The organism is Flavobacterium limicola (assembly GCF_003634755.1).
GTDB lineage: Bacteria > Bacteroidota > Bacteroidia > Flavobacteriales > Flavobacteriaceae > Flavobacterium > Flavobacterium limicola.
On sequence record NZ_RBXA01000003.1, the window covers coordinates 461,372 to 519,042 of the forward strand.

Sequence of the window (57,671 nt, forward strand, 5' to 3'; positions counted from 1 at the left end):
CCTTCCATTTCGCCACCAAGGGTAAATGTAATTGCAGATTATCCTGGGTCAAATGGAGAACTGATGATCAAGTCCGTAATCATTCCATTAGAAAAAGCACTCAATGGAGTTCCAGGAATGAAATACATGACTTCAGATGCTGGTAATGATGGAGAGGCCAGTATTCAAGTAATTTTTAATTTGGGTACTGACCCGAATCAGGCTGCGATAAATGTTCAAAACCGAGTAGCCTCTGTGGTTAATAAATTACCGCCATTAGTAGTAAGAGAAGGAGTGAAAATTACGCGTGAAGAATCGAGTATGCTGATGTATGTGAATCTTTACAGTACGGATAAAAATACGGATCAGAAGTTTTTGTACAACTTTGCCGAGATTAATATTCTCTCTGAATTAAAAAGGGTAAATGGAGTAGGATTTGCAGATGTTTTGGGTAATCGGGAATATGCTATGAGAATTTGGCTGAAGCCAGACAGAATGTTAGCTTATAAAATTTCTGCTGAGGAAATTATGGAAGCCTTGGCAGATCAAAGTTTAGAGGCGTCACCGGGTAAAACTGGGGAAAGTTCTGGTAAAAGATCACAAGCATTTGAATATGTACTGAAATATTCGGGCCGATTTACAAGTAAAGAACAATATGGAAATGTTGTACTTAGATCTAATCCTGACGGCGAAATTTTACGATTAAAAGATGTCGCTACTATTGAGTTTGGAAGTTCTATGTATGATATTTATTCAAACTTAAACGGAAAACCTTCTGCCGCAATTGTTTTGAAACAATCCTACGGAAGTAATGCCAGTCAGGTTATTAAAGATGTAAAATTAAAATTAGCTGAAATCAAGAAAAATTCTTTCCCAAAAGGAATGGATTACGAAATCAGTTATGATGTATCTAAATTTCTGGATGCTTCTATCGAAAAAGTAATTCATACTTTGGTCGAAGCCTTTATTTTAGTGGGATTGGTAGTATTTCTTTTCTTGGGCGATTGGAGGTCAACTATTATACCGGCCATTGCCGTGCCTGTTTCCCTTATTGGAACCTTTATGTTCATGCAATTATTCGGTATTACTCTAAATCTTATAACCTTATTTGCATTAGTGTTGGCCATTGGAGTCGTCGTCGATGATGCCATTGTGGTTATCGAGGCAGTCCATGCCAAGATGGAGGAAGAACATCTCTCGCCGCTGAAAGCTACGAAAAAAGCGATGCACGAAATAGCAGGAGCAATTATAGCGATTACATTCCTGATGGCAGCAGTATTTATTCCTGTGGCATTCATGTCTGGGCCTGTAGGGATTTTTTATCGTCAATTCTCGATAACAATGGCAACGGCTATTATTCTTTCGGGTATTGTGGCATTAACGCTTACGCCGGCACTTTGTGCGATGATGTTGAAAAGCAATCACGGTAAACCTAGAAAGAGAACGCCAATAAACCGCTTCTTAGATGGATTTAATACTAAATTTAATAATACTTCCGAGAAATATCAAAGCATTTTAAGCCGCATTGTAAACAGAAGAACTATCACTTTTATTGCGCTTATAGGTTTCTGTGCAGGGACTTGGTTCGTCAGCAGTACTGTTCCTTCAGGATTTATTCCTAATGAAGATCAGGGAATGTTTTATGCAATCATCCAAACGCCTCCCGGTTCCTCATTAGAAAGAACGGATAATATCGCTGAAAAATTGCAGAAAATTGCCGAAAACATTGACGGTGTGCAATCGGTATCTGCTTTGGCAGGATATGAAATTCTGACGGAAGGTACGGGTGCCAATGCCGGAACTTGTTTGATTAATCTGAAAGAATGGAGCGAACGAAAGCATTCTGTGCAAGAAATCATGACCGAATTAGAAGAGAAAACCAAAGATATTCCGGGTGCTAATATTGAGTTTTTTCAACCACCAGCTGTGCCTGGATATGGAGCTGCAGGAGGTTTTGAACTTCGTCTATTGGACAAAGCAGGGTCAGGAGATTACAAGAAAATGGAAACGGTTAATAATGATTTTGTTAAGGAACTAAATAAACGTCCGGAATTAGCATCGGTATTTAGTTTTTACAGTGCCAGTTTTCCTCAGTATATGATGAAAGTCGATAATGATTTGGCACAACAGAAAGGGGTTTCCATTGAAAATGCCATGAATACGTTATCAACATTGGTGGGTAGTAATTACGAAATCAGTTTTATCAAATACGGATTTAATTACAAAGTTATTGTACAGGCCGCTCCTGAATATCGTGCTTTACCTGAAGATATTTTGAAATTATATGTCAAGAACAATCGGGATGAAATGGTGCCTTTCTCGGCTTTTATGAAGTTGGAAAAAGTATATGGACTATCGGAAATCACCCGCCATAACATGTATAATTCTTCTGAAATAAGTGGTTCAGCAGCGCCAGGTTATAGTAGTGGAGCCGCAATTAAAGCGGTTCAGGAAGTAGCAGACGCAAAATTACCTCGAGGTTTTGGTATTGATTGGGCTGGTATTTCTGCTGATGAGGTGGCGCAAGGAAATCAGGCTGTTTGGATTTTTCTAATCTGTTTAGGTTTTGTCTATCTTGTTTTAGCAGCACAGTATGAAAGTTTTATTCTTCCATTGTCAGTAATCCTTTCTTTACCGGCAGGTATTTTCGGAGCCTTTCTTTTATTGAAGTTGACAGGCTTAGAGAACAATATTTACGCTCAGGTAGCCATGGTGATGCTGATAGGTTTATTGGGTAAAAATGCAGTTTTGATTGTAGAATTTGCAATTCAAAGGCATGCCGCCGGAAGAACGGTGCTTCAAGCCGCAATGGAAGGTGCAAAAGCCAGATTTCGTCCTATATTGATGACCTCTTTTGCATTTATAGCAGGTTTGATTCCACTTGTATTTGCTACTGGACCTGGTAAAATTGGTAATCGAACTATTGGTACAGCGGCAGCAGGAGGAATGCTGATAGGAACTATTTGCGGGGTATTTGTCATCCCAGGACTATATTATGTTTTTGGCAGAATTGCTGAAAAATATAAACTCGTAAAAAATGAAAAAGAGAATCCATTAACCGAAGAATTTGATGATAATCATGTCTAAAATAAAGAATTATAAATATATTGTCCCGCTGGCTATTTGTCTGGCGGTGGCAAGTTGTACTCCGGCTTTAGCTCCTTTGGTTGAAACCAAAGCAGTTCCAGAATCTTTCGACAAGAGTATTGATACTACCAATATTGCTGCTTCGCCTTGGCAAACTTATTTTAAAGATGCTAATCTGATAAACCTGATTGAAATTGCTTTAAAAAACAATCAGGAATTACAGATTACTTTGCAGGAAATTGAAATTGCTAAAAACGATATCCGTGTGCGAAAAGGGGCTCTTTTGCCAAAAGTGGGTATTGGAGCAGGAGCAGGAATTGAAAAAGTAGGGAGATATACCAGCCAAGGCGCCGGTGATGCTTCAACTGAAATAAGATCAGGCCTAGAAATGCCAGAACCATTGGGCGATTTGAAAATAGCAGCTTATGCCAATTGGGAAGTTGATATTTGGAAAAAATTGCGCAATTCTAAAAAAGCTGCTGTAAGTCGATATTTATCAACTGTCGAAGGAAAGAATTTTGTAATCACAAATCTTATTGCTGAGGTTGCTGATTCGTATTACGAATTGCTGGCTTTGGATAGTCAATTAGATATTGTTAAACAGAATATTGCCTTGCAAAGTACCGCTTTGGAAATTGTAAAAATTCAGAAAGAAGCCGCTAGATCAACTGAATTGGCTGTTCAGAAATTTCAGGCTGAGGTAATGGCATCCAAAAGTATGGAGTTTGAGATTCTTCAAAATATAAAAGAAACGGAGAATAAAATAAATTTCTTGTTAGGGCAATACCCGCAGGAAATAAAGAGAGATAAATCTAATTTTATTAGTTTATTGCCTCCGGCAATACAGTCCGGAATTCCTGCTCAATTGTTATCAAATAGACCCGATATAAAACAAGCCGAAATGGAATTAGAAGCAGCAAAACTAGATTTAAAAGTAGCCCGTGCTGAGTTTTATCCTTCATTAGATATTACGGCAATGGTAGGCGTAAATGCTTTTAAATCATCGTACTTGTTTACATTGCCAGAATCATTATTGTATTCATTTGTGGGAGATTTTGCAGCACCATTAATCAACCGAAATGCAATAAAAGCGGAATATAAATCTGCCAATGCCAGACAAATTCAGGCTTTGTATAACTATGAGCGTACGATTCTTAAAGCATATCTGGAGGTTTCCAGTCAGCTTTCTAAAATTAATAATTTGGAAAAAAGTTATCAATTGAAAGCTCAGCAAGTAGTTGCTTTGAGCCGTTCGATTGATGTTGCTGGTGATTTATTTAAGTCTGCCAGAGTAGATTATTTTGAAGTTTTGATGACCCAACGTGATGCTTTGGAATCAAAACTCGAACTTATAGAGACTAAAAAAGAGCAACTCAACGCTGTAGTTCATGTTTACAGAGATTTAGGGGGCGGTTGGAAATAAATAAGTGTATCGCTCAAAAAAATATATAGTAATAATTATTTTAAACAGTAGTAAGCGCAAGTTTACTACTGTTTTTTTTATTTATAAAAATGTATTTCAATTTGGTTTGATCTCGCTATCCACCTAAATGTGGATGTACAAACAAAAAGTAGAAAAACGGTCAGGCAGTATTTTTGTTTGCATCTGCAGATTTTTTTTCTTAATTATGCCTGCTCGCTAAATTAGCATATCCATTTTATGGGTCTAAACGATTTAAAATCAAAAAGTAAAGAGTATTTAGAATAGTACAATAACGAAAGAATCCTCTAAGTGTAACAATATTGAGCCCGATAATATATAGAGCTCATTATTATTATTATTATTATTATTATTATTATTATTATTATTATTGAAATCGTTTAAACTTTTGCAGCGCAGTCCAGACGTACTGAATGGAGTTTATTTTTCAATGTTGTTTATTAGAGTTAAATTATTAATTTTTCTGCTCAGCGATTGTAGATTGATTAATTTTAATAACTCTTATTTTTTTATTTGTATTATCTGCTAAAAAAATACGGTCGTTAAGTTGTGCTGTACTGACAATGCTTCCAAAACGATTTTGCCCCATAATGTCAGAAGCATTAACTCGTGAATTGTAATTTTTAGAACTAAACTCTTCTTTAGGATAAAGACGCAAGTAATATAAACTTCCAGTGTTTTCCATTGTAATAGCCCAATCAGTACTAAAACTGATAGAAATAGGCTTACTATCTGAAAATAGATGTGTTACAGGTTTTATAGGGGTTGTGAGTGAATTTGTGGCATTAGCGCGAATATCATCAATTTTATAATATAAAAAGCTTTTTGCGTCTCTTCCCGCTACCACTAAATTTCCAAAATCGATATCCATGGAATAGATTTCAGTACCGCCATTTAAGGTATTTAATTTGGCAATAGGAGTTATATTCCAATTGCTTGTGTCGGTGATTTGGGATGTTTCGAAAACTTTAATTGTAGTGTTTTTTTCTTTGACAAATACCAAACCATCTTTTACAACAACTCCAAAAACGTGTACAAATGTATTCCACCATTGTCCATTTCCAACGGTACTAATTCCCGCGCTGGTGTTTTCATCAATTACAAAAAGTCTTGAATCAACACTTCCAAGGTAGATGCGTCCTTTATCAATGCAAACTGACGAAAGATTAGTTAGCGGGATTATCGTATTTCCTTTTGTGTAGTTCGTAATTGTTTTTATGTATTCCAAAGTTATGGCATTGAAAACTTCAAGGACATCACCATTACATACATATAATTTTTCGTTAGAAATCGCGATGCCTTTAGGTTCTAATGTTCCGTTTCCTATTCCAATTTGGCTTGCTGTGATTGTTGCTTCTTCAGTTGGGTAGTGATAAATATAATTTGTTGGTTCTGTATCGTAAGAGTCCTTGCTACAATTTGTAAAGATGTAAAGTAGTACTATGAAAAAAGGGAGTTTATTCATTTTGATTTTATTTGTTAATTCCATTTTCCTGTTCCTTTATATTTTAATAAAAAAGGGTTTTTTGGGTTAATAGTAAAAATAGGTTTGCTATAAGTCCCTGTCAGGTATTTTGTTTTAGTCCAGCCTTTAAGTACATCTGGATTAGTAAAAGGAAGATCGTCTAAGTATATTAAGTATTTATAAAATTGAGTTAGCATTTCTTGCTGACCACCACCTTGACCACTATTTGCTAAATTGCTGCTATGACCGTAGCCACTGTGATGTGAATATTCGTGTGACCAAACCGACATATCTCCTCTCCAATGTCCAGCTACATATCCAGATTCCCATTGAGAAGCCAAAGGTCCGCCTCCTAAAGCAGCCGCTCCTCCTACCATTGCCAAATAAACAGTTCTATTGTCGATGTAATTTATATATGTTTTTTCAATTACTGCCTTGGAAAAATAATCATAAACCCCATCAACATCTTCAGCATTACCATGCCAATTTAATGCACCATCTACAGCAGTACCGGCCAGAGTAGCTTGCTCTTGTTTGTATTTGTCAAAATTTGTGAAAGTATCATAATATATAGGATGACTCAATGCATAAGAATAGTTTATAATCATTGTTATGGCTTCTTTGGCTAAAACGGGATTCATTGGTAAAAATTTGCCGAGTTCATTCACATGATACGCATCATTAAACTGAACCAATCGAGAAGATTTTATTTTTTTTAATTTAGCAAATAAGGGATCTGTTGATTCTACTGAAAATTCAATAGCACCAGTAGAAAAACCTTCAATTTTATCAATAGTAACGGTATTACCTGTTTCAAGTAAGTAATCATTTTTCCCGGTTACTAATGGAATTTGGTGCGATGAACGATGAAAAGCGGGTATTTTTGTAAAATTGTAAATTAGAAATCGCTTTTCATAGTTGGGTAATTTAGCGTAGATTTTTACATCACTCAGTCCAACAGGGGAATATAGCGATATTTGTACCGAATCTTTTCCTTTTTGGATTATTTGAAGTGGTTGATTTACTCGAAACCAACGATCTGTTTTATCATACATTTTTGAAGGATTCTCGTCATCTTCAAACATTGTTATAGGTCGATTTCCTGCGGGTAAATTGGTAGCGTCAAGACTAGGTAAATAATTAGGTTGGTACGCAGAGCCTTGGTTTTCGTCATGACTACATCCAACAGTGATACTGGCTAAAAGTGTTAATACGAAAAAATAATGTTTTTTTCTCATGTAGGTTTGAAAGTAAAATTGGGGGTTATTTATGAAATGCAAAACTATCAATATCATTATTAATATCATAAGATACTGATAGTTTTAAATTTAGTTGTAGGGTTAGTAATCAAAGCGTTTAAAAGCTTCAATCGCTTCATATTCTGCTAATCCTAGATCGTCGTATAGTTTTGCTGTGTTTTTGTTGCGATCTTCAGCTCGTACCCAAAATTCTCTGGAGTCATTTCCTTGAAACATAACTCTGTCTTTTTGAGATTGATGGTACAAAATAGCATGTCTTTTTAGTAAAACTTCATCCGGACTTAGTGGAACAGCCATATCTATTTCGTGAATATCCCATTCGTGCCAAGCGCCTCTGTACAACCACAACCAACAATCATTCATGTATGGTTCCGGTTTGAGTTGTTTCATAGCGGCAAATATGGCATTCAGGCAAACTTCGTGCGTACCATGCGGATCAGCTAAATCTCCTGCAGCAAAAACCTGATGTGGTTTTATTTTTGCAATTATTGCTGCAACTATAGCTACATCCTCAGGGCCCAATGGGTTTTTCTTTACTCGGCCAGTTTCATAAAAAGGAAGGTCTAAAAAGTGTGTGTTTTCATCTTTTAAGCCAATGTATCTTGTTGCGGCATACGATTCGCGACGTCTAATTAATCCTTTTAATTTTCGAACTTCAAGAGAATCAATTTGATTTTCTTTTTTATTGTTAATGAAATTGATTACTGCAGGAAAATCTACATCACATCCTGTTTCGCCAATAAAATCATTACACACTTCAGCAAATTTCAAGGCTTCATCGTCTGTAACGGCAATGTTTCCAGAAGTTTGATACACTACATGAACATCATGTCCTTGTTTGATTAATTTCGAAAAAGTTCCTCCCATAGAAATTACGTCATCATCTGGATGCGGACTAAAAAGGATAATTCTTTTCTTGGCAGGATTTGCTCTTTCAGGTCTGTGGGAATCATCGGTATTGGGTTTTCCTCCCGGCCATCCCGTTATGGTATGTTGCAATACATTGAACATAGTTATATTCAGATCATAGGCAGAACCTTCTTGTGCCAAAAGATCTGACATTCCGTTATTGTTATAATCCCTGTCGGTCAGCTTTAATATCGATTGTTTTGTTTCTTGGCAAAGCCAAACAATAGCTTTATTTTTTAATTCCTTAGTCCAAATGCATTCTCCTACTAACCACGGTGTTTCAAAACGAGTTAATTCGGAAGCGGCAGACTGGTCTAAAACGAAAGTAGCGTTGGTATGATTTTGTAAAAAAGTAGCTGGAACTTCAGAGCTTATTTCTCCTTGAATAGTTCTCTTGATAATGGAAGCTTTATTTTGGCCCCAAGCCATTAATACAATTCTTTTAGACCTTAGAATGGTAGAAACTCCCATGGTAATGGCTCTTTTTGGAACATTATCAATTCCGTTAAAATCCGAAGATGCATCTACTCTGGTAATATGATCCAAAGTGATAATTCGGGTTCCTGAATTGATGTGGGAGCCTGGTTCATTGAAACCTACGTGTCCGGTACGACCAATTCCCAATAATTGGAAATCAAGTCCGCCGGCATTTTTTATTTTCAGTTCATAATCAACGCAATATTGATTTAGCTCATTAATTGCTACTGTTCCGTCTGGAACATTTATATTTTCCGGTTTAATATCGATATGATTAAAAAGATGCTGATGCATGAAATAGTGATAGCTTTGGTTGTTTTCTTTTGTCATTGGATAGTATTCATCCAAATTGAAAGTGACTACATTACTAAAGCTCAATCCTTCTTCTTTATGCATTCGAACTAATTCTTCATAGACCTTTATAGGTGAAGAACCAGTGGCTAAACCAAGAACACAAGATTTGTTTTTGGCTTGTTTGGATCTAATTAATGTGGCTATTTCTTGAGCAACAATTTTTGAACCTTCAACCGAATTTTTGAAAATTTCACTGTGAATTTTTTCGAATCTCGTTTCTTCAAATTTGCCGGCACTTTTATAACTGATGTCAGGTTTAATTTCTAAAACACTTTTCATTTTAATTTTTATTAGAGTTATTTGTGTAGTTGTTCTTTAATATTGATTCTTTAGATCGGATTATAATTTAGAGTTTCTATTCTTGATAGATCATCATTGAAAGTGACAAAACTTGCCGGAAATCCGGGTTTTATTTTGCCCAATTGATTTTCCATTTTTATAGCTGCTGCTACTCGGCAAGTAGCCATTTTAATGGCTTCATCAGCCGAAACATTCAAATGAGTGAACGCATTTTGAACCGCTTCTTTCATCGAAATGCTGGCGCCGGCTAGATTGCCTTCGTCATTTCTGTAAAAACCATTCTCCAGATGAGCATCAAAATTTTCCCACCTAAAACTGGAAACTTTTCGTCCTAAAAAGGCAGCATCACTAATTAAAAAGAATTTATCCTGCTTTAATTTATATGCCAATTTTGCTGCGGCATAATCACAATGCGCACCATCTAAAATAACAGGAGCATAAACGCTTTCATTTTCAAATGTTGCTCCGACTAAACCCGGTTCCCGATGCCCAAATTGCGTCATCGCATTAAACAAATGGGTGACGAGTTTAATCCCTTTAGAAAAATAATATTGGGCTTCTTTGTAGGTCATCGTCGAATGTCCCGCAGAAATAACAATACCACTTTCTAAGAGCATATCCAACTGTTCATCGGTAAAACATTCCGGGGCAATTGTGATTACCTTTATCACGTCTTTGCCATAACGGATAATTTCTCCCAGCTCGGAATTAGTAGGTTTACGAACCTGATTAATGCTATGTGCACCGCGTTTTAAAGAATTTAAAAATGGCCCTTCCAGATGCATTCCCAATACTCCATTATTGTATTTTGCTTTATAATTGCGAATGGCTTCAATTCCTTGAAGAATGGTTTCCTTAGAAGATGATATCAGACAGGGAAGTGTATGTGTTGTACCATATTTTAAACTGGTTTCATATATGTCCTGAATGGTTTCTTCTGTTGGATTTTGGCTAAAATAAAGTCGCTCTCCACCGTTTATTTGTATGTCAATAAAACCTGCTGAAATATGACTTCCCTTTAAATCAATCAACGGGATATCAGTAGGAATTTCTTTTTGGACAGAAATAATTATTCCATTTTCTATAATAACGACACAATTATATAATATTTCATCTCCTGTATGGATGATCCCGTTTGCAATAGCTTGTTTCATTTCTTATAGTTTAAGTGTATTTAATCTAGTGCGCTACCGACAACGTTCTTGTTCTCTTTTAGATACTCATTAAGTAATTGCAAACAATACCATTCCTGTCTTGGCAAATGAAACGGTCCTTTGAACATATTTCCTTTTGCGGTTTGAGCTATGGTTCCGTCTTTATGTAAATAACCAAACCATTCTCCGTTTGCTGCATCATGAAATTTACTGTACCCATAATCATGTACCATTTTGTGCCATGTTGCATATTTTTGATTGCCAGTCATAGTATAGGCGAGCAGTGTTGCAATAATTACTTCGTTTTGTGGCCACCAAAATTTCATATCCTGCCAGTATTCCTGTACAGGTTTGTCATATACATCTCGGAAATAGAGGATACCGCCATGTTCCTTATCCCATCCGCGTTCCCACATATAATCGAGCATTTTGCAGCCCAATGCAATTAAATGAGGATCATTGTTGCGGTATTTTGCTTCATGCAAAATAAACCAAGCACCTTCAATAGCGTGACCAGGATTCAAGGTGCGACCGTCAATATGATCAATAATAGAACCATCTGGAGCTACTTGCTCCATCACGCATTTAATATCGTCTTTTACAAAATAGGTTTCAATTTCTGCAATCCATTTGCTAATCCATTCATCACAACGCGGATCTCCAATATTGTCACGTAACTGTTGCGCTGTATTTATTAGAATCATAGGTGTGCCAATTCCTTTTGACGGTCGGGTTGCGGTGAATTTAGGTTCTAATAAATCAGGATTAGTAGAATATTCTATACATTTTCCGAACAAAAACCGCGCTTTTTCAGCTACTGTTTCATCTCCGCTAGCTTTGGCGTAAGCTGACATGGCAATAACCGCAAAGGTTTCCGAAAAGAAATAACGACGTTTGCGTATGGGTTTCCCATCGCGTGTAACGTGAAAAAACATCTGCCCATCAGTATCAAAGCAATGGTTGTTTAAAAAATCGATACCAGTTTTAGAACCTTCCAGCCACTCTTGTTTTGGCTCGACTGTATTGTAAAGTGTAGCCAATAACCAGGCGGCACGCCCTTGTATCCAAACAGCTTTGTCATCATCAATCAAACTTCCGTCTTGATCACGCATTAATAAATAACCTCCAAAATCGGTATCAATGGAGCGTGGAAACCAAAAGGGAACCGTGTCATTTAACAATTGATTCTGATAAAAGTTTCTGAGGTTTTGAAGATCTATTTTTGAATAACTCATTTTCTTTACTATATGTTATGTAACTACTATATTTTATTTTGTACTAAGGTTAAGCTGTATATCATACAGTTAAACACATTTGACTGTATCCATGGAATCTCTTTTAGTTTTTGGTAATTGCATGGATTTCAAGTTTAAAAGTGGAACAGGGTAAACCAGCTTCATTTACTAAATTGGCTGTAGTAAAAGGTTTCCATGCATATAAAACAGTCTTTATTTTTTCTCCTTTTGGGATAGTAATAATGACTTGATTTTTTACAATTTCGGCTTTACTTTGAAAGCGATTTCCTTTGTCATTTACCAATTCAAAACCAATTAACTCTTTTTTGTCTGCCGTAGTTAATTGTTTTGCCAATGCAAACGAAACTAGAATGTTGTCGTCTTTTTGAATGGCTTTCACAGCGGAAGGACCATTTGCAATAACATCTTTTCCGTAGGTGTAGCACAAGGCTAAAAGTGCCAAACGATCAGCCACTTCTTTTTTATTAATGGGATGCACATTTAGAGCATCTCCATAATCCATGCTAATTGCCATACCGCTGTTAGGAATCTTATTTTGCAATCTGTTTTGCATAGCTCTGAAGGCCGGCCAAGTTGGTCGCTCAATACTTGATAATTGCACATAATAGAAGGGTAGGTTAGCGTCCCAAGCTTTGCGCCAACTTTCGACTAATTTTGGCATGAGATGCTCATATAATTCAACGTTGTGTGCATTGCTTTCGCCTTGGTACCAAATCACACCTTTTATTGGAAATTTTGTAAAAGCTTCCACTCCAGCTTCAAAATTATAGGAAGGATCATACGGATGACGTTGTTTAGCATTTGTCGCATTTTTCAGATTCACATTGGCACGTTCTCTAACCCAAGGCATGATGAAATCTGATTTACGCCAGTTGGTCAATACATCAACCACTTTGTCGTCATGTTCCAAGGTATTTCGGTCTATCCAAGATTCTATTGGTGATCCGCCAACGGCAACTTGAATTAATCCCACAGGTACATTTTCTTCGTGGGCGATGTTTTTACCAAAGTAATAGGCAATGGCCGAGAAATCTTTGGCACTTATCGAATCGCATACGGACCAACTTCCGGGAAAGAATTGCAGCTGATTAGTTTTAACTAATGTTATAGAATCCCAAGCCGTTTCATCAGTATCACGAATCGCTTTTGCATTGAATAATCGAATAGTGGAATTTGCGATTGCCTTTTTTACTTCTGCTGCACCATTTTCTGAGTTTTCAAGAGAGAATGCCATATTCGACTGTCCGGAACAGAACCAAACATCTCCAACCAGAATATTTTTTAAAACAATTTTCGTTCCTTTAGATTGAATAGTCATTTCATATGGTCCGCCTTGTTTTATAGCGGGAAAAGTAATTTTCCATTTTCCATATTTGTCGACAATGACGCTCTTTTTTTGTTGTTTAAAAGTCACTTCTATGATATCGCCTCCATTGGCCGTTCCATAAACTGAAATGGGTTGATTGCGCTGTAAAACCATATTGTCAGTGAAAACTGTAGCTAATTGTAATCCGCCAAAGTCTTGAGTGATGTTTTCATAAACGGTTTTGGCAAGAATAGTTGCTCCTTCTTTTGTTGGATGCAAAGCATCGGGAAAAAGATCGGGACGATGGTATAATTTTTCATGTAAGTCAATTAGACCCACTTGATTTGCTTTTGCAATGTTGGGTATATGAGATTGAATTTGCCAAAACCAATCTCTGGTTCCCGATTTAAAACGGGGATGTTCATTAAATATGGGAGTTAATCGACAGATGTAAATTTTGACTGCCGGATTTTGTTTTTTTAAAGTGTCTATCAACCAAGCGTAATCAGCATCAAATTCTGCATTGTAATTGGGCCAATTTCTAGGATCGGTATCATTTAAACCCAAATGAATAATGGCTATATCAGGGCTGTATGCAATGGCATCGACAAATTCTTTAGTTTTAAAGTAGGGTGTACTTCCTTTTTTCAAAAGTGTTGCTCCGCTATGCCCGAAATTTTTTACCTCATATTGTCCGCCCATCAAGATTTGAAGTTGCGAAGGATAGGATTCATTTGTAGCATCAGACAGAAGATAACCCGCTGTAACGGAATCTCCAATGCAAGCTACTTTGAGTTTTGTTTTCTGTGCAAATGACTCAAAATGAATGATTATTGAAATCAAAAAGACCACTAAGAATAGATTCCTTTTCATTGTATTCATGTTTTTATTTTTTCAGAAATTATTAAAAATGAGCATAAATTATCCGCAAGGCGGAACACAAGGCTCCGCCTTAACAGATAAAAACCAAAAACCAACTTAAAACAATTTTTTGAACTTAGTAAACGATACTAATGTATTTTAGGCATCGACAAAATCATTCACTTTTGGACGCAGAAAACTGACTTGAACTACTAAAGCAATTACAACAACTCCCGCCATCAAAGCAAAACCGTAGCCTAAAGTCCCGCTATCGGATGATTTGCCTAATAATGAAGTTACTAATGCACCACAACCAACTCCAGTCATATTTAGGACACCATAGGCCGTTCCCCGGTATTTTGAAGAAACAAATTGACATATAATAGGCATATTATTGGCATCAAACATTCCGTAACCGATACCAAAACAAAGTACAGCAGCGACGACATTGAATAAGGAATCTCCAAAACCAATTAACAATAATGCAGGAATTGTTAAACTCAAACCAATCGCACTGGTATAAACCCTGCCTTTTATATTTTTTTGTACCCATTTGTCGGATAAAATACCTCCGAAAATCACTCCTAATAAGGATGAAAAGGATATTGCTATAGTTGCTAAAGGACCCGCCTGTTCCATTGGGATTGCTAAGTTTTCTGAAAATAGGGTAGGCAACCAGTTTTTTGTAGCCCAGCCTGGTAAACTTATTATGGCAAAATAGAATAAGATAACCCAGAAAGAAATGTTCGTGAAGAGCAGTGCTAAACCTTTAAACAGTGAACTTTTTTCATTTGTTGTTATCAACTCTAAAGCAATAGGTTTTACTTCAGTAGCTTTTTTCTCTTTTAATAAGAAAACCAAAACTACAGCGTACACAACACCAACGATTCCAAAATAATGAAAAGTGGTATGCCAAGAATAGGTAGCAGCAATGGTAGCTCCAAAACCTCCTAATGCAGAACCCACATAAAGTCCAGTCATGTGAATACCAATAGCAAAAGACCTTGTTTTTTGCTGATGATAATCGGCTATTAGCGATAAACCAGCTGGAATATAAAGGGCTTCGCTCACTCCCATAAGTGCTCTTAACCAATACACCTGATTGTAAGTTGTTGCATATCCCATAGCATACGTAACTGCTGACCACACAAATAAACTGCCTACAATAAGCCATTTTCTGTTTAATTTGTCAGCAATAATTCCGGATATTGGACTCATCAAAGCATATATCCAAAGAAATATAGCCATCAAGCGTCCAAAATTCTCACCGGATACTAATTCAGGGATGTCGGCTTCCATTGACGGACGCATCGTGGCCAACATTTGTCTGTCCATATAGTTTAACAATGCTACTAGCCAGAGTAAACCAACTACAATCCAAGGATAATGCTTTGTATTTTTCATATTTTATTTTTTTTAGTTTTAATCTTCTTTTTTAACATCAAAAAAAATTAAAACCAATTGTTTGTGTCGTTATTTTATTGTTCCTAACATAACATCAGGAGTACGAATGCCTGGTTTTACTTCCCCATTTGATAAAACAATCTCGTCATTCCAGAGTGTGGCTGTTGTAGTTACATGAGCAAGAAAGGGCAGTTCACCAATGGTAGACCATGAATCTGTACGGGTGTTGTAGACCAAAATTCCCTTATAAAAACCATCATGATTTGTATTCAACTTATTCTTCTCTACGGATAGTTTTGCTTTTTCTTCGGGAGAATCATTTTTTGCAATTTGGGACAAATAGGTTTCGATTTTATGAAAAGTTTCACCAGTATCACCACCAACAATTACGATAGAATGATTGCCTACAGCAACACCTGCACCTGCAGAAAAGTTGGTTGTATTTTTTCCATCAGATATGTTTGCACGACTTTCCCATATTTGTTTTTTAATGTTAAAAACAAAAGTGGTATTGTGTAAATCACTGATGCCCTTAGGTGTTTTGGTTCTGCCGCCAATCACATAAATATTGATTCCGTTTTTGTCTTTTTGAACTACCGGAACTGAATTTGCCAGAGCGATAGGTAATTTTGGTAGTGTTTTCCATTCCGGATTGTTGCTGTTTAGATCAAGGCTTAAAAAATCATTAGAAGATTTAGTCGCCTCATCACCACCAATGGCGTACACAACATTGCCAATATGTGTTAAGCCAATATTTGTAATAGCTATCGGAAAATTAGGTAGCGATTTTATTTCAACCTCATTTTTAGATGCATTCCACTTTAAGATAAACGTTTTATTGGAAAGTCCATTTTCATTTTCACCACCTACATATACCACTCCTAAATCGGTTGAAGTAGAACCACAATAGGCGATAGGTTCAGGTAATGTACTTTTTACCTCTTTGTTCCAACTATATATATTGTTGCATTTCTGCAATACATGAATTTCTTTTGAATAGTGTTTTTTCCCCCCTTCCCAAGGCATTTTATCTTGGAAATTAGCACCTCCTGAAACAATCAAAACATCGTTAGTAATACCATTAATTGCACCTGCAAAGCCCAATGATATACTTCCATCAGTATTTTGTAGTTGTGCTGCTTTTTTCCATTCAATATGGTTTACAGCTTTTTTTTGAGAAAGGGCATCTGTTGTCGACATAATAAGTAAGCAAAGGATTAGAGAAGAAAAATAGTTATTCATAGTATTTATTTTAAAATAAAACGAACGAAGTTATTTTGATTTAAAATCTTCAAAATTGAGGCTTTCGACATCTTTTTTGAATAATTCAAATTGGTCAGCGCTCATGTTTTTAACAGGCAATCTAAATGCACCTAAATCCAATCCTACCACTTTCATATAGGCTTTACCTACTGAAATTCCGCCATATTTACCCAATAAGCGAATCATGTTGATTGATTTTTGCTGCAAAGCACGCGCTGTAACCAAATCATTTGCATTAAAAGCCGCAATTAAATCATAGTATAACGGAGCTGCATAATTGAAAGTACTTCCTACAGCACCTTTCGCTCCTAGTACTAATGCAGATAACATGTTCTCATCGCGTCCCCAAAGCATATCAAATTTCCCATTTTCATAACTCATACAACTTTGGAAATCCATGAAATCTTCGTGCGTATATTTTATACCGGCAAAATTTGGGAGTTTCCCGTCCAAGGCCTGCACTAAATCAAACATTGGTAAGTTTACGCCTGTCAATACTGGAATGTGGTAATAGTAAAAAGGCATATTAGGAACACTTTTACCCACTTCGATGCAGGCTTGCGCCAACATATCTACATTAGCAGGTTTGAAATAAAATGGAGCCGTTAGTGAAACAGCATACAAACCTATTTCATACGCATGTTTAGCCAAGTCAATGCAATCGGTTAGGCAAGTTCCACCTAAGAATACCATTACTTTAAAATCAGCATCATGATTGGAACAATCTGCCCAAGCTTGAGCAACTGCTTTTTTCTCTTCTAATGTTATTGAAACACCTTCTCCGGTAGATCCGTTAATAAAAGCACCAGTTATTCCGTTTCGTTTTAGAAAAGTATAGTAAGCTGGAATTAGACTAACATCTAATTTTCCGTTGGAGTCAAAGGGTGTAAAAGGAGCTGAGATAAGCCCTTGTAAATGTTCAATTTTCATGGGGTATTTTTTTAAATTGTCTTTTGTTTATGTTGTTTAAATAGGCCGGGAACTTAAATATTCCCGGCTTATTATTTAAACTATATTTCTTGAATCCAGTTTTTTATTATGGATTCTGAGTGATTTTAGGATTAAAGTTAATGGTATTTTGAGATATTGGAAACAATATCTTTTTACCTGCCATCGATGGAACAATATCTGTTTTATTGAAACGAACTAAATCCCACCACGCTTTACCTTCAAAAGCTAATTCTTTTAAACGCTCATTTAAAATAGCATCATTATTAGCCGCCTGAGAACCATTTGTAAATGAAGAAGAAGCATCGGCTCTTTGCATCACCTGATTCATTTCATTAGTTGGATCCTGACCTAAAGCATTTTTAATTTCTGCTTTCATTAATAATATATCTGCCCAACGGTAAATAATAATATCGCTAACAAATCTTCTGGTAGCACCGTCTACTGTTCCGTTATATTTCACCAACCCTGTTACAACTGGAGTAGTTCCATTGTATAAAGTTAAATAAGTAGCTGTTTTTCTTGTATCAGTATTGCTAAAGTTGAAACGGGTAATATCTGGTTGTACTCTTGAAATACCTGCGTTACCAGTACCAACTCCCAGAGTTCCAAAAGTTGCTGTAGCTGTTGCCGCTGTTAATGGTGCAAAGTCACTTGGTCCCACAAACATGAAAGAATTCCAATTGTCTGATAACGATGAAGGAACATCTGCTAATGAATAACGAACTGCAAAAAGGACTTCAGCATTACCTTTATTCGCGTAACCAAAAACGTCTTTGAAATTGGCTAATAGTACTGGTGCAGTAGGAATGGCATCAATTGCTGCCAAAGCTGTATTTAAATCGGTATTCCCCCCACCTAATTGTTTCGCAGTCCATAAATTCACATCTGCTTTTAAAGCATAAGTTGATGCTAAAGATAATTGTGCTTTATTATTTGTTGCATCAGGATAGTTAGCAATTGCCAATTCAATATCAGACTTAATGAATGCAAAAGTTTCTTCAATCGTATTACGCGGAACAATATATTCGCTTTGATTGGTGTTTTCCGTTGGTGCAGTTACAATTGGTACCCCACCCCAAGAACGGGCCATAATGAAATAAGCTAAAGCACGCATTGAATACGCTTGCGCGATATATCTCTTCTGCTCATTCACAGTTGTTGGACTAAATGGGATAGTAGGTACATATTTCAAAACTAAATTCGCTTGATGAATTACGGTGTACAAACCAGCCCAATCCACATCAATGTTTTGTGCTGTTAAGTTGTTATTGTAATAATTTGCCAAATTCAGAGGTGATTGAACACCGCTTGTTATTTCAGCACTTCTAGCACCACCCAATAAATAATAATTTTGTTGGGTCTGGGTTCTAAAATTGAAGTACATACCGTTTACACCTGCTTTCGCATCATCTTCTGTTTTCCAAAAACTGGCAGAAGTAATTACGCTTTCAGATTGTAAGTTTAAATCATCTTCACAAGAGCTGAATAGTGAAAGTCCTGTAAAAAGTATAGTGAATAAAAGAATTTTCTTTTTCATGATATTTATTATTAAAAATTATAAACCAATGTTTAAACCAAGGATAAAGTTTTTTGGAACAGGATAGGTACCTTTTGCTCCTGCATCATTTAATCCAAGACTTGAACCTCCATCAATACCTTGTACTTCTGGGCTTAAGCCACTGTATTTAGTAAAATAATGTAAATTGCTTCCTGTCAAATAAACGCGTACAGAAGATAATTTTATTCTGCTAACTATTGATTCAGGAATTGTATAACTGATCGTAACTTCTCTCAGACATAAATAATCTCCACTTTCATAATATCGGCTATTTCCTTGAAACATATTGGTATTATAAGCCGCACCACTAGCTTCAGAACGGAATAAGTTATTTTGGTTGGTCTGGTCTGCCCAGCGGTATCTTGGTACATCAGTTATGTCACCTTCTTTTTGCCAAGATTGTAAGCTTTCTGCCAATAGTCCGTAATTTCCTTGGAATTGACCAAGAAAACGTGCTCTTGATTCATTGTAAATGGTAGCTCCTAAAGAGTAATCTGTTCGTACAGTTAAAGAAAATCCTTTATAATTAGCATCAAAATTAAATCCGCCTACAAATTTAGGAAACATATTACCCATGAAAGTTCTGTCCCTGCTGTCAATAATTCCATTGTTATCAGCATCTAAGAAAACGGCATCTCCAGCAAATTTCTTACCAGTTGGATTACCACCTGTTGCACCTGTTTTACTTACATAGTTATCTTGTGTGGTTAGATTGTAAGCATCTGCTTCAGCTTGTGTAGAAAGGATATACAATTGTTTGTGAGCATAAAAATCTCCAATCTTTTGGCCCTCTTGCAAGCCTCCTACAAATTTATAAGTACCACTGCTGGCATCCCAGATTTCAGTTCCTCCAATTCGATTATTTAAATTCCCATTTGAAGGTAATTTTTCAATCACATTAGTATTGTGCGACACATTGGCACCTACATTAATTTTTAAATCATTATTATTGTACACATTTGCATTTAATTCTAACTCAAAACCTTTACTTCTTAATCCGCCTAAGTTTGTTAGGACTGTAGAGAAACCACTATTAGAAGGAAGCGTTAAGTTCGTTAATAAATCAGAGGTTAATTTATTGTAGAAATCTCCAATTATCCTAATTCTATCATTATTAAAGCCTAAATCAAAACCTCCATTTATAGTTTGTGATTGTTCCCATTTCAAACCTGGATTTGCAATTTGAGAATTTACAATTGCGGATTGCCCATTGTAGCTATTGGCAAATCCATTTGTTGTTCCAGAATATAATCCTCCGGCTTGAAAATCGCCCAAGGTTCCTAAATTACCGTTTACACCATAACTTCCACGAAGTTTAAAAGAGGAAACAACTTCGGGTAATGCAGACCAGAAATTTTCTTCATGTGCATTCCAACCTACTGACAATCCTGGAAAAAAACCATATTTATTATCCGGGCCTAAACTAGATGAACCATCATAACGGAAAGAGGCTGTTGCAAAATACCTACTCTTATAATCGTAATTTACACGACCAAAAACACTGTTTAGTACTAACTTGGTATTGTTGCTATAGACAGAAATCGGTATTGGAGAGGAATCTAAAGTTTGTCCAAGATCAGAAGGACTTCCTTTTCCGGAAGCATTAAATGTTTTTATGGTTCTGTCAAATTTAGAAGCTCCTAATTTTGCTTGAAAATCGCCTAAATTTTCTAAAGATTTGTCAAAAGAAAATACTCCTTCATATTGTATTTGCGTTGTTTGATTGCTTAATCGGGTAGCGGTACGGGTATTATCAACCAAACCATTGCTACCACTCAAAAAAGCCTGTTGAAAAGTATTTGCATTTTCATTTTCATTATAAAGAGATAATGAAGGTGTAAAAGTTAAATCTTTAGTGATTTTCAAATCACCATCTACACCCATTTGCAATTTATTATTTTCATTAATCCCTTTTACTTTACCCATTTGATATAATGGATTTCCATTAATATTATTTTGCCCTGGAGCCAAAGTACCATCTTCTAAATATAATTTTGTTGTAGGAGCGTTTCCTAAATATCTATTGAAGACCACACTATTGGCAACTACTTGGTTATTACTAGCTTTGGAAAACAATATTCTACCGTTTACTGTAAAGTTATCAGCTACTTTCAAAGAAGCATTCAGTTTGCTGGTAAAACGTTGATAACCAGTAAATATAGTGATTCCGTCCCCTTTTAGATAGCCTAAACTTAAATCAAAAACTCCGGTATCTCCACCGCCGCTAATACCTAAAGTGTGGTTTTGGGTAATTGCATTTTGAAATAAAACATCATTCCAATCAGTGCTTTTGTACATAATAGTATTGTTAGCATTAAGGGGATCTGCCATTTCCTGCCAGCCTTTAGCTTGTAATTCTCCAATAGTTATTGCAGATAAATTCGATTTTAATAAAGTAGCGAATGGCGTGTTATTCAATAAGTTGTTTCCAGTACCGGCTGGAGTAGCGCCTGTTAATTGCCCAAGTCTTGCAATACCTGTTGTAGTTGTAAGTCCAGCGATTTCGGCAGCATTATACAACCCTAAACGCTGTAGTCTGATGTAGTCACCACCGTCTAGAAAATCATATTTTTTTCCAATTTGACTGTTTTGAGTCGAAACATTGTACGTGATTTTGGTTTTACCCGCTTTACCGGTTGAAGTTGTAATAATAATTACACCATTAGATGCGCGGGCTCCATAGATTGAAGTTGCAGCAGCGTCTTTCAATACTTGTAAAGAGGCTATATCTAAAGAGTTGATATCATCAATTTGGGTTCTTAGAACTCCGTCAACAATATATAATGGAGTTGCACCCGCTGGATTGTCAATAGAAGTACCACCACGCACCAAAATGTTCGATGCTTTTCCTGGTTGTCCCGATGCCGTGCGTACTACCAAACCAGTTACATTTCCCTGTAAGGATTGCGTTACATTTGAGTAAGGAACGTTTTCTAAAACTTTTTTATCTAATTTAGAAACTGACGTACTTAAGGTTCTCCTGTTTTGTGAACCATAACCAACAACGATAACCTCATTCATTTGTTGTCCTACTTCTTTCAGAACAATATTAAGAGGAGTGTTTCCAATAGTTACTTCTTGTTCTTGCAGACCTATATAAGAAACTATTAATGTAGTAACATTGTCAGGAACTTCAATAGTGAATCTCCCGTCTATGTCAGTTTGTGTACTAATATTAGTGCCTTTTGCAATAATATTAACACCAGGTAAAGATTCTCCTTTTTCGTCAGTTACCTTTCCGGTAATTTGCTTTTGGATTAGGGTTAAGTTGTTTGTAGCTTTTGTAATGGTAACCTTTTTTTCTAAAAAAGCCTCTGTTCCTGAGAACGCTGAGGCTGATGCTTGTGCGGTAAAAGCGACTAGAAATAAGGATGTTAATTTCATAGCTTTCCCGAAGTCTGGGGTAAGCCAATAATTTTTTGGCTTGCTTTTTGGTAATAAATACATACTTTTGTAATGGTTAGGTTAATAATAATTCTTCCTTCTTGGTTTATTTATTTGTTATCCAACCACAGTTCTTTTTATTAAGAACCAGCCAGCAATGTTTACAGCATGTGCTGGCTTTTTTTATGGATAACAAATTAATATTTTATAAAAAAGGGTATTCCCTAATTTTGTTGTTTTTATAGTAACAATAGTGAAAACCTTGTTTGCAATTTATAAGTATAAGTTCTTGTTTCAATTTCCCTGAACCATTTTTTAACAAGTTAAAAATCATAGTAATACAAGATAATACAGTTGAAATACATATAAGATTAGTACTCTTAAAAGACCAATCTCTTTTTTGTAATAGTAATTTGGTACGGTTTTTTTCTTTTGAAATAAACTGGTTTACTTACCCTTTTGGAGAAATGCAAGAAGTGTAAAATAAAATTTTAAATAGAATGTTTTCCGCGTTGATTTATTATCACGTTGTAAATATATAAATTAATTTAATAAATACAACATAGTTATTAAATAATTTTAATAACTAGAGCTTAGAAGTAATTTTAGTTATTAATTAATGGGGATAACATTTTTTCTTTTATGACACAACAGGCGCCAATGACACCAGCGCGACGGCCTAAAGTTGATTTTTTAAGTTTCATATCGCGGTTAACTAAACCCAATGAATATTTTTTTAATGCTGACTGGATAGGTAGAAGTGTGTAATCACCCAATTGAGCAAAATCGCCTCCAATTACCAATAAATCAGGATTAAAGATATTGAGTAGAATAGACAAGTAGCGTCCCATTTTTTCACTCTGCTTAGTGACTAAATCAATACATAAAGTGTCTTCTAAATTAAAAGCTCCGGAAATAATAGTATGGTGTTGTAAAGCAGAAGAATTTTCATCAAGTACTACTTTTGATTGTTTTCCCTCTTTTAGAGCCGCTTTGAACTGGTTTACTAAGGACCATCCTGAAATTTCAGTCTCCAGACATCCAAGTTTACCGCATTGGCACATAATTCCGTTGTCAAAGATTGTACTGTGACCAAATTCTCCGGAGTAACCGGATTTTCCATAATAAAGTTTACCATCAGTTATCATTCCTATAGCGACACCCCAACTGTAATTTACAAATATTATATTCTGTTCATCATCAACCACACCTTCAGAATATTCACCAAAAGTCATCGCTCTAGTATCATTTTCTAAATGAACCGGCAAATCCAATTGCTCTGAAATGATTTCTGTTAAAGGTCTGTTTTCGCTAAAAAAATAATTATAGCTAAATCCTTCCATCGAATTAATGCGTCCTGAAAAGTTGATGCAAGCACCTACAATCATCTTTTTTTCGACCACACTATCTTCTATAAATGAATTTATCAAAGTACAAAATTCCAATAGAGACTCTTGAGTATTTTGTAAAGCAAAGGAAGTTCCTAATTCAATACTGACAAATTCATTTTTAATATTTTGTAAACCAATAGACATACTGGCAATACTAACTTCGACCCCTAAAAAGTAGGCGCAAGTTGGATTGATACTATATAAAGAAGGTCGTCTTCCTCCACTATTGGTAATTTTTCCAAGATCTATTACATATGCTTCTGACAATAATTCGTTAACAGCCTTAGTGACCGTTGGAACACTAGATTGTAATTCAGAACTTAATTCTGCTATTGTAGCATTACCAGCTGACAATAATCGTTTTACGATTGCTTGTCTTAGCATATGCCACTTTTGGCCAGATAAGCTTTTATCTTTACTACTGTCTAATAAATCTTTTAAACTCATTATTGTTATTTTTTATAAAAAATTCGATGGAATTCATTTACAAACTTACTATAATTTTTTTACTCAATGATTTAAATCATTTTTGACCATAACAAACAGTTTGATAATGAAAAAGTCGATAAATGAAAACCGAATTCATATTCGCATTTATTATAAATGATTCCCTTTGGTAGACGAAAATTAATAGCGTAAGCTATTGTAAAAAACTAGAACTAATAATGCAATGGACTAACGCCAATAGAAGTTGTAAATGCTATCAGAATTATATGGATTGGAGCATTAAGCACGTCAACTTATTCTTTGTTTCACAGAAGCTAAAAAAAATAATCAAGAAACAATTTCCATATCTTATTGTAAGGTTTGAGTGATTAGATATTCCACAAGCGAATTTTTTGAATTGAAAGAATCAAAAAAAGGGAATGGATTATGATAGAAGTGAATATTATAATGACGGTTCAGCTAGGGATCAACAAAATTTCGAATTTTGGGATAGCTGATAATAAAACTATCACTATCTATGGTTTGTGTCAAAGGTTTTTTCTTCGGAAAAATTTCCCTGATTCTAAATATCGCCTCTTTTTGTAATTTTCAATAATAACTTGCGCTACTCCTTGCTTTCGAATACGAAAAATCTTAAGTAAGGTAGTGGGAGAGACACGCTCCGTTAGTTTTATAGCGGAGCCGCGCACTCGATTGTATGTTTTTTGTATTTTAATTTCCTCTATAAGTTGAATATCCAAATGCAGAAAGTGTAATTGGGACGTGATAGTGATTGTGGTCTTTAATTTGAAATACAACTTCTATAAAAGGGTAAAAACTCTCAATATTATCTCTTTTAAAATAATCACTTGTGAAATAAGTTAATTTATAAATACCTAAATTTGACTTATCTGAATTTAAAAAATCAGTTATTCTTCCGTTCAAATCAGTTTTTTTCTCATCTACAAATGTCCAAATTTTGGTTAGTTCATTATACCTTTCTAATTTAATAGATATACCAGTTGCTGGTGTACCTTTAGAAACGTCTAAAATATGACTTGAAAGTTGGAAATTGTTTTTTTGAGCGAACATAAGAGTGGTCAATAGCCCTAAAATCAGTGTAAGGATTAATTTTTTCATTTCATTTTTTTTTTTTTTTATTTTAATTATTTGTTGTAGTAATTCCAATTTCATTAATTATCGCTGATTTAGCTATTAAATCATCGGTATCTGGACAGCCACCGCCAGCAACTCCAATGCTTCCAACCACGTTTCCTTTATACCAAATTGGTGAACCGCCGCTTAAAAGTAGTAGTTCTGGTATTGTATTCAAATTTCTAGTGTCAGGATTTATTTCTGCATTTCGTAATAATTCAAGTGTTGGAGTTCTAGTTGATAATGCTGTATAAGCTTTTCGCCTGGCTGCTTCAGTGTTATGAATTCCAACACCATCTGCTCGAACTAGTAAAATGATATTTCCAGAAGCATCAAGAATTGCTATTGTAACTTTTTTACCTAGTGCAGTAGCTTTTTCAGTAGCTCGCTTAGTCAAAATATACGCAGCGTCTAATGTTAAATTATCAATAGTTTTGATGTAGCTATTTTTTTCAAGTAAGACTTGTTTTATCTCGGTGTTTTTTTGTGCATTACTTAATATAGGAATAAGAGTAAGAAATATAAATAAAATTTTCATTCGTTTTTTTACAAAAATAATTTATTCATATTTCAAAAAAGTTGTTCTATGTCAACGTTTTTTATAATCTAGATTTTATTCTGCTCAATGTTGAAGGCGATATACCCAAATAGGAGGCAACCATTTTATTGGAAACATTTAATAATAATTCTGGTTGGTGTTTAATAATCCATTTAACTTTTTCCATAGCATCAAATCCTTGAAATCCGTAAATTCGTTTTTGTGCCATTATGAACCCCTTCTCTAAAATTTCAGTATATATTTTTGCGAATTGCGGCACAGTACTAACCAAATAATAAAAATCGGTTCTTGAAATATAAAGTAATTCTGATTTTTGAATTGTTTGCAGGTATTCTTCGGCAGGCTTTTGGTCAATAAAACTTGGTAAAGCGGTGGCGAAATTTTCTTTAAATGCAAAATATCTTGAATTTTCATTACCCTCTTTATCAGTTGTAAAAAGCCGAATAGATCCTTTGTTTATAAAATAATAATTTTTACATATTTCGTCGCTGTTGAGAAGAATTTGGTTGCGTTTTGTATGTATAATTTTAAAGTATGAAATTATTTTTTTAAGTGTAAAATCATCAACATCAGTTTTTCTTTTTAAAATTTTTTCAAGAATATCAAACATTTTATTTATGATTTTTTGGAGTAAATAGCATACAATCGTTTATATAGGCTAAATAAAACAGAGTAAATTAACCGCCCCTCTTCCTCTTTTGGAACAGAGTAACGAAGTTTTCTTTTCTTAGATTCTGGACCTAAGATAAATTACTGTAATAACACTTTTACAATTAAATCAAAATAATTTCCTTAATTTTTGTGGTAAAAGATGGGGATCGTTTTTCTTGTTTCATTTTAATTGTCTACCAAGTGATTGTGAAAAAAACTTAATTTTGTTGGTGCCGTAACTTTTATTCATTTTGTCAATCACAGTCATTAATGGTTGGTACTTTGGATTTGACGTTTTGAATACGGATAATTGGGTTTCGTAATTTGGCGATAAGACATTACATTGTCCTAGCAGTTTCCATTTTCTGACGTGCTTCTGGTAACTGAATTATGACTTCCTATTTCATGAACAAATTCAGCGCAGGCGCATTGTATTCCGTGGTCAGAGTGGATAATGAGGCGAAGATCATTAGTGATGGCTCTTTAAAATATTTTTAATTCGATGGATGCAATGGTTTGCCCACCATAAATTATAAACCTTCACATTCATGTGATTTTGGAGGTTTTGACTCTAAAAAATTAGATGTTTTTTGCGTAAAATTAAATGTAGCGTTATTTATAAGGAGTATAGAGTTCAAATTACATAAGCTCTATCTTAGATATAAACCAAATACAGATATTTTTAAAGACTTTATTACATTAGATAAAACTGGCTATATAATTACTACTCCAGGAACAGGTTGTGTGGCTGCTCTTGATGCGGAGTATTATTTAGCAGGTCGCCTTCGAGATTAATTTTGTCTGAATTGGGTGTGAAAAGTTCCCTTTTTTCCACTTCGTAATCCAGTCCCGCGTACTGTATTGGCTCAGCGCTGGTGGGATAGTCCTGTATAACCTGCCCTAAATTGTGCTATGCTTTTTCTTTCACAGTGAAAAAACTGTGTTCTGCAGTCTGCTCGTTGAAATTGAGATTGGGTGCCATGATGTTGTGATTTAGATGATTACTGTTTTATTTGAATTGCTTCCTCAGAACCCGTCCCACTCCAAAAAAATGTTCTCAAAGGAAAAAACGGGAAAAAAGAAAGCAAGAAATAAGGGGCTTATGGAAGTGGAGAGCTATAAGTCCCGAAGGGTGGCTAGTGCAACACAGTCATTATGCGCTCGCAGCATCCAGGAGACACTATCTTAGGTGCCTTTTAGTCCGTTTGGAATGACAACAGCAAGCAATAGCATGTTTTTTAAATTAAAATTATAATAGTAAATGCAATAAGAATAGAGGGTGTTTTAATAAAAGTTGACAATAGTTAAATCTAGAGATGTAGATATTTGCCGGCTATAGTAGGGTACTTTATTTTATATTAGGTATGATCTATTATTGGCATAATTGTTTCTTGATAAATGGGGGGTTAATTTTTCTTTGTTATTGGATCGAAACATTTATACAAGTCCAATTGAAATAGCGAGCCAGTAGTATCAAGAGTTTCAACTAAAATAATACAAGCATACAGTCTCCGTTTATTAGGAGTATCAAAAATTTCAGCTACCATTTTTTGCGTAGTGTTGTATTAATTTAAAATATTGATTTTTTAGTAATTACGTTAAAAAGCAAATAGTGACAAACATGATACTGTTGGAGTGCAATGGAAAGTAGCTTGCGGAGTATAAAGAAATGAAGCGGTATTTATGGATGTAATAGCCCGGCTGAGTGTAGAAAGTGAATGTGTGAAGATGAGGAACACACTGGTGCAAAAAAACAGTTGCTTATTTTCAAGCTGCTGTTTTTTTTGTCGTGAAGTGTCTCCGGAATAGAGGGAAATTAACTAATGAATTGAAACAATAAACTGCTTATTTACCTAAAATGTTCTTATGAAAATGCAAGGCTGACCGACTGAAGTTGCCGAACGGAACAAAGAGAACGACCGAAGAGAGACCGATTTTTTGCGCGTGTTGTTGGAAACGTGAATGTTGTTTTTTATTTTGTCTATTTTAATTTTATTATTTGCATGACCTTACTTCGATTTGGACCGGTCTTCATTACTTTACTGAGTGATTGTCATGTTGGATTGGTCTGATTGATACCTTACAATATTAATGGAAGCATCATTGTAAAATGAAATAGTTTTGTAAAGTGAAATCTAGAAGTTTGGTTATTTTTACGTTGTAACACTTCAGTAGTTTTTGGTAGAAAAACTACTTAAACTGACCTGCTATCTATGGAGTATCTGAAGCGTTACAATTACTTATTATTGCATATAATTATGATTATTAATTTTTAAAAAATTTGCCGACCATAAAGCAAAAAAGAAACATCGAGATACTATTTAGCTATATTTGAATAAAAGTTAGTTAGCGAAAGCAAATGTTTTAATAGATAATTGATTATAGTTTTTTAATATTATGCAATAGGATGTCTTAGATGTGTTTACTAGAATAAGTAACGGCTAAAATTTAATTCCGTATTTTTATAAAGCTGTAAATTTCTTTGCCACAATGTGGTGCAGATTAATGAGTAATCAAGTTTTAAAAAGCTGTTTAATCCTTCAAATTTATGGCAATTTTTTTTTTAAATAATTGCGAGACTACATTTTACTTGCTACTTAGTGTAGTGAAAAAATATTTTTTTGATCATAAAAATTTATTCATAGGATGGTATTAGTACAATTTACAGGATTATCTGGTTCGGGTAAAACAACATTAGCCGAAAATGTTCATCAGTTGTTAGTAGCAGAAGGCTATAAAGTTGAAGTCATTGACGGTGATGTTTATCGAACAACTATTTGTAAAGATTTAGGATTTTCAAAAGAAGATCGATGTGAAAACATCAGACGTCTTTTTAAGGTAGGGCGAGATTTTGTTAAAGCAGATACTATCGTTTTGATGTCGGTAATTAATCCATACGAAAATCTAAGAAATGAATTGAGAGCACATAAATTTGTCAGGACTGTATTTTTGGACTGTTCGATAGAAAATTTGATCAAAAGAGACCCTAAAGGATTATATAAAAAGGCATTACTGCCGGATAATGATAGTAATAAAATAAATAATTTTACAGGAATTAGTGCTGTTTTTGAGATCCCTTTACGGGCAGACTTGGTATTAAAAACGGATTTAGAAACCGTGTCTTTATCTATTAATAAACTGTATAATTTTATCATTGAAAATTTATACAATTGCTCTTAATTGTTAAAAAGTAGATGTATGAAACAAAAAAAATATTAATTTCTTCGTTAGCAAAGCCTTCACAAAATTTATATATTTACAACGCAAAAGAAATAATTTCTAATTTAATCTTTTAAAAGAACATGAATCCTTTTTCTATTAAACTCCCAATTTCCTTTTCGATAGATAAATTGCAAAGTGAATTAGCTATATGTGAAAATGATCTGTGGACTCCCCATTTCAATACACAACGCTATGAAGGCAGCTGGACCAGTATTTCTTTGAGATCAGCTTCTGGCGAGGTAAATGACATTCTATCTTTTGCAAATAAAGAATACCATAATACTAGTTTACTTGATCTTTGTCCTTATTTTACCGAAATTATTAATTGGTTTAAATGTGACAAAGAAGCTATACGGTTGCTTCGTTTAGATCCAAAAAGTGAAATAAAAGAGCACGTAGATAATGATACTTCCTACGAGGATGGGTTTTTTAGAATTCACATACCTATTGTAACAAATTCTGAAGTTTTTTTTTATGTTAACCATGAACTTGTTCCTATGAGGATGGGTGAGTGCTGGTACGCCAATTTTCAGCTTCCGCATAGTGTGCAAAATAAGGGATTGAAACCCAGAATTCACCTCACTCTGGATTGTATCAGAAACGCATGGTCAGATGACTTATTTACAAAAATGGGTTTTGATATTCATTATTCTTCAAAGAAAAACCAGTATTCAGACGAAGTTAAACAACAAATTATTGCTGAACTCTCCAGAACTCCATCTGAGATAAATGCCAAAATTATAGCAAGTCTGCAAGCTAAATAGATTTAATAAAATGGAAAACATAGATCATCCTCTTTTACATTGGATTCCTTATAAGTTAATTGAAAAAGATAATGATGTATATTTTGAATGGATCTATCTAGGAGATAGAAAATATACGGATCCGTTTTTTGATGAAACTATTTCTAAATGTAAAAGCCATCCCTATAATTCAAAAGTAGTTAGAGCAGTAAGTACTATAGAGAATCTTTTGGATTGGTCTAAGCAATTGATTTGTATTGAATTAAAATCGTTAGTATTTCATGTTTCGCGCTGCGGCTCTACTATATTGAGTCAGTCTTTAGTTACTTCTTCAGGAAATATAATGATTTCTGAAGCTCCGCTTATAGATCAAATTTTACGTACTACTGTTTTTGATTTCAAACAAAAGTGTGTTCTTGTTGAAGCGGCAATAAGACTTTTAGGTCAAAAACGATTTCTAGAACAAAAAAATTTAATTATAAAGTTGGACGCGTGGCATATATTTAATGTTGCCCAATTTAGATTGATCTTTCCGGAATTACCTTTTATGTTACTTTATAGAGAACCATCAGAGGTCTTAAAATCCCATCAAAAAATGATTGGAATGCATATGGTTCCCGGATTAATACCGCACAGTGTTTTTGGTTTTCCATCTCTGAATATTACAGAAATTGGTTATAAACAGTATGGTGCATTAGTTTTAGAGAAATATTTCCAGGCATTTCTTGATTTTTATGCAACAGATCAAAATGTCTTAATGTGTAATTATAATGACGGAATGCAATCTGTCATAGAGCGATTTATATCTTTTGTTGTCATTGATTATTCAACTGATGAAGTTTCCGAAATGTTTGAACGTTTAAAAAAGCACTCTAAAAATCAAAACGCGGTTTTTGAAGGAGATTTCTTTTCCGATGAAGTTTTGGCGATAGATCTTACCCAACTTAAAATTTTGTATAAAAAATTAAGCAATAATCAAATAAGTATATAATTAGAAAAAAGTATTTTCTGTTGTTATGCTCTTACTAAATGAAAGTTAAATTTTGAATTGATTAATGTATCTGTAATCTCATTTTTAGGAATGAAATCAGGTGTGAAATCTGGATTGTAAGACCACAATTGACTATCAATGCGACATCCTAATCTTGTTAAGTAAATTGTGCCAATAAATGTTTTGTATCCGTCAGCTTCAATTTTTACTTTGATTTTATGGTTTCCTTCATTTAATACATTTCCAACTATAGAATACTGTCCGTTTTGGCTGATTCCTGTTCTGGTTTTAGTATAAAAACCCGAATCTGAAGCTATTTGTATGTTTGCATTTATCGGATCTTTTGAAACGGCATCTATTGCAAAACCGTTAACAATTGCTTTTTTTCCAGTTGCAATAAAAGAAGCTAAATTTAGTTCACAATTTGAATTTTCTTTGGCAATTAATTCAAGAGGGGAAGAAAATAATGTCACGGTAGATAAAACTGCTGATTGTTGAATAAATGTCCTTCTTTTCATTAGTTATATATTGTTTTTAAAACTATTTGGATGCGTTTTACAGTTTTTTTAATAAAAAAAATAGTATATTATATTTGCAAATATAAAATATAAGTCGCTAATTTGCAACAAGAAACAGATAATAAATAAAATTATATTATGGATGAATACTTAGGAATGATTAAAATATTCGCAGGAAGTTTCGCCCCAAGGGGATGGGCTTTTTGCAATGGTCAACTTTTGGCTATTAACCAATATACTGCATTATTCTCAATAGTGGGAACTATGTATGGGGGAAATGGCGTTAATAATTTTGGTTTGCCTGATTTAAGGGGTAGAGCGCCAATAGGTTTAGGGCAAGGGCCGGGTCTTTCAAATTATGCTATAGGTCAAATGGGAGGGGTTGAAGGAGTTACGCTTACAACAACACAAATTCCTTCACATTCACACCCTTTAAATGTTAATAATGGAAAAGCAGGTGTTGCAGTGCCAACTGCTTCAAATTCCATAGCAGCTCCTGTAGATGTAAATGGAGATGCTGCAAATGGTTTTTCTCAAACAGCTCCAAATACTCAAATATCATCAGCTTCAATAGGTGTTACGGGAGGTAATCAACCACATGAAAATATGGCTCCATATGTAGCTTTAAATTATATTATTTGTCTGGAAGGGCTTTTCCCTCAAAGAAACTAAAACTTATCAGAAGGTGAATCTTAAAAAGAATCACCTTTTTTGTTGATTAATTATTTGAATTAATATCATCTTAAATGCAAATTATGAAAGGGAATACTACTTTAAAAATTAAAAATTTAATCCTCTTGTTGATTCTGATTAGTTTTGCGCCATTTGCAAATGCTCAATTAGAGGCAGGCGATATTGCTTTTGTTGGAATTAATTCAGATACAAATCCCAATGAAATAGCTATACTGACCTTAAGTTCCATTGCTAGTGGGCAAACAATATTACTAACTGATTATGCATGGAATGGCTCTTCATTAGAAACAGGCAATAGTTTAGCTGAAGGTTTTATAACTTGGACCACTAATACAATAGTTCCTGCCGGAACACTGATTAAAATTACGATAGGTTCAGGTGCAGTAATAGGTGGAGGTCTTTCGAACTTTGGTTCTGTCTCTGCTACTGGATGGAGTGCCGATGCGATTGCATCTGGTGGTGATAACTGGTTTGTCTTGCAAGGAAGTATTGCAGCTCCAACTTTTATTTATGCTTACGCCAATTGGAGTACAGCTACCTATGGAATTAAAACTTGGCCAAGTACAGGTGTGACCTTCCCGAATGCTACTATTTCTTATTTACCATCTAGTTTATCGAATGGTACAACAGCAAATATTCAAAGTGGAGACCCTTTGTATCATTTTGATAATAATGTGTATACAGGAATCACTTCAGGAACTAAAGCTTCTATTTTATTGGCAATTGGCGATTCAGCGAATTGGAGTGGAAGTGAAGTTGATACTGAAACTAAAGATCTAACCCCTGGAGGTACAAATTTCCCCGGAGTAAATCCAATCTTTACCGTTGGCTCGCCGGTAAGTATTTCTGGGCAGCCTTCTAATATTAGTACTTGTACCAATACTAATGCCTCCTTTTCCATAGTGGCTTCAAATGCAACTGGTTATCAATGGCAGGTAAATTCAGGTAGCGGATTTACAAATATTGCTAATGGGGCACCTTATTCAGGGGCTACTACAACTACTTTAACTATTACAGCAGCAACTGCTGGAATGAATGGTTATTTATATCGATGTGTTGCCTCTGGTGCAGATTCTGCTAACTCAAATTCAGGAACACTAACAGTTTCTAACATAACTGCATCTAGTATTCAAACTAATGTGAGTTGCTTTGGAGGTTCAAACGGAACTGCTATGGTTACTCCCTCCGGTGGAGTTTCTCCATATACGTACAGCTGGTCTCCATCGGGAGGGACCGGAGCAATCGCTACGGGATTGTCAGCAGGAAGTTATACTGTAACCATAACAGATGCTATTTTATGTTCGACTACTCGAAGCTTTGTAATCACACAGCCAACTACTATCAGTACGGCAACTGCTGCGCAAACAAACATATCTTGCAATGGAGGTTCTAACGGTTCTGCTTCGGTGACTCCTTCTGGTGGTGCTGGTGGATATACTTATTCTTGGTCTCCATCAGGTGGAACGGCTGCGACAGCAACCGGATTAAGTGCAGGAACTTATACTGTAACAGTAACCGATGCTAACGCATGTACGGCTTCTCGTAACTTTATAATCACACAACCAACGGCTATTAATACAGCAACCGCTGCACAAACAAATGTATCTTGCAATGGAGGATCTAATGGTTCAGCTTCCGTTACTCCTTCAGGAGGTGCTGGTGGATATACGTACTCATGGGCTCCATCTGGTGGAACAGCTGCGACTGCTACCGGACTTGTAGCTGGGACTTATACTGTAACAGTAACCGATGCTAACGGATGTACCGCTTCTCGTAACTTTACAATCACACAACCAACTGCTATTGTAGCAACTGCAGCTTCTCAAACCAATGTTTCGTGCAACGGAGGTTCTAATGGAGCTGCCTCTATTAATATTCCAACAGGTGGAGCGGGTGGATATACCTACAACTGGACTCCAGGCACCCCGACAGGTGATGGAACGAGATCAGTAACAGGATTAAGCGCCGGAACTTGGACTTGTACTGTAACTGATGCAAACAGTTGTACTACTGTTGTTAACTTTGTAATCACACAACCAACGGTTATCAGCACAGCAACTGCTGCTCAAACAAATGTGTCTTGTAATGGAGGTTCTAATGGTTCTGCTTCCGTTACTCCTTCGGGAGGTGTTGGTGGCTATACTTATTCTTGGTCTCCATCAGGTGGAACGGCTGCTACAGCAACTGGATTAAGTGCAGGAACATATACTGTAACAGTAACCGATGCTAACGCATGTACGGCTTCTCGTAACTTTATAATCACACAACCAACGGCTATTAATACAGCAACCGCTGCACAAACAAATGTATCTTGCAATGGAGGATCTAATGGTTCAGCTTCCGTTACTCCTTCAGGAGGTGCTGGTGGATATACTTATTCTTGGGCTCCTTCGGGTGGAACTGCTGCTACAGCAACTGGATTAAGTGCAGGAACTTACACTGTAACGGTAACCGATGCTAACGCATGTACGGCTTCTCGTAACTTTGTAATCACACAACCAACGACTATCAGTACGGCAACAGCTGCGCAAACAAACGTATCTTGTAATGGAGGATCTAACGGTTCTGCTTCAGTCACTCCTTCTGGTGGTGCTGGTGGATATACTTACTCATGGGCTCCATCTGGTGGAACAGCTGCGACTGCTACTGGACTTGTAGCTGGGACTTATACTGTAACAGTAACCGATGCTAACGCATGTACCGCTTCTCGTAACTTTGTAATCACACAGCCAACTACTATCAGTACGGCAACTGCTGCGCAAACAAACGTATCTTGCAATGGAGGTTCTAACGGTTCTGCTTCGGTGACTCCTTCTGGTGGTGCTGGTGGATATACTTATTCTTGGTCTCCATCAGGTGGAACGGCTGCTGCTGCAACCGGATTAAGTGCAGGAACATATACTGTAACGGTAACCGATGCTAACGCATGTACCGCTTCTCGTAACTTTGTAATCACACAACCAACGACTATCAGTACTGCAACAGCTGCGCAAACAAATGTGTCTTGTAACGGTGGATCTAATGGTTCAGCTTCCGTTACTCCTTCGGGAGGTGCTGGTGGATATACTTATTCTTGGGCTCCTTCGGGTGGAACGGCTGCTACAGCTACTGGATTAAGTGCAGGAACATATACTGTAACGGTAACCGATGCTAACGCATGTACCGCTTCTCGTAACTTTGTAATCACACAACCAACGGCTATTAGTACAGTTGCTGCTCAAACAAATGTGTCTTGCAATGGAGGATCTAACGGTTCTGCTTCTGTTACTCCTTCTGGTGGTGCGGGTGGATATACTTATTCTTGGTCGCCTGCGGGTGGAACAGCTGCTACAGCAACTGGATTGAGTGCAGGAACTTATACTGTCACAGTAACCGATGCTAACGCATGTACGGCTACGAGAACATTCATAATTACACAGCCAACAGCTATCAGTACAACAACTGCTGCACAAACCAATGTGTCTTGTAATGGAGGATCTAACGGTTCTGCTTCGGTGACACCTTCTGGTGGTGCGGGTGGATATACTTATTCTTGGTCGCCTGCGGGTGGAACGGCTGCTATCGCAACTGGATTAAGTGCAGGAACATATACTGTCACAGTAACCGATGCTAACACATGTACCGCTACGAGAACATTTATAATTACACAGCCAACTGTTCTTGTGGCAACCGCTGCTGCACAAACGAACGTTTCTTGCAATGGAGGTGCTGACGCATCTGCTACCGTAAGCGTATCAGGAGGTACAAGTGGATATTCCTACTCATGGGCTCCATCTGGAGGAATAGCTGCTACTGCAACAGGTTTGAGTGCAGGAACATATACCGTAACTGTTACAGATTCTAATGGTTGTACAACTACTCAAGGTTTTACAATTACACAGCCAACGGCAATTGGTTTTACGACAACTTTCTTATCTGGGTATGATTACAATATTGGATATAGTCAGAGTATTGTAGGTTCAGGAGGAACAGGGGCTAAAACGTATGCAGTTACAACAGGAAGTTTGCCTTCTGGTTTTTCACTATCAACAGCTGGACAGATAACAGGTATTTCAACACAAATTGCAGATAGTAATTTTACCGTTACTGCTACTGATGCTAATAATTGTACTGCTACATTTAATTATGTACTGAAATTAAACCAAATACCAGTTACTGTAACTGCAACACCTTCTCAAACTAAAGTATATGGGGAAAGTGATCTTGTTTTAACTTATAACGTATCACCAAGTTTACTTTCTGGAGATTCATTTACTGGTTCTTTAACAAGAGTTAGTGGCGAAAACATTGGCACTTATGCTATTAATCAAGGTTCGCTTTCAGCTGGGTCTAAATATTTAATTACTTATGCTGGTGCTAACTTTACTATTACCGCAAAACCAATTACAGTAACGGCAACTCCAATACAAACGAAAGTTTATGGGGAAATAGATCCAGTTATTGCTTATACCGTTTCACCTAGTTTAGTTGGTAGTGATTCTTTTACAGGAGCTTTAACAAGAGTCGCTGGAGAAAACACAGGAACTTATGCCGTTAACCAAGGAAGTTTGAGTGCGGGATCTAATTATATAATTAGTTACTCAGGTGCTAACTTTACCATTACTGCAAAACAAGTTACTGTAACAGCAGCTCCATTGCAAACGAAAGTTTATGGAACAACAGATCCTACTTTTACTTACACAGTTTCACCAAATTTGGTAGGTAGTGATGCCTTTACAGGATCTTTAACTAGAGCTGCAGGAGAAAACATTGGAAACTATGCCATTACAGAAGGAAACTTAAGTGCAGGTTCTAATTATGATATCACTTATGTTAGCAAAGATTTTACTATTACAGCAAAACCTATCACTGTAACGGCAGACGCTTCACAAACAAAAGTTTATGGGACAACGAATCCAGTTTACTCTTATACTTTCACGCCTACTTTAGTAAGTGGCGATTCTTTCACGGGAACTTTAACTAGAGCTGCAGGAGAGAATATTGGAAACTATGCTATCGCACAAGGTAACTTAAGTGCAGGAGCTAATTATAACATTACTTATGTAAGCAGAGATTTTACTATTACGGCAAAACCAATCACAGTAACTGCAAATGCTTCACAAACCAAAGTATATGGAACAACGAATCCGGTTTACTCTTACACTGTTTCACCAAATTTAGTTAGTGGCGACTCTTTTACTGGAGCCTTAGCAAGAACTGCTGGAGAGAATGTGGGGACTTACACCATTACACAAGGTACCTTAAGCGCCGGTGCTAACTATACCATTACTTACAACGGCTCTAATTTCACGATTACTAAGGCAGATCAGGTTATAACTTGGAATCAGACTTTAGGATTTGATTGTAATGGAGAAACTAGTATTGTTTTAACTGCTGTTGCAAATAGTGGTTTAGCAGTAAATTATGCTTCTTCAAATGCGAACATTGCTACTGTTTCAAATAATTCATTATTTTTCCAAAATTACGGGTCTACAACTGTAACAGCATCGCAAGCAGGAAACATGAATTACAACGCAGCTCCAGCTGTAATTTTACCAGTAGTAGCTAGTCAGCCTAACCTAATTAGAAAACAATTTGAAAATATTATATTCTTTGACAACAGTTCGAAGAATTTCAAATCGTATAGTTGGTATAAAAATGGGGTTTTAGTTCCTGGACAAACTTTACAATATTTCAAAGAAAATGGTGCCTTGAATGGAACTTATTATGCAGTTGCAACAAAACTAGACGGAACATTAATTACAAGTTGTCCGTTGACTCTTTCGCCAACTGTAGAAGAGGAATCTATGAGAGTTGTTCCAAACCCTGTGAGAAGCAATGCGAGTTTCCAATTAATTACTAATATTAGCGCAAGCAGAATACAAAATGCACGTGTTGAGGTTTTTAACTTAACAGGAAACTTGTTAACAACTGCAAATACAAGTCAAAACAATATTGACATGATAGCTCCGAGTGTTGAGGGAATTTACATTGTAAAAATAACCTTAGCAAATGGCAAATATTTTACTAAAAACCTTTTAGTGAAAAATTAAAATTATTTACTGAATAGACATCCTCATTTTAATGAATGAGGATGTATTATTCAAATTAAAAAAAACAAGTATGAAATTGTCATTTTCTGCAAGTATGCGCGAGCAATAACTAACAAATAAATAAAGGGCAATTACATATGCTTCCGCTAAAAATCAATTTTACATCTATGAAATTCAATCTTAAAAACATAATTGGAGTTACAGCATTATTAATCTCACAAGGAATAGCTGCGCAAGTTTATGTAGGAATACAGTCTGGAATAGGAAATATCCAGAGTGATATTACTGGCATACAAACAGGTAATCGCCTAGGAGGAGCTTTAAAGGCAGGTTACATCTACCCTTTAAATTCGCATTTTGGAATTGGTACCGGGTTAGAGTTCTCGCAATACAAGCAAGAAGTTTCTTTTTCTCAGCCTACTGCAACGCTCTCAAATTTTGAAGTTGACGCTTCAACTTCTGCATTTGTTTATAACATGACTACAAACAATTACAGAGAAAAACAAACATTACGAGCTTTACAAGTTCCTCTTTTTGTGCAGTACAAAAAAAACATAAATAAGGGCATTGATTTTAATTTTAGAGCTGGTGCTAAATATTTTTTACCTATCAAATATGAAATTAATGCAACTGCCGATAATGCCAATGGTACTGCTTTTTATCCAGATGTCAACCTTACTATTTTTGATTTACCAGAATTTGGTTTTGGTCAACAAAATAATTATTCCGCATCAGGAGAATACAAAACAAAAGGAATTATAATGAGCTCTTTTGAGTTAGGATTTACCTTTGATATTGGAGAGAAGAGTTCCTTATATTCTGCCATGTTCCTAGAGCATGGATATGGTTCAATTCTAGACCAAAATAATAATGAATCCTATATTGGTTACAGGCCAACATCAGTATCTGACAGAAAAGCTAATGGATTGTATAGTACTGATAAAGATGCAAAAATTAAACCTGTAGCATTTGGTATAACATTAGGATGGAATTTTAAATAAATCCAATTTTTTTTAAATTAAACTAAAGGTCTTGACTAATAATCAAGACCTTTTTTTTTCGATAGCTTGCTTTTTCAGCGAGTTTATGAGTACTAATTTTCATCAAGTGATGTTTGTACAGATTAAAAAAAGTAGTTTTTAATGAAAAAAAAGAGGGTATTTTGAATAGAATCAAGTGCTCACTTTAAATTGGAATTGGGTAATCAATATCACTGGAATTTGCATTTAGTAAAAGAAATAGTTGCGAAAAAAATTCCTTTAAATAATAAAAAGTCTATTAAATCCATTCCGAATTTTGCTTGTAGTTGTCTGGTAAATAAGTGAGGTATTGCACCATTCTGGGGGCAGAACCGTGATTGGGTGTCGCACAATGAGGCAATGCCTGGTGCCAAATAATGAAATCGCCTGCGTTTCCGATCACGGGGATAGGCTTTAATGTTTCCAGTGCGACTTTTCTTGGATTTTCATTAGGCAATAACTCACTTAGCCAACCTTCAATATTGCGGTGAAATCCTGCAACACAATGAAATGCACCCTCTTTTTCATTACAATCAGTCAGATAAAGAAGTCCCTGTAGTCCAAAAGGAATGGGCAGTTTTAAACTTACATCCCAGTGAAGCGAACTTCCTGAGAACCGAAAATAGTCATTTTCAGGAGGATTAAAACTTACTTTATCGATGGTTTTATAAATCTTTGTGGTGGCATAAAGTTGCTGATAGGCTTTTTGAATTCGTAATGATTGCCTGTTTTTATTCAGTGTAGGATGATTTGAAAAAGTAAGCATCAGACCTCTTTGCGCCTCGTGTTGTTTGTACCAAGTCTCTTTGTGGTTTGGATTCATTCCTAAAAATTCCCAAATAGCTTGTTGGGTCGCTTCACATTCTGATTTAGATATGGCATTTTTCACGACCACATATCCGTTTTTATCCCAAAAAGCTAAATCTTCCTCAGAAAGAACATCCTCAACGATAGCTTGTTCTGATGTAGAAATATCTTTTTGATTTTTTACAATCCATTCTTTAAAAGAATCCAAACTGGGTTTCTCAAAATAAAGATAGTGAAGCGTATCCTCCATACTGATGCCCAAGCGGTACAATGATTCAATTTCTTCATTCCAAGAACAATTTTCACCAGAAATAGATTTGTTTTCCGGGTGCAACGTTCGTTCCCAGAGTTTCTCAATAATGGTCGACGGCATAACAGTGCGTTTAGATTGTTCTCAAAAATAAAGAATAATAGTATGAATTATTTTCTAATACTGAAAATTTATTATCTAAAGATATGTACTAATTGGAATATATGCATGAATATGCAGATAAAAACCGCACATTAAATGAAGCTTCATTGTATCCAATGCTAATCTTAGTTGTTAGTTGTATTCATTTTGTGTCTTGGTAAATTAATTTCATTGTCCTGTGGAATATAACCTCTTTGTGTGCTTTTTTTGATTTGTATAATAATCAATGGGTCCCTGTCTAAATAAGCTTCTGAAATAGCTTGTTTTATGGATGTTCTAAGCCTTTGAATAATTTTATTAATCGTGTTTACTGAATGTATTTTTCTGCAACTCATTGGACATAATCCCTTTTGATTGGTTTTGTTTGTATTTATTGCAAACAGAATTGTTATTTTTTCCTGGTTCATGTTTCCACTGATTTAAGGTAAAGAATTGGTGTACCTATTCAAATTTAAAACTAGGGAATGCACTACATGTATGTTTAGTACATAACTTACGAATCTAATATAGCATCCAGTTTATTTCATGGGATTGTTTACAGTAGTGTAATAGTTGTTGGTAAAAAAATGTCTTTCAGGATGAGTTTCGTATCCGGAACGTCAATTTTTTTCCGCTACCACTACTTCTCGTAAATATTTAGATGCAAATCAGATGAACTATCATTCATTCTCGTTCTCTTTAAAAAGAAGTTTACCGGGATATTTCTCAGCATAAGTAAGGATTAAATCTACGATGTATTGGTTGCTTTTATAAGGAGTAACTTGACCGCTGACGATGTTTCCGGCGATGTTCATAATCACATCGGCTTGCTCATGACCGTAATCTTTACAAAGCTGACTAAAGTCTTGGATCCCTAAACAAGTGGCTGCTTTATTGCTTCGTGCGGTGGCAATCAGACAATCCATAGTGTTGAGATAGATAGTCGGAAACTCATCTAAGACCAAACTGCTTTTCAGCTTCCCTTTTTGATTCACCAGTTTTACCAAGCGAGAAACATATAAGGACAATACGGCACCATAAATTTGTATTTTCTGAGGGGTATTGCCCATGCAGACAATCTTGGGTTCAGCCGGATTATCAATGTCTAATGTAAAGTCATTTCCGGATAGTACATAATACAACTGGGGAGAAGAAAGTCGGACCATCGCAATCGTAGCGGAAGCAATTTGCCCCTCCAGTTGTTCCATGGCATCATTGAGATACGAAGGTATAGTGGATGTGAAAGGTATGTTTTAGAAACCGGGAATTCGGTACCATATTTTGCAATAGCCGAAATGGCAGCGTCTTTCAGCCTGTTGCAACATTCAAGTCCAAGATAACTGGTAGTGGCAAAATAGAATAGTGCTGTATCGTTGATTTGAAGAGTGCGTCCAGTAAGGATTTTATCTTTAGCATAGAGATGGATCGTACCTTCATTTTTTGCCATTGCTAACATTTCATCGACTGTATCAATAAAATGATTGTGCTTGATTTTCGCCATGAGTACTCCATTTTAAATTAGGGATTTATGCCTTTTTGAATTTGTTGAGGGGTTTTCAAAGGGTAAAGTTCTGATTTTAAAACAGTAGAATGGAAGGGACTTTGTAAATAATCCCGAATTGATATGTGATATTCCCGAATTGCAGTGTTTAAGATAAAATGATTGATTACTATTACATTATCTCTTTTTTGGGTAACTAATCGCAGAAAAGGAATCGATAATTTGCTAGGTTGTAATAAAAGATCGGATGCTATGGAGGACTACTATGAAAACGAATTTGCCCTATTCTGGATCAGTGGGAACATACTTTTTTTTGAGTATAAACCAGGTGTGGTAATTAATTTAGCGGCAGCGCAGCGTATTGTAGCGGATAGAATGCAAATGCAAAAGGAGAAAATATATCCCGTTTTGTGTGATGTTAGAGGCATTGCCGATTCTGATAAAGCAGCCAGGGATTATTTGGCGCAACACGGCTCTGCTCTGACGAAAGCCGTCAGTATATTGGCAAACCAAACGATATCGATTGTAATGATTTCATTTTATCTTAAAATAAGTAAACCTCAAGTGCCAACCAAGGTGTTTAGTGACAAGGCTAAAGCACTGGAATTTTTGAAAGCATTTGTCTAGGAATATAATTTTCAACAATTTAAATACTATAGGATATGGATCAGGAAATCGACCAACAGCGAATAGAGATTATCTACAAAATGCTTCTGGAAATGGCAGAAGGGAATTTTGCATACCGCATACCAAGGACAGGGAAGGATGACGACCTGGAGGGATTGGCCGTATTGGTGAATTGGGTGGCAGAAGAAATGAAAGGGTCGCTATTCCATGCGGGTTTTACCAACCCTCACCTTAGCTATCAGTACACAGTTCAAAGTTCATTCATAGTAGACAATAAATTAATCATAAAGAACTTTACTGAAAATGTAACGGACCTTTTAGGATGTACCTCCCATGAACTTTTGGAATTGAATTTTATGGAACTTTTGGTAAAAGAATCGGTTCCCTTGTTGGAAACGATACTACCTGAAATGTTACAAAATGAATCCTTTCAAAAGAGTATTGCGCTGGAGATCGCTTCTTTCAAAAAATTAGTTATTCCGGTAAATTGTATTGTTTCAAGGTTATACGGAAGTACAGAGATAGTGATTAGTTTTATTGCTGCTAGTGTAGATGACAACATGAAAAATTTGATGACAGCAAAGAAAAATTTGACGGCTGAAGAACAGAAAATTCACAACTTTTTAGATGTAAAATCCACACAAGCAGTTTATGATTACATATTGGCCAATATGGATTCAGCTATGCCAACATTAAAAGTACTCTCCCGCATTTTTGGTACCAATGAATACAAATTAAAGAACGGTTTTAAGCATGTATTTAAGACGACCATACAACAATTTTATAATAGTGAAAGACTCAAGCGGGCACTCCTTCTGATACAGCATACCGAAATACCATTAAAAACGATTGCTATTATGGCAGGCTTTTCTACGTATCCAAATTTTTCAAGAGCTTTCAAAATTAAGTATGGGTATTCCCCATCCGACCTTCAAAGACAAACGCCAAAGATCTGGACACCAGCTCTCAAATAGCAGTAGGAATGTCCATGAAATAAACGGAGGACTTTCATCAATCAAAAAATCCTGATTTGATATTTCACTATCCTGATTTGATAATACTTATGTTATTCTGTTTTTAGAATTTTACAGAACTAATAACAATCACTTCAGGAAATGAAAGCTACGCAACACATAAAAAGGATTAGTATTGAAACGGTTTGCATACTGTATGTTCTGTTGTTTGACTATGCAGCTATTAGCAAACTACTAGATTTCGAAAACTTTCAAGTGCAGTTGGGACAATCGCCACTACTAAGTGCCTTTGCGAGTTGGGTTTCATGGGGTGTCCCAATCATAGAAATTTTTATAGCCTTGACACTGCTAATTCCAAGATATCGGGTAATAGGGCTATTTGCAGCTTTTAGCCTAATGGTAATGTTTACTAGTTATATCATTATTATTTTAAATTTCAGCTCTTTTGTTCCCTGTTCCTGTGGGGGTATTTTGGATAAGTTGGGTTGGACTGAACATCTAGTTTTTAATAGTGCGTTTGTCTTAATAGCACTAATAGGCATTCTGCTGTTAACATCTACCAAATTAGCCGACAATACAAGAAAACGCAACAGCATTTTTATTACAGTTCCAGCCTTATTGGTTACTAGTATTGCTGTTGTAGTTTTACTTTTTGTATTATCGGAAGATATTATTCATCATCGTAACAATTTTATTCGCCGTTTTCCTCATTATCCCGCAACTGAAATACGACAAAAGGATCTTAAATACAATTCTTACTATTTTGCAGGAACCATTCCGGGAAAAATATATCTGGGTAATTATACAACACCATTCCAAATTACAGTAGCGGACACTCTTTTAAAAACAATTAACAAGCATAATATTCAGCTTGATCGAGTCGATTTTTCTTTTCATAGTGCCGAAATACGTGTGCTTGATTCCTCTTTCTACCTATTTGATGGAACCGTTCCCTGTATTTATAGAGGGAAAACAGCAAATTGGAAAGCAAAATTACAAGCACCTATAGCAATTAGATATACACTGGCAGAGCCAGTAGATACTAACACAGTTGTTTTCCGTGCTTTTGCACCTAAAACTGGAGAAAATATCTTAGGACTATTTAAACTTGCAACAGAAAATACTACAGATTTTAAACCGAAACTTTTAGAAAAACAGATTGATGGGATATTTGATACAGATGGTATGCTTAAATATGACAAAGTAAAACGTAGTGTCGTCTACCTATACAAGTACAGGAATCAGTTTATTTCAACTGACCAAAATCTTTCAGTTGTTAGTCGAGGTAAAACTATTGATACATTTAGCATAGCAAAAATTCAAGTAAAATACTTGCCTGCTTCTAAACAACGAAAAATGTCTACTCCTCCTTTTGTAGTTAATAAAACAATAGCTGTTCACAATAATCTGCTGTATGTGGCATCTGCTTTACCTGGGAAATTTGAAGCAATAGAGCTATGGGACGCGGCAACTATAATTGATGTTTATGACCTTTCAAACAATAGCTATCTTTTTAGTTTTCCTATTTACAATGTAAAGAAAGAAAAAATGAAAAGCTTTATCGTTCAAGGCAATCTACTGTTCGCTATCGTAGGCACACATTTGGTACTTTACAAGTTGAACCCCCTCTTTAAAAGCAATCTCAAAAAATAAAGACAGGAGTTATATCTGTCTAAAATTATACTGCGCAGTATCAGGGATACGATCGAAAACCTGTTAACAGAGTAGATCATAAATTTTTAATTCTATAATTATGAAAACAGAAATTTCAAAAATGATTTTGCCTATGGCAGTCATTGCAGTTGCCGTAGCTGGCGCATTCAGTTCAAATGCTATGAATAAAAATTCAAAAGTATTTGCTCCAAAGCAAGGTTACACACATACCAGTCCTTCATCGGCTTGTAATATTTCTAACACGTGTTCCGATATCGGTACAGACTTTTGTACTGTAGGAGTGGAAGAGGTAAGATTGTGGGGTAAAACTAATCCAGAGGCTACAACTTGTAACGTTCCACTTTACAAGCAATAGGTAAAAGGGAACAGTTCTAATCTTTGGAAATACCCGATGGCAATGCGGTTTCTTATAAATAGAAACCGCATTGCTTTTTTTAGGAATTAACATCGGTTTATTTTCAATTAATTGGCAACTTTATATCGGCTAGCCCCTCCTTCTTTAAATAAGTGTCAAACCACCTTTCAATCTGTTGAGTTAAATGCTGTTGATTCATCCGCTCCGCTAATGCATGCCCTTCATTTGGATAGAGTAACATCGTGCATGGCTTTTGCAGTCTCCTTAACGCCATGTAAAAATGCACAGTTTGTAAGTAATGTATTTGTGGATCGGTGTCTCCTGACCAAGACAAAAGGGGCGTAGTCACATTTGCAGCATCAAGCACGGGTGAATTATCAAAATAGCCCTGTTTGTTTTGAAATAAGGAGGTTCCCATTCGGAACTGCTGTATTTCAAAACGAAAGTAATTCGCTTTGCCTGTTGCACCGTTAATATGCAAATAAAAACTAGTGAAATCAGATATGCCGGCCCCTGATACAGCCCCTGCAAATCTATTACTATGCGTAATGATGAAATTAGTCTCGTATCCACCAAAAGAATGACCGATAAGGCCTATATGGTCAGATGAAATAGACGCTTTCAAAAGCGCCGCATCGGTGGCTGCCAAAACGCAATCCAGTGCCGATTGTCCGGGCTGACCTTCTTGGTAAACGATATCTGGATACAGTACAAAATAGCCCTGAGCCGTTAAATTACGGACATTAAATCCTACTCTGTTATGTAGAGAAGGATTTATATACCAGTGTAATTCTTGCGACTGTTTCTCATAAATATGAACTACCATTGGGTATTTTTTTTGCGGATCATAACCCGCAGGATAAAATAGTACCCCTTGCAAAGGGATGCCTGAACTGTTAGTATAGGCGATGTTTTTCGCGGTACTCCACAAATATTTTTGTTGTTGGCTATTGCTTTGATGAACAAGAGTCGGTCGTGCCCGAGCATCTGATTTAAAAACCAGTGCAGGGGAGTGCTCAAAAGTTTCTTCGCAATACACATAGGCGTTTCCTTTTTTGGAACTTATCAAATAACTAATTTGCTTTTCTTCGAATGCGATTGATTGTAAACCGGTATTACGCTGCCACAGAGAGTAACCACTGGCTCTGTAATCGGTACTATGGACCTGCAAAAAGAGTTTTTCATCCAAATTGAAACAGGCACTGGTCAAACCGCTGTAATTGTAAGCACTGCGTTGTGCTTGCTCTTGCAGCGCTATTCTATAAACAAGATTGTTTTCCTTGCCACTAGTTAAACGAATGGCTTTACTACCATCGGGAGTAATTTTCCAAAGATCAAATTGGTCATATACCAGCAATGATTCGTCGTTTGCACTCCAGCCTACAAGTCCAAAAGGTTCAGCATCTTCTTGCACAACATAAGGGTGCTCTGAAAATACAGACCTGTTTTGGGTAATATTAATATGCTTGGCTTGGGCAATATTGTATACCCACCAGTTTCCATCCTTAAAATAACTAAAATAGCCACCACCAGGGGAGGCAAGTATAGGATAATCTAAACTAGGATGCTTTTTCAGGAAAAGCTGCTTTTTACCTGTATCCAGATTAAGTATCCACGAAGTTACATCACCATTGTCTTTGAATTGGGGGTGGTAGGCTCCATCATCAAATAAAAGGGCTACTTTTTTATTACCATTGAGCATCATTGTCGATAGTAGAGTATCGGTTATTTGTATATAGCGATTGCTTTTTGGCCACCATAGTCCGTAAAAAGAGGTGTTTGTAATTTGCTTTCTTTCAGGATACAGCAGACGATCGGTAGTTTTCCAAACCATAGCAGTATCCGTTGCTGTTACAGCTGGATCGTTTTTACAGATTTTCATAAATACTCTTTCTCCATCATCCGATAAAACCACCGGAGGTAAATCAGTGGACAATTGCATTGCTTTAGGAAAGGTTACATGGCTGGAATTAAAAGACACTAATTTCTTTAGTGCTATACTATAGTGATAAAGTGTTGTTTTTAAGGGATTAGCTAAAGAAACGCTATAAAAACTCACAGCTTTACTATTTTTGCTCCACGCTATTTTTTCAAAGTTTTCTTCGAGGCGCTGTGCCATTTTTAATTGCGGGAATTGCTCCTGCATAAATACTAATTCCGCAACAGATCCTTTCGCGCTTTTTGTGATAATGCCCAGCATAGTCTGGTCGGTACTCCAAGCATAAGAAAGCACGCTATCGAAGCTTTTAAGTACTTGTCCATTATTTTTACAAATCACTATCTTTTGCTGTTTTTCGTCACGGATGCTAAGAATAAGATAATGGTTATCAGTGGTAAAAAGGAAGTCCGTAACATTGTCAAATTTAGTTAGCTGACTCGTTTTTAAATCGACCAGTTCCAGAGTATTTGCAGCAGGAAAATAGGCGAAAAAATCATCTTTGCTAAATTTTCCATTTTTACCCTTCGGAAAAATATGGGTCTTTAAATTCCGGGTATTGCGCACAAATAAGGTGTCTTGATGCGATTCATAATTTACGCTATAGCTCACCCATTGGCCTTTATCTGAAAGCTGTTGTGACACCAGTTTTCCCCACAACTGGTAATCAGCAGCAGTCAACGGCTTTTTCTCATTTGTCTGTCCTATGGAGAGGTTGGAAACCAAAAATAATAATAATGCAATCATTCGACAGCAATACCGGTAAATGACCATCAACGTATATCTTTTTTTATTTCTCATAATATCTTTTATTAGTAGCCTGTGTTTTGGGGGGCAAGATTTGGGTTCAGCAGTATTTCAGTTTCTGGAATAGGAAGCAATGCATCGGTCGAGTTCCAACCAATTTTACTTCCCAGAACTTCACTGAGTTTTTCATATCGTTTTAAATCAAAAAAACGATGTCCGTGTTCGGTGAATAATTCTATGCGTCGCTCTTTTAAAATAGCATCTAAAATCTGCTGTTGTGAAGTAGCCTGGGTCGAATCGAGCCCCGCTCGATTTCGAATCACATTCAAATCTTCTTTCGCACCAATAAGGTCTCCAGCCCGTGCTCGTGCTTCGGCTCGAATGAGGTACTGTTCTTCAATTCGAAAAATTACGGAATACTCCGAGGATACAGCGGTACTATTATTTTCCTTGTATTTATTAGCATGATACCAACTTGTTGTGCCATCAGATACTGCCTTGGTCCAGTAATTTTTGCGCTGGTCCATTGGCTCAAAATCGGCCATAAGTGCATCACTTAAAGCCGTAAAAGGGGGTGGTCCTGCAGTAAATATAAAGAGGCCACCCTCTTCTGTGCTATTGCCATAATAGGCAGGCGAAAATTGCCATATTGTGCTGCGACTGCTATTCAAAAAAACAGAATTAAGATTGTCTTCAATAGCATAATCCGTGGTATTGTTAAGGACAGCGGAAGTGGCATTGGATGCCTCTGACCATAATCCGGCATACAAGTAGGTTCTTGCCAGTAAAGCCTGAGCTGCATAGCGATTGGGTCTGACTCGCTCTCCACTTGTGTCTTCTTGGGGAAGCAACGCAACAGCACGATTTAAGTCAGTAATTATCGATTCGTATACATCGGCTACAGCCATGCGACTTACAGCTCTATTTTGCCTATAATCTGTTGAGGTGATATAGGGAATATTTCCATATAAATTGACCAAATAGAAATGAACTAGAGCCCTTACAAAAAGGGCTTCTCCAGTCAGCCGTTGCCCTATTTCATTTGGTAAGTCACTGGAGACAGCAACTCCCTCTATTAACGCATTAGTAGTATAGATAACATGGTAACTGTTAGTCCACAATCCGGCAACAGCATCGTTGGATGCCAACAGACTGTTGGTGTAAAATCCAAAGGTTGAATTTTCAGTATCGCCATAAAAAGTGAGCTCGTCTGCATAATGCCCCAACTGATTCGACAATCCAAGGGGGGATCCAGTTAATAGTGTCGAACTACGCAATTGCGCATAAATAGCGACCATAGCTGCGTTAGCAGTAGCTGGACTTTCGAATAGGTCACCAGCGGCAAGCTGTGACGATGGTAGTTCAGTTTCTACAAAATTTTCGCAAGCTATAAGTGACAAGAATAAGGCTATAGAAAATACTAATGTAAGAGAACGCATCTGTTTTTCAGGTACCCTAATAAGAAGACTTTTTTTAGTAAATAGATTTTTCATTTCAGTGGATTTAAGGTTAAAAAATGAATTCGATGCCTGTAGTAATTATTTTCAAAGGAGGCAAAACTCCTCTTGTTTTAAATTCAGGGTCAGCTCCTCGATAGGAAGTCAGGGTAAGTACGTTTTGTGCCTGAATATTGAGTTTACACTCGACACCTTTTAACCAGCTAGGAGGGAGCTGATAACTCAAGGCCACATTCTTCAATCGAATGTAAGAAGCATCTGTAATCGTTGCATCACTATCCCTATATTTAGTATAAGCATTGGCAACTGCAGCATTAGCTCCAGTGCTGTATTGCTGAAAAGGACCTGTATCGCCCGGATTTTGCCATCGCGCCAGTACATCAGTAGTTTGGTTGTTTCGGCTTCCTGGCAAGCCAAGAGTTGAAGCTGAATTGTAATTCAGTTGTTTGACAAACTGGAATAGAAAATCGAGTTGTATCCCTTTATAGTGTAACTGGTTTTGGAGCCCTCCATAAAACTCAGGATTCAAGTCTATTAGGTACTGCTTATCGTCTTTTGCTGATAGTTGTCCATCCCCATTAAAATCTTCAAACTGATACAGTCCTGTTGCTGGGTCAAGTCCTGTAAAATGATATACTTTTACGATGTTTAAAGGAGATCCAATGACGTATTTGTTGGAGTAGGTGGAGCTTTCTAAATCAGGAAATCGCAACAGTTTATTATTCAAAATACTGATGTTGAAATTTGTACTCCATCCAAAATTCTTCTTTTGAAAATTTACGGTTCGCAAGGTCAATTCGATCCCGTCATTCTGTACGCTAGCATCAAGATTAGCTTGTATGCTGTTAAATCCTGTTGTACCAGGCAAGGGAATCCCCACTAACTGGCTTGATGAGGTATTGCGAAACCATCCAGCGGTCAGGAAAATACGGTCATTAAATAAGCCGAGTTCTGTTGCTATCTCAAATTTTTTATTGCTTTCCCATCCAAAATCAGGATTAAAAAGTCGTGCAGGTTCCAGCCCAACAACTCCTTGGTACGGATTTCCTGATGAGCTGTAGGTATCTAAATACTGGTAATCCCCAATTTGGTCATTTCCTGTTGTGCCATAACTGGCACGTAGTTTTCCAAAACTTAAAAAAGAAGGACTACCGTTGTCTATAAAGGATTTCGAAAAGAGCCAGGCAGCACCAACGGCACCAAAAGTGGCAAACTTATTACCTGGTCCAAAACGGCTTGAACCATCCCTTCTGCCCGTAACATTCACAAAATATTGGTCCTTCCAACTAAAATTGGCTCGTCCAAAAAAAGCTTGGTATTTGTATTCTGTAGAACCGCTACTCATGATACTAACAGTGGAGGCTGATGCCAAATCATAAATTAAACTGTTGCTGGTAAATCCTTCACCCGACAAAACAAGCTGTTGACCAGTTAGCTGGTTAAAAGTACTTCCCACCAATACTGCGATCTTCCCTCGACCAATATCGGTATGCCAATTGAGTTGAGGCTCCACAATCCAAGATTGACGGGAAGTCGTAGTAGTAAAAATCGACGAAAACGCACTGTCCAGCCCGTAAGCAGGATCATAAATGGTCGATGGAAAAGTACTACTCTCTGTATGTTTGAGGTCAGTAAAACCAAAACTAGATTTTAGTTCTAAATGGTAGGGCAAGGCATAGGATAAAATAGAATTGGCCACAAAATCATAGGTTTTGCTCAGCGATTTACCGTTTAGATTGCTCAAAGGGTTTTCCCAAGTACTGTTCTCCCAGTTCAGCTGCCCTGCAGTATCATATAGTGCTGGGGCATTCGGCGCTAGTTTTCTCGAAATAGTGGTAAGATCGGTAGAGGGCTGATTATTGTCTTGTACGGTATATCCAGACGAAAAAGTAATTCCAAACTTTTTATCAGTAGCTAGATGGTTGAGATTGATACGGACATTTCCTTTTTTATATCCAAAATCACCAGGAAAAACAGTGGTTTCCTTCCCATAATTTCCATTGATGATAAACTGAGTTTGCTCATCACCACCCGAAACGGATGTTTGTAGGTTCGTGATAGTCGAACTCCCTCCTGTAAGCTCTTTTTGCCAATTGGTATTGCGGGTTTGATCCCAAGTACCATTGACTTCATATGCAGAAGCGGGATACTTCGTATAGCCATCATTGGCATACGCTTCTTTTCGCATCTGTACGTATTGATCTGTATTCATTAAATCCATAAAACGGGTTACTTTCCCAAAACCATGGGAGTAATGGGCAGTATAGGAGGTTTTGCCCGCCTTTCCTTTTTTAGTGGTAATGAGTACTACTCCATTGGCGCCGCGGGAACCATATATGGCGGTGGCATCGGCATCTTTGAGCACTTCTATGCTTTCAATATCCCCGGGATTCAAGTTATTCAACGGACTTGTTAAAGTGGGCATAATTGTAGCTGAGGCGTTAAATCCAATAGGATCGCTGGCATAGGGGACACCATTTATAATATATAGCGGTCGGTTTCCATCCGGTCTAAGACTATTTTGTCCCCGTATCTGAATGTCAAATCCACCACCAGGCACTCCAGTAGTTTGCGTAATGCTTACCCCAGCCATACGACCTTGCATGGCAGCCAATACGTTCGTTACAGGTTGTTTTTCAATAGTTGCGGCCGTAATACTGACAATGCTTCCGGTGCGTTCTTTTTCTTTGACGGAATAGTAACCAGCATTGACGCGGACTTCCTGCAAGGTGGTTATGTCTTCCTGCAATTGGATATTTATTATTTTGCGACCGCTTATGGACACTGTAATAGTTTTAAATCCCAAGAAAGCAACCACTAAAGTATCGTTAGGTGATGCTGTGAGCCTGTATTGACCATTAAAGTCAGAGATAGTTCCAGTTGTAGCTTTTCCTTTTATGGAAATTGTCACGCCGGGTAAAGGATTAGTACCATCAGTGATGGTACCGCTTATTTGGTTTTGTTGCTGTTGGTACTGATTTTGCCTCAGTATCTTGCTTGCCTGAGCAGGGGTGTAGCTGAGTGAGAACCCGATAATAATCAGGTACCAAAAAGCCAATCTCCCCTTGTAAAATGAAATTTTTTTCATAATATTGGGTTAGTTAATTGAAACGTTAGTTTTGTTAGCGATGGTCCTCTATACTAGTTTGCTGACGGGTTAGAGGGCCTTTTTTTTATAAGTCTTAAAGTCATCAAGTCTTTAGGGATGGTATTTTATTCTGTCATAGTTGATCTTTTGTTAGTGGTTAGGACTTAAACATTAATTTATTTTTATCCATGTTGAATTTTAATTGTTATTCTGTTCTTTTTTGCATCGCCCAAAAAAGAACCAAAAAACGCTAGCCTGGACTGTTCGTCGACCCGCTATTTTATCAATTCTGAAATCCAACAAACTCGCTACGCTCAAACAGTGTTGGATTTTTTCAGAATTGCTAAAAACGGTTGCCCGGCTGCCACAGTCTAAGGGCGGTTTTAACGAGAGCGTATTTTGATGAAACGTATGTTCTATATTCTAACTTATTTCATATTTAATATTACTCATTACATATTAAATTGCTGTCGTTTCAGGGATTCAATTGTCCTTAGCTTCCGCAGTCGAGCGTCAAATGTTTGAAGAATACGTAAAAAGAAAAGCTGTTTGAGCGTAGCGAGTTCTTTTCTTTTAGTATTCGAAAACCAATTTGACCGACGAGGGAGCGCAGACTTGATTTTTTTGTTTCTTTTTTGATCAAGCAAAAAAGAAAATTAGTGACCATAAATCCAAAGGCATATAAGTGCTATAAATGCCACTATTAATACAGCTTTTATTTGTCTGTAGTATTTCATAATATCAATTTTGTATGTTATAAAATCAGTTGTATACCCATTGAGTTTTGGGGCAATGGTGGTATAAAAAAGGAAAGTTGATTTTCAGGATCGGCTCCCAACCCTTTGTTTAAAGAAATAATATTCATAATATTGGTATAGTTAAATGAAACGTTAGTTTTATTAGCTCCGGTCCTCTATACTTATTTCGGGAATAAGTTGGAGGGCCTTTTTTTATTGTGTCATTGCGAGGGATGTAGCAACCTCACTATTATTAGTGTATCATAGGCAACGAGTTTTAAGATTAAAAATATCCTGCACCTTTTATTAACAAATTCAAATTAAATTAACTAGGTGTTTTTATTCAAAGGACCTTTCGGTGCAGGTGTTTTTTAGTTATGGGTCATGGGTTTAAAGTTGGGCATAGGAATCTTATGCCGGTTACGAAAAGGACGTTTTCTTAACTGGGATTTTATGCGGTTTTTGTGATTGAAACCACTGCTAATACTTAGCGTTGACTGCTTTAGTTATGTAGTTGTATTTTACTCATAGGCATACGGGTTTTAACGGGTTAAACTGCTGCGAGACTATGAAAAATGAAGAAGCGGTGCTAAGAATGAAGTTGAGTAATGCCAAAATATTGGGCCAAAAAAAATGGCATGGAACTCAGCTTATTGCCTTAGAGGTACTGGTATACCGGGGAACAATAAGTGAGCCCACGCCATGGGACGTGAGCATCTTACTTATCATTTCGTTCCTTTTAAAATTACCAGTTTTCTAAGACGAAATTCAAAGCGAATGCTTCAAATATTTTAATTGAAGAAACGCAAATATATGTATTCAATTACAAACTTACTAAAAAAAGATCAAACTGTCACTATCGTGACAATAAATATCGTTAATAATATATTCTTTTGTCTCAATGGTTAATAAAACGAATAATAAATCTTCAGATAGTAAGAAAGAAGCAGTTGTATTTCTGCTTGACCAATTCATATGTGATTACATAAGAAATGAATGGTTGCATGTTAATAAGCCCGTTTTACCGCAGGCCCAAGAATTAGGAGTACATCGACATATTATAAAAAAAATTCTGGATGACCAATCATATAGAGTGCCGGTGTCAACATTAGCAATCATTTGTTTTTACAAAAAAATTGCTTTATCAGATTTTTTCAAATTAATAGAAGAAAAATACGGTTCTAGAATAAATGATGATTTCGTATTAAAAACAAAAAGAGATGCCTAGGCATCTCTTTTTGTTTTATAGTGATCCCGAATAGTTGTCAATTCGGGATTATTACTTGTCAAAAACGGAGGAATTGATTTCATGCCAAAAGAGTGACTCGCTATAGGTTCTATATTTGGGTATGGAATGGTATGAAATAATAGGAGTAGTTGTTATGTGATTTTTAGGTCTTTACCTGTGAGGGATTATAATAAAAATGATAGTTGCAAGAGTAGGAGGAAGGAGTGAAAAGATGCTGATGAGGTGTCTTTTTTTTGTTTTATAATGGTATCGAATACTTATCGATTTGGTGTCCAAATAAAAAGTCCTTATGATTATTTGTAAGAAAAAAACAATACATTTGGAAAAACATAAAACGAAATAAACTTTCGGCTATACACCCATATTAGGTATGCTTAGCGAAGGTTTGTTTCGCATATAAACAAGTTGGTGGTCAGCTTAAAGAACCGAAAGAGGAAAAGCGACTAACCAATGTTTAGAAACAATTAAACAAAAAATGACAGTACGTAAAGCAAATATTAGTTACTTTCAAAACTATGCAGAAGTAACAACAGAAACAGTTAAAAATATAAACAATTCCTTTTCAAGAAGTAATGCCCCTTTTGAAATTAAGCTTGTTCCTCTTGAAGAGCATCCAAACTACCAAGATTGGAAAGAATTTTTTGATATATACTTTGTTGATGGTCTATAATGTTCAAGTACACATCTAAAGAATTTGAATAAGGAATGATTTCATATATTGTATTTACCATTATTTTAGGGATAGCTTCACTATATTTATGTTTAAACTCATCTATTTCATCCTCAAACTTTTTATTGAGTAAATACCCTATATTTTCTTTGTCTTTATTTTCCTCGTAGAAAACATCCATTTTGTTTTTTATTATTTCTGCATTTACTTCAAGTTCTTTTTTATAATTCTCGGAAATTTGTTTATATGTCATAATTAAGTATTTAAAGTGAAGACCAAAAAGAGAGCAAACAAATTGCAATCCGCCTCTTTGTCTATTGGAAAATATTTAGAAGTTTTAGGATAAATCTTTGATAACTTATCTTTACTCCATTTCCAAGGTCTAAAAAACAATTTACGGCATTTGCCATTTTTTAAAAAATACTTACTCATTTTTATTTAATTGGTTATATCTGTAATTCGCCTATAACTTTTTATTATGAGTTTGTATTTTAATCAAACATAAGAAAATTATTTCATAAATTGCGGTTTAAAATATAATTTTATGGAACATAGTATTGGTGTTGGCGCAATTGTAGGTTTGATAACAGCTTCTTCCTTATACGTTTGGAATTCTAATGAATTTACAAAAGAGCAAAAGACATTTTTATTAATAGCAATCGTATTTGCCCCAGTTCAATGGATTGGTATTTTGGTCATTAAATATTACAATAATCATAAATTTGAAAGTTCGCCCGAAAGAAAAACTGAAAAGAAATTAGATTCAACTATTTCAAACTTAACAGAGTTAAAAAGTAAAGGGATTTTATCAAATGAAGAATATAACTCAAAAGTTAAGAAAGTTAAAGTAGAAAAAACAGAACAGAACTTAAAAAACTCTCTGGAATATAAACAACTAAAAAGTTTATTTGATAGTGAAATTTTGACAAAAGAAGAGTTTAAAAATAAGATTCAGTTATTACAAAAAGTTTCAGAAAAAGAAGTAAACACAAAAGAAATTAACAAAAAAATTGATTCGACAAACAAAGATTATTTTGAAGTAGTTGAAGAAAAGGAAGAAAGTTTAATTCCTATTTATATAGGTTCAATTTTATTTTTTGCTTTAGTAAGTTGGGGAATACTGATATACTCAAATAAAACTACGAGTAATTCAAAAGATGTATTTACTCCTATAGCAATTGACACTTCTGCAGTTTATAATACTAACTATCAAGAGCCTTTAAAAGTAAAGAAGTATGCTTATGTTGTAATAACTGTTAAATATCCTATACTATTAACTTCTCAAACTGGTGGGTCATATGATTCGGATACAAGTTCTTTCACTCCAATAATATATTACTGTGATATTGCTTGGGAGAATAAAGACCGAATAACTGACATTTTTGAGATAGAAGATTATAATGAAGATGTAAAATATATGCATTTAGATAAAGCAGAAAAAGACGTAAAAAATGAGTTATTTTATTTAAAAGATAATTTTACAGCATCAATTCTTAGAGATTGTAAAAACGATGATAAACGAGAGATAATTAAGGGTCAAAATTACAAATCAGAAGTTACAGATAGGCAAATATTTACTTTTGATTCCTATTCCGAAGCAAGTATAAATAAAGAAAAAATAAATATTAAATATTAAATGAGTACAATTAA

At 35.8% G+C, this 57,671-nt stretch carries 38 protein-coding genes and 2 pseudogenes (1 of these 40 cut by a window edge); 15 read left to right on the top strand and 25 right to left on the bottom strand.

The window, feature by feature from the left end:
- Together BC952_RS12010 and BC952_RS12015 are read left to right on the top strand one after the other, a co-directional pair.
- Positions 1–3,066, top strand: partial view of an efflux RND transporter permease subunit gene (locus BC952_RS12010; protein ID WP_121365869.1) — the 3' portion only. Its footprint begins 105 nt before the window's first position; only the last 3,066 of its 3,171 coding nucleotides appear in the window; the start codon falls outside the window, past its left edge; its stop codon occupies positions 3,064–3,066.
- A complete protein-coding gene (locus BC952_RS12015; RefSeq protein ID WP_121365870.1) occupies positions 3,059–4,489 on the top strand; it encodes a TolC family protein in 1,431 nt (476 codons plus the stop codon). The genes BC952_RS12010 and BC952_RS12015 overlap by 8 nt, the downstream gene beginning before the upstream one ends.
- 472 nt (positions 4,490–4,961) lie before the next feature.
- On the opposite strand, the gene BC952_RS12020 is transcribed toward BC952_RS12015, so the two are convergent.
- The 17 genes from BC952_RS12020 to BC952_RS15180 all read right to left on the bottom strand — a co-directional run bounded on the left by BC952_RS12020 (position 4,962) and on the right by BC952_RS15180 (position 26,858).
- The gene (locus BC952_RS12020) at positions 4,962–5,972 is read right to left on the bottom strand and encodes a hypothetical protein (protein ID WP_244200145.1); all 1,011 of its coding nucleotides are present in this window, start codon (positions 5,970–5,972) and stop codon (positions 4,962–4,964) included.
- A gap of 14 nt (positions 5,973–5,986) precedes the next feature.
- Positions 5,987–7,210: a hypothetical protein gene (locus BC952_RS12025; RefSeq protein WP_121365872.1), complete on the bottom strand. Its 1,224-nt coding sequence runs from the start codon at positions 7,208–7,210 to the stop codon at positions 5,987–5,989.
- Between the two features lie 102 nt (positions 7,211–7,312).
- Positions 7,313–9,250: a glucosamine-6-phosphate deaminase gene (nagB, locus tag BC952_RS12030; protein ID WP_121365873.1), complete on the bottom strand. Its 1,938-nt coding sequence runs from the start codon at positions 9,248–9,250 to the stop codon at positions 7,313–7,315.
- 50 nt (positions 9,251–9,300) lie between these two features.
- Entirely contained in the window at positions 9,301–10,425 is a 1,125-nt protein-coding gene (gene nagA, locus BC952_RS12035) for an N-acetylglucosamine-6-phosphate deacetylase (protein WP_121365874.1), read from the bottom strand.
- A 20-nt stretch (positions 10,426–10,445) separates the two neighbouring features.
- Positions 10,446–11,660 (bottom strand): AGE family epimerase/isomerase, encoded by a 1,215-nt coding sequence (locus tag BC952_RS12040; protein ID WP_121365875.1) that lies wholly within the window; start codon positions 11,658–11,660, stop codon positions 10,446–10,448.
- A gap of 103 nt (positions 11,661–11,763) precedes the next feature.
- Positions 11,764–13,860 carry a GDSL-type esterase/lipase family protein gene (locus BC952_RS12045; protein ID WP_121365978.1) on the bottom strand — a complete coding sequence of 699 codons (2,097 nt, stop codon included), beginning with the start codon at positions 13,858–13,860 and terminating at the stop codon, positions 11,764–11,766.
- 147 nt (positions 13,861–14,007) lie between these two features.
- Complete coding sequence (locus tag BC952_RS12050; RefSeq protein ID WP_121365876.1) at positions 14,008–15,252, bottom strand: MFS transporter; 1,245 nt, start codon at positions 15,250–15,252, stop codon at positions 14,008–14,010.
- 69 nt (positions 15,253–15,321) lie between these two features.
- The gene (locus BC952_RS12055) at positions 15,322–16,494 is read right to left on the bottom strand and encodes a kelch repeat-containing protein (RefSeq protein ID WP_121365877.1); all 1,173 of its coding nucleotides are present in this window, start codon (positions 16,492–16,494) and stop codon (positions 15,322–15,324) included.
- Positions 16,495–16,524: 30 nt separating this feature from the next.
- Positions 16,525–17,445 (bottom strand): dihydrodipicolinate synthase family protein, encoded by a 921-nt coding sequence (locus BC952_RS12060; protein ID WP_121365878.1) that lies wholly within the window; start codon positions 17,443–17,445, stop codon positions 16,525–16,527.
- 106 nt (positions 17,446–17,551) lie between these two features.
- Positions 17,552–19,003: a RagB/SusD family nutrient uptake outer membrane protein gene (locus BC952_RS12065; RefSeq protein ID WP_121365879.1), complete on the bottom strand. Its 1,452-nt coding sequence runs from the start codon at positions 19,001–19,003 to the stop codon at positions 17,552–17,554.
- 18 nt (positions 19,004–19,021) lie between these two features.
- Positions 19,022–22,408 (bottom strand): SusC/RagA family TonB-linked outer membrane protein, encoded by a 3,387-nt coding sequence (locus BC952_RS12070; RefSeq protein WP_167445775.1) that lies wholly within the window; start codon positions 22,406–22,408, stop codon positions 19,022–19,024.
- A 605-nt stretch (positions 22,409–23,013) separates the two neighbouring features.
- Positions 23,014–24,246, bottom strand: a complete 1,233-nt coding sequence (locus tag BC952_RS12075; protein WP_121365881.1) for an ROK family protein — start codon at positions 24,244–24,246, stop codon at positions 23,014–23,016.
- Between the two features lie 711 nt (positions 24,247–24,957).
- On the bottom strand, positions 24,958–25,365 hold the full coding sequence (gene uraH, locus BC952_RS12080) for a hydroxyisourate hydrolase (RefSeq protein ID WP_121365979.1): 408 nt from the start codon (positions 25,363–25,365) through the stop codon (positions 24,958–24,960).
- A gap of 22 nt (positions 25,366–25,387) precedes the next feature.
- A complete protein-coding gene (locus BC952_RS12085; RefSeq protein ID WP_121365882.1) occupies positions 25,388–25,918 on the bottom strand; it encodes a GlcG/HbpS family heme-binding protein in 531 nt (176 codons plus the stop codon).
- A gap of 61 nt (positions 25,919–25,979) precedes the next feature.
- Complete coding sequence (locus BC952_RS12090; RefSeq protein ID WP_121365883.1) at positions 25,980–26,549, bottom strand: Crp/Fnr family transcriptional regulator; 570 nt, start codon at positions 26,547–26,549, stop codon at positions 25,980–25,982.
- A gap of 163 nt (positions 26,550–26,712) precedes the next feature.
- The gene (locus BC952_RS15175; RefSeq protein WP_341866852.1) at positions 26,713–26,775 is read right to left on the bottom strand and encodes a DUF4113 domain-containing protein; all 63 of its coding nucleotides are present in this window, start codon (positions 26,773–26,775) and stop codon (positions 26,713–26,715) included.
- A complete protein-coding gene (locus BC952_RS15180) occupies positions 26,772–26,858 on the bottom strand; it encodes a DUF4113 domain-containing protein (RefSeq protein ID WP_341866853.1) in 87 nt (28 codons plus the stop codon). Before BC952_RS15180 ends, BC952_RS15175 begins: the two co-directional genes overlap by 4 nt.
- Positions 26,859–27,250: 392 nt before the next feature.
- Between BC952_RS15180 and BC952_RS15070 the strand changes: the two are divergent.
- From BC952_RS15070 to BC952_RS12120, 4 genes and pseudogenes are all read left to right on the top strand, one after another.
- Positions 27,251–27,385 (top strand): annotated as a pseudogene (locus BC952_RS15070) (thioredoxin-disulfide reductase); the annotation flags it as partial.
- A 1,851-nt stretch (positions 27,386–29,236) separates the two neighbouring features.
- Positions 29,237–29,770, top strand: coding sequence for an adenylyl-sulfate kinase (gene cysC / locus BC952_RS12110; protein WP_121365884.1), 534 nt, complete (start codon positions 29,237–29,239; stop codon positions 29,768–29,770).
- A 122-nt stretch (positions 29,771–29,892) separates the two neighbouring features.
- The gene (locus tag BC952_RS12115) at positions 29,893–30,576 is read left to right on the top strand and encodes an aspartyl/asparaginyl beta-hydroxylase domain-containing protein (RefSeq protein ID WP_121365885.1); all 684 of its coding nucleotides are present in this window, start codon (positions 29,893–29,895) and stop codon (positions 30,574–30,576) included.
- Between the two features lie 10 nt (positions 30,577–30,586).
- On the top strand, positions 30,587–31,546 hold the full coding sequence (locus BC952_RS12120) for a sulfotransferase family protein (protein WP_121365886.1): 960 nt from the start codon (positions 30,587–30,589) through the stop codon (positions 31,544–31,546).
- A 23-nt stretch (positions 31,547–31,569) separates the two neighbouring features.
- On the opposite strand, the gene BC952_RS12125 is transcribed toward BC952_RS12120, so the two are convergent.
- The gene (locus tag BC952_RS12125) at positions 31,570–32,064 is read right to left on the bottom strand and encodes a hypothetical protein (RefSeq protein WP_121365887.1); all 495 of its coding nucleotides are present in this window, start codon (positions 32,062–32,064) and stop codon (positions 31,570–31,572) included.
- Positions 32,065–32,202: 138 nt separating this feature from the next.
- Here BC952_RS12125 and BC952_RS12130 point away from each other — a divergent pair, with 138 nt between their 5' ends.
- The 3 genes from BC952_RS12130 to BC952_RS12140 all read left to right on the top strand — a co-directional run bounded on the left by BC952_RS12130 (position 32,203) and on the right by BC952_RS12140 (position 39,790).
- Complete coding sequence (locus tag BC952_RS12130; protein WP_121365888.1) at positions 32,203–32,736, top strand: phage tail protein; 534 nt, start codon at positions 32,203–32,205, stop codon at positions 32,734–32,736.
- A gap of 83 nt (positions 32,737–32,819) precedes the next feature.
- Positions 32,820–38,789 (top strand): MBG domain-containing protein, encoded by a 5,970-nt coding sequence (locus tag BC952_RS12135; RefSeq protein WP_167445777.1) that lies wholly within the window; start codon positions 32,820–32,822, stop codon positions 38,787–38,789.
- Positions 38,790–38,956: 167 nt separating this feature from the next.
- The gene (locus BC952_RS12140; protein ID WP_167445779.1) at positions 38,957–39,790 is read left to right on the top strand and encodes a porin family protein; all 834 of its coding nucleotides are present in this window, start codon (positions 38,957–38,959) and stop codon (positions 39,788–39,790) included.
- A 277-nt stretch (positions 39,791–40,067) separates the two neighbouring features.
- On the opposite strand, the gene BC952_RS12145 is transcribed toward BC952_RS12140, so the two are convergent.
- From BC952_RS12145 to BC952_RS12155, 3 genes and pseudogenes are all read right to left on the bottom strand, one after another.
- Positions 40,068–40,988: a phytanoyl-CoA dioxygenase family protein gene (locus BC952_RS12145; RefSeq protein ID WP_121365891.1), complete on the bottom strand. Its 921-nt coding sequence runs from the start codon at positions 40,986–40,988 to the stop codon at positions 40,068–40,070.
- A 164-nt stretch (positions 40,989–41,152) separates the two neighbouring features.
- Complete coding sequence (locus BC952_RS15080) at positions 41,153–41,434, bottom strand: phage integrase SAM-like domain-containing protein (protein ID WP_244200146.1); 282 nt, start codon at positions 41,432–41,434, stop codon at positions 41,153–41,155.
- Positions 41,435–41,686: 252 nt separating this feature from the next.
- Positions 41,687–42,226 (bottom strand): annotated as a pseudogene (locus tag BC952_RS12155) (TraM recognition domain-containing protein); the annotation flags it as partial.
- Between the two features lie 533 nt (positions 42,227–42,759).
- On the opposite strand from BC952_RS12155, the gene BC952_RS12160 reads away from it, so the two are divergent.
- The 4 genes from BC952_RS12160 to BC952_RS12175 all read left to right on the top strand — a co-directional run bounded on the left by BC952_RS12160 (position 42,760) and on the right by BC952_RS12175 (position 46,137).
- Positions 42,760–43,134 (top strand): DUF7793 family protein, encoded by a 375-nt coding sequence (locus tag BC952_RS12160; protein WP_121365980.1) that lies wholly within the window; start codon positions 42,760–42,762, stop codon positions 43,132–43,134.
- 35 nt (positions 43,135–43,169) lie between these two features.
- Positions 43,170–44,108, top strand: coding sequence for a helix-turn-helix domain-containing protein (locus tag BC952_RS12165; RefSeq protein WP_121365892.1), 939 nt, complete (start codon positions 43,170–43,172; stop codon positions 44,106–44,108).
- Positions 44,109–44,249: 141 nt separating this feature from the next.
- Complete coding sequence (locus BC952_RS12170; RefSeq protein ID WP_121365893.1) at positions 44,250–45,761, top strand: MauE/DoxX family redox-associated membrane protein; 1,512 nt, start codon at positions 44,250–44,252, stop codon at positions 45,759–45,761.
- A gap of 100 nt (positions 45,762–45,861) precedes the next feature.
- Complete coding sequence (locus tag BC952_RS12175) at positions 45,862–46,137, top strand: DUF6520 family protein (protein WP_091168915.1); 276 nt, start codon at positions 45,862–45,864, stop codon at positions 46,135–46,137.
- A 103-nt stretch (positions 46,138–46,240) separates the two neighbouring features.
- On the opposite strand, the gene BC952_RS12180 is transcribed toward BC952_RS12175, so the two are convergent.
- From BC952_RS12180 to BC952_RS12190, 3 genes are read right to left on the bottom strand one after another with little or no spacing between them, the layout of a single operon-like run.
- Positions 46,241–48,874 carry a S9 family peptidase gene (locus BC952_RS12180; protein ID WP_121365894.1) on the bottom strand — a complete coding sequence of 878 codons (2,634 nt, stop codon included), beginning with the start codon at positions 48,872–48,874 and terminating at the stop codon, positions 46,241–46,243.
- A gap of 11 nt (positions 48,875–48,885) precedes the next feature.
- Positions 48,886–50,313 carry a RagB/SusD family nutrient uptake outer membrane protein gene (locus tag BC952_RS12185; RefSeq protein ID WP_244200147.1) on the bottom strand — a complete coding sequence of 476 codons (1,428 nt, stop codon included), beginning with the start codon at positions 50,311–50,313 and terminating at the stop codon, positions 48,886–48,888.
- A gap of 16 nt (positions 50,314–50,329) precedes the next feature.
- Entirely contained in the window at positions 50,330–53,365 is a 3,036-nt protein-coding gene (locus tag BC952_RS12190) for a SusC/RagA family TonB-linked outer membrane protein (protein WP_121365895.1), read from the bottom strand.
- Positions 53,366–55,003: 1,638 nt separating this feature from the next.
- Between BC952_RS12190 and BC952_RS12200 the strand changes: the two genes are divergently transcribed.
- Positions 55,004–55,330, top strand: a complete 327-nt coding sequence (locus BC952_RS12200; RefSeq protein ID WP_121365897.1) for a hypothetical protein — start codon at positions 55,004–55,006, stop codon at positions 55,328–55,330.
- Positions 55,331–55,938: 608 nt separating this feature from the next.
- Here the strand turns inward: BC952_RS12200 and BC952_RS12205 are convergent.
- Positions 55,939–56,274: a hypothetical protein gene (locus tag BC952_RS12205; RefSeq protein WP_121365898.1), complete on the bottom strand. Its 336-nt coding sequence runs from the start codon at positions 56,272–56,274 to the stop codon at positions 55,939–55,941.
- 291 nt (positions 56,275–56,565) lie between these two features.
- Here BC952_RS12205 and BC952_RS12210 point away from each other — a divergent pair, with 291 nt between their 5' ends.
- The gene (locus BC952_RS12210; protein WP_121365899.1) at positions 56,566–57,657 is read left to right on the top strand and encodes an SHOCT domain-containing protein; all 1,092 of its coding nucleotides are present in this window, start codon (positions 56,566–56,568) and stop codon (positions 57,655–57,657) included.
- Positions 57,658–57,671 lie beyond the last annotated feature (14 nt).

What these genes read in the sequence shown, in the direction of transcription:
- BC952_RS12145 (WP_121365891.1), bottom strand. Translation starts at nt 40,988, where the DNA reads ATGCCGTCGACCATTATTGAGAAACTCTGGGAACGAACGTTGCACCCG.
- BC952_RS12160 (WP_121365980.1), top strand. Translation starts at nt 42,760, where the DNA reads ATGGAGGACTACTATGAAAACGAATTTGCCCTATTCTGGATCAGTGGG.
- BC952_RS12115 (WP_121365885.1), top strand. Translation starts at nt 29,893, where the DNA reads ATGAATCCTTTTTCTATTAAACTCCCAATTTCCTTTTCGATAGATAAA.
- uraH (WP_121365979.1), bottom strand. Translation starts at nt 25,365, where the DNA reads ATGAAAAAATTAATCCTTACACTGATTTTAGGGCTATTGACCACTCTT.
- BC952_RS12170 (WP_121365893.1), top strand. Translation starts at nt 44,250, where the DNA reads ATGAAAGCTACGCAACACATAAAAAGGATTAGTATTGAAACGGTTTGC.
- BC952_RS12045 (WP_121365978.1), bottom strand. Translation starts at nt 13,860, where the DNA reads ATGAAAAGGAATCTATTCTTAGTGGTCTTTTTGATTTCAATAATCATT.
- BC952_RS12075 (WP_121365881.1), bottom strand. Translation starts at nt 24,246, where the DNA reads ATGAGTTTAAAAGATTTATTAGACAGTAGTAAAGATAAAAGCTTATCT.
- BC952_RS12065 (WP_121365879.1), bottom strand. Translation starts at nt 19,003, where the DNA reads ATGAAAAAGAAAATTCTTTTATTCACTATACTTTTTACAGGACTTTCA.
- BC952_RS12070 (WP_167445775.1), bottom strand. Translation starts at nt 22,408, where the DNA reads ATGAAATTAACATCCTTATTTCTAGTCGCTTTTACCGCACAAGCATCA.
- BC952_RS12190 (WP_121365895.1), bottom strand. Translation starts at nt 53,365, where the DNA reads ATGAAAAAAATTTCATTTTACAAGGGGAGATTGGCTTTTTGGTACCTG.
- BC952_RS12130 (WP_121365888.1), top strand. Translation starts at nt 32,203, where the DNA reads ATGGATGAATACTTAGGAATGATTAAAATATTCGCAGGAAGTTTCGCC.
- cysC (WP_121365884.1), top strand. Translation starts at nt 29,237, where the DNA reads ATGGTATTAGTACAATTTACAGGATTATCTGGTTCGGGTAAAACAACA.
- nagB (WP_121365873.1), bottom strand. Translation starts at nt 9,250, where the DNA reads ATGAAAAGTGTTTTAGAAATTAAACCTGACATCAGTTATAAAAGTGCC.
- BC952_RS15080 (WP_244200146.1), bottom strand. Translation starts at nt 41,434, where the DNA reads ATGAACCAGGAAAAAATAACAATTCTGTTTGCAATAAATACAAACAAA.
- nagA (WP_121365874.1), bottom strand. Translation starts at nt 10,425, where the DNA reads ATGAAACAAGCTATTGCAAACGGGATCATCCATACAGGAGATGAAATA.
- BC952_RS12050 (WP_121365876.1), bottom strand. Translation starts at nt 15,252, where the DNA reads ATGAAAAATACAAAGCATTATCCTTGGATTGTAGTTGGTTTACTCTGG.
- BC952_RS12020 (WP_244200145.1), bottom strand. Translation starts at nt 5,972, where the DNA reads ATGAATAAACTCCCTTTTTTCATAGTACTACTTTACATCTTTACAAAT.
- BC952_RS12180 (WP_121365894.1), bottom strand. Translation starts at nt 48,874, where the DNA reads ATGAGAAATAAAAAAAGATATACGTTGATGGTCATTTACCGGTATTGC.
- BC952_RS12165 (WP_121365892.1), top strand. Translation starts at nt 43,170, where the DNA reads ATGGATCAGGAAATCGACCAACAGCGAATAGAGATTATCTACAAAATG.
- BC952_RS12175 (WP_091168915.1), top strand. Translation starts at nt 45,862, where the DNA reads ATGAAAACAGAAATTTCAAAAATGATTTTGCCTATGGCAGTCATTGCA.
- BC952_RS12085 (WP_121365882.1), bottom strand. Translation starts at nt 25,918, where the DNA reads ATGAAAATTTTATTTATATTTCTTACTCTTATTCCTATATTAAGTAAT.
- BC952_RS12090 (WP_121365883.1), bottom strand. Translation starts at nt 26,549, where the DNA reads ATGTTTGATATTCTTGAAAAAATTTTAAAAAGAAAAACTGATGTTGAT.
- BC952_RS12015 (WP_121365870.1), top strand. Translation starts at nt 3,059, where the DNA reads ATGTCTAAAATAAAGAATTATAAATATATTGTCCCGCTGGCTATTTGT.
- BC952_RS12040 (WP_121365875.1), bottom strand. Translation starts at nt 11,660, where the DNA reads ATGAGTTATTCAAAAATAGATCTTCAAAACCTCAGAAACTTTTATCAG.
- BC952_RS12135 (WP_167445777.1), top strand. Translation starts at nt 32,820, where the DNA reads ATGAAAGGGAATACTACTTTAAAAATTAAAAATTTAATCCTCTTGTTG.
- BC952_RS15180 (WP_341866853.1), bottom strand. Translation starts at nt 26,858, where the DNA reads ATGACTGTGATTGACAAAATGAATAAAAGTTACGGCACCAACAAAATT.
- BC952_RS12060 (WP_121365878.1), bottom strand. Translation starts at nt 17,445, where the DNA reads ATGAAAATTGAACATTTACAAGGGCTTATCTCAGCTCCTTTTACACCC.
- BC952_RS12120 (WP_121365886.1), top strand. Translation starts at nt 30,587, where the DNA reads ATGGAAAACATAGATCATCCTCTTTTACATTGGATTCCTTATAAGTTA.
- BC952_RS12025 (WP_121365872.1), bottom strand. Translation starts at nt 7,210, where the DNA reads ATGAGAAAAAAACATTATTTTTTCGTATTAACACTTTTAGCCAGTATC.
- BC952_RS12205 (WP_121365898.1), bottom strand. Translation starts at nt 56,274, where the DNA reads ATGACATATAAACAAATTTCCGAGAATTATAAAAAAGAACTTGAAGTA.
- BC952_RS12210 (WP_121365899.1), top strand. Translation starts at nt 56,566, where the DNA reads ATGGAACATAGTATTGGTGTTGGCGCAATTGTAGGTTTGATAACAGCT.
- BC952_RS12200 (WP_121365897.1), top strand. Translation starts at nt 55,004, where the DNA reads ATGGTTAATAAAACGAATAATAAATCTTCAGATAGTAAGAAAGAAGCA.
- BC952_RS12185 (WP_244200147.1), bottom strand. Translation starts at nt 50,313, where the DNA reads ATGAAAAATCTATTTACTAAAAAAAGTCTTCTTATTAGGGTACCTGAA.
- BC952_RS12055 (WP_121365877.1), bottom strand. Translation starts at nt 16,494, where the DNA reads ATGAATAACTATTTTTCTTCTCTAATCCTTTGCTTACTTATTATGTCG.
- BC952_RS12140 (WP_167445779.1), top strand. Translation starts at nt 38,957, where the DNA reads ATGAAATTCAATCTTAAAAACATAATTGGAGTTACAGCATTATTAATC.
- BC952_RS12125 (WP_121365887.1), bottom strand. Translation starts at nt 32,064, where the DNA reads ATGAAAAGAAGGACATTTATTCAACAATCAGCAGTTTTATCTACCGTG.